The following is a 57,671-nucleotide window of genomic DNA, read 5'->3' on the forward strand; positions in this document are numbered from 1 at the left end:
AGCACCCCCAACACCTCCCGGTGGGTCAGCCCCTCGAGATCCACCGTCATCACGGCGTCCAGCCCCGCGCGCAACTGCGCCACCGCTGCGTCGACACCGGTCAACCCCATGCATCGAACACTAGTTCGAGGGTCCGACAATTTCCGGTCCCGCACCAGCCGCTCGATCCGCACCGCTCCCAGGTCACACCGCGAGCGTGCGCAAACTTCGCAACTTCAACCGCGTGCTGGGCGCAACACGCATGCACGCTCGCGGGTGGTGGGTGGGGAGCTCGCGGGTGGTGGGTGGTGAGGCTCTCCTGAGGGGGGCTCTCCTGAGTGAGGCTCTCCCGAGTGGGGCTCTCCCGCAGATCGGGCTTACGGGATTCCGTTGATTCCCGGGTGCTGGCCCGGTGGCACCGTCGGCGCCGGGGGTGCGACTACCGGCGGTGTGAAGAGATTGCCTTCGGTCGGGTTGATGTTCTTCTCCGACGGCTCCGCCGGCGCGGTGGTGGGAGGTGGCGTCGTCGTGGTGGTTGTCGTGGTGGTCGTCGTGGTGGGTGCTTCGTTACCGCCGCTACCGCATGCGGAGATCAATGCACCCACTGCAACGAGCAGGGTTCCGCCGACGATCGCCATTCGGCGACGACCTTCCAGGGTGGCACTCATGTGGGTCCTATTCGTATCGGGCGATGGGGGTTTCGTGTGCGTCACGGCCGGCGTCACTACCGTCCGCCGTCAAAGCGCTAGTTGTTGCGGTGCACACCGGGTGGCTCGGTGGGAGCCGGGGGAGCGACCACCGTCGGCGTGAAGAGGTTGCCCCCGGTCGGGTTGATGTTCTTCTCCGACGGCTCGGCGGGCGCGCTCGTCGGAGCCGGCGACGTGGTCGTAGTCGTGGTGGTCGTAGTCGTGGTGGTGGTCGGCGCTTCGTTGCCTCCGCCACCGCACGCGGAGGCCGCGATGCCGACGAAGGCGGCAACAGCGGCGACGCGGGCAATGAGCCGGGTTGACGGCATGTGCGGTCCTATCTGTAGCAGGTGACGTAAGGCTTCAACGTTGCGCGTCGCAAATCGGTACCCGCGCTGTCCGGACGTGCGTCAATCGATCGGGACCCGGCCCCAAGGACACCCGACCTACAGATGACAGAGATCACCCGGCAAGACATCACCGCCGCCATCTCGATAGGAGGACATGAGACGACGACGATGCGGATCAGCGCATCGCGGTCCGCCTAGCCGAGGCGACGTTATCGCGGATTGCTGTGATGGAACTGCGAGCGGACCACCAGGTCGCTGTGGACTGTGAAAAGCCAGGCTGCGCAAGATTACTGGGACGTCGAACCGGCTGCTCCGGTGCGGTCTCGGCAGGAACGGCTTGACGACGCACCGTTGACACCGGCACGCGACCGATAGTGCCGACAACAAAGAACGGCCGGTCGTTGAAACGACCGGCCGTCATGTCATGGGCGCGTGGGCCCCGAGAGTGCCAATGGGCGTGCGGCCCCCGAAACTGCCAGTGGGCGTCGCCGGTGCGCCGGCCTGTGCCAGCGATGCAGCAATACCCCGAGCCAGCGAACGTCAATCAACACGATGTCGTCAACCTCTTGCCTAGGCGGTCTTGGTCAGGATGGGAAGCAGTCGGCGACGCGACCGGGTGAGTTCGGCGAACTCGCCCAAAGCGTCGGGAACGGAGCCGGCGGCCGGGATGGCGGCGGGATCGGCGCAGGCGCCGACGGTCCGCACGACCGGTTCACTTGCGATGAGCCGCCACTCGACGCCGATTGCATCGCAGTCGTCGGCGAGGCTATCCAACAGCGAGATCCCATGTGCGGCAAAGGAACTCACGCCGCTCAGATCGAGAACGAACGGCTTCTCGGCAAGTACGAAATGCTTGGCGTAGTCGGTGATCCCGTCGACGTTGGAGTCGTCGATCGCGCCACTGATGGTCACCACCGTTGCCAGCTGGCGGCACCGCGCCCGCACCTGCGCACCGCCGCAGTCGTGAGCCGGGTTTCCGTAGAACGTTGTCACGGTCATGAGCAGCCTCCCCTCGGTGGTTCGCTGAAATGGCCCGGATGGCGTTGTCACTTCAACTTGTTGCCCAAGCTAACCGGCCAATTTAAGGCCGCTGGGAGCAACTGGTAATACTTTGTTAAGAACCGGCTTTCGGTTGCCAGGTGAACGTGCGATCTCAGCTACGCCGGAACTGGCCGCCCGTGTAGTTCTCCCACGGGCTGTAGTCGGCGATCAGCCTTTCCTGCGGTGGGCGATCGGCTTCGGGCACATGCTGGAGATTGATCCGGATCCGGTACCAGATCGAACTGGGGCCGCGCATCCCGTCGACGAGGATGTCGGCCGGCTGCAGCAGGCCGGCCGCCGCGGGGTGGTGCTCGCGCCAGACGTCGAGGGCGGCGAGGGCTTCATCCTTCGTCTTCGTGCGGGCAATTTCGATCAGCGGCATCACGGATTCGCGGCGCCCGTCCTTCGACCGCCCGGCGCCCTTCGGCGCCTTCTCCGCCGGTCCCATCCGGTCGGCGAGTTCCAGCAACGAATCGAGGGTGCCCGCGGCGGCGTCCATACCTTCCCAGGGGTCACCGAGTTCGGCGAACCGGCCGGGCACGGTGGCGATGGTGAACGCCTCGGCTCGGCAGTCGGGCACCTCATCCCAGTGCAGCGGCGTCGACACTCTGGCGTCGGCGGTCGCGCGCACCGAATAGGCCGACGCCACGGTGCGATCCTTCGCGTTCTGATTGAAGTCGACGAAGACGCCCTGCCGTTCTTCCTTCCACCAACGGCTGGTGGCCATCTCGGGTGCCCGCCGTTCCACTTCGCGTGCCACGGTTTGGGCCGCCAGCCGCACCGATGTGAAGGGCCAGCGGGGCTCGATGCGGGCGTAGATGTGAAAACCTCGCGAGCCGGAGGTCTTCGGCCAGGCCGCCAGACCGTGGTCCTCGAGCACCTCACGCGCCACCAGCGCAACGTCGACAATCTGCGCCCACGGCACGCCCGGCGTCGGGTCGAGGTCGACCCGCAGTTCATCGGGATGGTCGAGGTCATCGGCCAGCACGGGGTGCGGGTTGAGGTCGATGCAGCCGAGGTTGACCGCCCACGCCAGTCCCGCGGCGTGGCGGACGACGGCTTCCTTGGCCGATGTGCCCGACGCGTACTTCAACTCGGCGACTTCGACGTACCCCGGCCGCTTCTCGGGGGCGCGCTTCTGGAACACCGCCTCCTCGGTGATGCCCTTGACGAATCGTTTGAGAATCATCGGCCGGTCGCGAACGCCCCGCAGCGCACCGTCGGCGACGTGGAGGTAGTACTGGATCAGGTCGAGTTTGGTGACGCCGAGGGCCGGAAAGACGACCTTTCCGGGATGGCTGACCGACACCCGCTGACCGTCCACCTCCAGCGTGAGCGGACCGGCCATGAAGCCATGTTAGTTGCGGCCGGTTTCCGCGCCATGCTGAGACGAACGTCACATATGGTGGCCTCATGCCCAAGCTGACCGACCTTCCGTTGCAGGCAGTGACCAAATTCCAGAAGCTCGCCGAGCGCGGTGCGGCCGAGTTGCACTACGCCCACAAGATGTTCGAGGCCGGTGCGTTGAAGCTCGAACCCCCGCAGAACATCGTCGGAATGGTCGGCGACATCCGGCGCTGGGGTGAGATCGGCATGATCCCGTCACTGAACGCGCGCCGCACCCCCGACCGCGCCGCAGTCATCGACGACGACGGCGAGCTGACGTTCGCCGAACTCGACGAGTCCGCCAGCGCCGTGGCCAACGGACTGCGGGCGATGGGCGTCAGGGGCGGCGACGGAGTGGCGATCCTGGCCCGCAACCACCGATGGTTTCTGATCGCGGTCTACGGCTGCACCCGGGTGGGAGCCCGCATCATTCTGCTCAACAGCGAGTTCTCCGGACCGCAGATCAAGGAGGTCTCCGAGCGCGAGGGCGCCAAGCTCGTGATCTACGACGACGAATACACCGGCGCCGTCGCGCAGGCGGAACCGTCGCTGGGCAAGCTCAGGGCGCTGGGCACGAATCCCGACAAACAAGAGCCGTCGGGCAGCACCGACGACACGCTGGCCGAGCTGATCGCCCGCAGCTCCAAGGCGCCGCCGCCCAAGGTGACCAAGCACTCGTCGATCATCATCTTGACCAGCGGAACCACTGGCACCCCCAAGGGCGCGAACCGCAGCACCCCACCGACCCTGGCCCCGATCGGCGGGGTGCTCTCCCTGGTGCCTTTCCGCTCCGGAGAGGTGACGTCGCTGCCCGCGCCGATGTTCCACGCGCTGGGGTTCCTGCACTGCACCATCGCGATGATGCTGGGTTCGACGCTGGTGCTGCGCCGGCGGTTCAGGCCGGCCACCGTGCTGGCCGACATCGAGAAGCACAAGGTGACGGCCATGGTCGTCGTTCCGGTGATGCTGTCGCGGATCCTCGACGAACTGGACAAGACCTCGCCCAAACCCAATCTGTCGAGCCTGCGGATCGTGTTCATCTCCGGATCTCAGCTCGGCGCCGAGCTGGCCGGCCGGGCGCTGAAGGAACTCGGACCGGTCATCTACAACCTGTACGGCTCCACCGAGGTTGCGTTCGCGTCCATCGCCCGGCCCCAGGATCTGTCGATCAATCCGTCGACGGTGGGACCCGTGGTCAAGGGGGTGCGGGTCAAGATTCTCGACGATGACGGCAGCGAGGTGCCGCAGGGCAAGGTCGGGCGCATCTTCGTCGGCAACTTCTTCCCCTTCGAGGGCTACACCGGCGGCGGGGGCAAGCAGATCATCGACGGGTTGCTGTCCTCAGGTGACGTCGGCTACTTCGACGAGAACGGACTGCTGTTCGTCAGCGGCCGCGACGACGAGATGATCGTGTCCGGCGGCGAGAACGTCTTCCCCGCCGAGGTCGAGGATTTGATCAGCGGCCACCCCGAGGTGATCGAGGCCACCGCGCTCGGCGTAGAGGACAAGGACTGGGGCGAGCGATTGCGGGCCTTCGTGGTCAAGACCGAAGGCGCCCACATCGACGAGGACGACATCAAGAATTACGTGCGTGAGCATCTGGCGCGCTACAAGGTGCCGCGCGAGGTCATCTTCCTCGACGAGCTGCCCCGCAATCCCACTGGGAAGGTCCTCAAGCGCGAGCTTCGCGACATCGAGGTCATGTAGCGGGTCCGCCCGCCGCAGCGATCGCCCCCTTGGAACACTCAGGAATACTCACGCGCTCTCGGTGGTAGTACTCCGTCGTGAACATCGACCTGACAGGTAAGACCGCACTCGTCACAGGCTCGACCCAGGGAATCGGACTGGAGATCGCGAAGGGGCTGGCCGAGGCCGGTGCACGGGTGGGCGTCAACGGCCGCACACCGGAGCGGGTGGCGGACGCCGTCGCGGCTTTGGCCGGCTCCGGTGGCGAGGTATTCGGCGTCGCGTTCGACGTCACCACCGAGAACGGAGTCGACGGGTTGCTCCGCGACCTGCCCGACGTCGACATTCTGGTCAACAACCTCGGGATCTTCGGTGCGGTGCCCGCCCTGGAGATCACCGACGACCAGTGGCGGACCTACTTCGAGGTGAATGTCCTTGCGGCGGCGCGTCTTATCCGTTCCTACCTACCCGGCATGATCCAGCGCGGCTGGGGCCGGGTGCTCCAGATCGCCAGCGACTCCGCGATCGTCATCCCGCACGAGATGATCCACTACGGGGTGTCGAAAACGGCGCTGCTCGCGGTGTCGCGGGGCTTCGCCAAGGAAGCCGCGGGCACGGGTGTGACCGTCAACTCGGTCATCGCAGGCCCGACGCGCACCGCCGGTGTGGAGGACTTCGTCTATCAGCTGGTGGACACCTCGCTGCCGTGGGATGAGGCGCAGCGCGAGTTCATGCGCACGTTCCGGCCGCAGTCGTTGTTGCAGCGGTTGATCGAGCCCGGCGAGATCGCCAACATGGTGACCTATCTCGCGTCACCGCTGGCCTCTGCGACGACGGGCGGCGCGCTCCGGGTTGACGGCGGCTACGTCGACTCGATCCTGCCCTGAGGGCGGTGGCCGGGGACAGCTACGACGCCAACGCGGCCGAGCCGGGGATGCTCAAACAAACCAGGAAGAGCGCCAGCAGGAACCAGCCCGCCCCCTGCCAGATGGGCCAGGTGCCGCCCACCTTCCAGACGCGGTACGTCTTGATGAAGGCGCCCACCCCACCGACGAACAGAATCAGGGGGACCAGGACCGCGGCGTAGACCGACCGACCTCCAGGTATCGCGTACAGCGCGAACGCGATTCCGGCCAGCGCGATGACCGCCACTACATAGGTGACGGCCGCCCGAAACATCGGCGGGTCATGCCAGCGCTTCTCGACATCGTTGGTCACGGGCCGCCGTTCACATACCAGGACAGGCAACCCGGCCAGTTCCGGCACGCGATGATCGCGCCCGCGTCCGGCGCTGACCCCATGATCCGGGGTGGGCGTGGCCGGAGGTTGCAGTTCACGATGTAGGGGTTCCCGGGAACGACGCCGTTGACACAAGGTTGAGCCACGGTGTCGGTCGGGGTCTGCGCGCTGCCCGCGCTGAACACGACGCTCGGGGCGACCGCGAATGCGATTGCGGCGGCTGCGGTGACAACCAACCGTATCGCGCGATGCCCGCGATGCCCGAGTGAAGTGGACCGTGAGTGCTGGAGTCCCATCGGTGTGCCCATCGTTGCCGCCATCAACTACTTCGACGGTACACCGACGGGCAAACCATTTCCCGGTGCTACGGGTCGCGCGGAAGACCCAGTAACCGCTCGGCGATGATGTTGAGCTGCACTTCGCTGGTGCCGCCGTAGATCGTCGTCGCGCGGCTCACCAACAGGTACTCCGCCCACTGTCCGGTCAGCTGGTCGGGATCGCCGATCGCACCGTCGGTTCCGAATGAGGAGACGGCGAATTCGGCGTAACCCTGGCCGGTCCGCATCGATAGCAGCTTCGAGATCGCGGCGGCGGGCATCGCGTCGCCACCCGCCAGCGTGAGCAGCGTCGAGCGCATGTTCAGCAGCTTGGCCGCGTAGCCCTCGGCGATGAGCCGACCCGCCTGGTTCTGGCCGATCTGATCGAAATGGCCGTCGCGGAGGAAATCCACGAACCGATCCAGGCTGGCCAGGAACGGCGGCTCACCGCTGCCGATCGAAACCCGCTCGTTGGTCAGCGTGTTGCGGCTGACCTCCCAGCCCCTGTTGACCTCGCCGAGCGCAAGATCATCGGGCACGAACACGTCATCGAGGTACACCGTGTTGAACATCGCGTGCCCGGTCAGCTCCCGTAACGGCTTGACCTGCACACCGTTTGCGCGCATGTCGATCAGGAAGTAGGTGATGCCGTTGTGTTTCGGAGCGCTCGGATCCGTCCTGGCCAGCAGCGCACCCCAGTCCGCGTACTGGGCTCCCGTCGTCCACACCTTCTGGCCGGTGATGCGCCAACCGCCGTCGACCTTGGTGGCCTTGGTGGTCAGACCGGCCAGATCGGATCCGGCGCCGGGCTCTGAGAACAGTTGGCACCAGATCGTTTCGCCGCGCAGCGTGGGCGGCAGGAACCGCTGCTTCTGTTCCTCGGTGCCGTAGGCGACGATCGAGGGGATCAGCCACGCGGCGATGCCGAGTGCCGGTCGTTTGACGCGGCCCGCGGTGAACTCCTGGGCGATGACGATCTGCTCGACGGGACCGGCGTCGCGACCCCACGGAGCCGGTAGATGCGGCTGAACCCAGCCGCCCTCGGCGACGGCGGCTGCCCGCTGCTCGCGCGGAATAGCCTTGAGCGCCTTGACCTCCGCACGGATGTCGGCTCGCAGCTTCTCGGTGTCCGGGTCGAGGTCGATGTCGAGTGGGCGGATACCCGCCGTGGTGGCGATGTCGACCACCTGTTGCGGATAGTCGGCGGCGCGGCCGAAACATGCCGACAGCAGCAGCGCGCGGCGGTAGTACACACCCGCGTCGTGCTCCCACGTGAAGCCGATACCGCCGTGCACCTGGATGCAATCCTGGGTGCATCGTCGCGCCGCGGCCGGTGCCAGTGTGGCGGCGACGGCCGCGGCGAATTCGAACGACGAATCCGCCGAACCGTTCCCCTCCGCCTCGTCGACGGCGCGGGCGGCATCCCAGACGGCCGCGGTCGCCCGCTCGGTGTCGGCGATCATCTCGGCGCACCTGTGCTTGATCGCCTGGAACTGGCCGATGGGGCGACCGAACTGCTCGCGGATCTTGGCATACGCCGCCGCGGCGTCGGTTGCCCAGCGCGCGACGCCGACGGCCTCGGCGGACAGCAGCGTCGACATCAGGGCGCGGGCCAGCGGGCGGCTCAGGTTGGTCAGGACCCGGTCGTCGCCGACATGAACCGCGTTGGCGCGCACATGGGCTATCGGGCGCAGCGGATCGATGCTGCGCACCGGCTCGATCTCGAGTTCGTGAGCGTCGAGGACGATCCATTCCTCGCCGCTGTCGATCGCGACCGGAAGCACCAGCACGGCGGCCTCGCCCGCGGACGGCACTCCGCGCACTTCGCCGCGGATGATCAGGGCGTCGCCGTGCCGTGTCGCCGTCAGCCCGGAGTCGATGGCGTAGGCGGCGATGACGTCGCCGCCGGCCAGCTGCGCGAGCACCTTGGCGTCGGGGTCGTGGGCGGCGATGAGCGCGCCCGCGATCGCGGACGGTACGAACGGTCCGGGAACCGCCCGATAGCCGAACTCCGCGACGACGATGGCCAGTTCGAGGATGCCGAATCCCTGGCCCCCGACCGATTCCGCCAGGTGGACGCCCTGCAGGCCCTGGTCGGCCGCCGCCCGCCAGTACGGCGGCGGGTTGGGGATCGGGTTCTCCATCGCCTCATGCAGCACCTCCGACGGCGTCATCCGCGCCAAGAGGGCCCGCACCGAATCGGCCAGGTCGTTGTGCTCGCGCGTGAGTGCGATGGGCATGGCGTCGTTGCCTCCTGTGGCCTTTCCGGTAGCCGGTCGGCTGGGGCCGAGCCTACTCGGGGCCTACTCCCGCCCCCCGTCGCGGCCGGTAGGCGCGTTCACCACGTTGGCCAGGTTGTCGCCCGCGCGGATCCGGCGGCAATTGGCGACGGCCTCGTCGAGATAGCGGCGCATCGTGTCGGCGGTGTACCAAGTCACGTGCGGGGTGAGCACGACATTGGGCAGCGACAGCAGGGGATTGTCCGGAGCCACCGGCTCCACCGAGAACACGTCGAGCGCCGCGGCTCCGAGACGGCCGTCGCGCAGCGCCTCGACCAGCGCGTCCTCGTCGACGATCGGCCCGCGCGCCGTGTTCACCAGCACCGCGCCGGGTTTCATCACGCCCAGCGCCGCGCGGTCGAGCAGGCCGGACGTCTGCTCGGTGAGCGGCAGGTGAAGCGAGACGACGTCGCTGGCGGCCAGCAGATCGGGCAGCGAGCGCCATCCGGGCGTGCCGTCGTCGCGGGTGCTGGTGTGCAGGACCTCCGCGCCCATCGAGGCGACGATCGTCTCGACCCGTTGGGCGATGTTGCCGTACCCGATCAGGCCGACCACGCAGCTGCCGATATCGCGAACGGTCTCACCCAGCTCGGGGTCCTGGGGCCAGCCCTTGCCGAGGCGGGTGTCGCGATCCAGCGCGGGCAGGCGCCGCAACGCGGCGAGCATCAGCAGGACCGTGCCCTCGGCCACCGAGGGTGCGTTCGCGCCGGGCATGTTGGCCACGGCAATGCCGAGGCGGGTCGCCGCGTCGACGTCGATGGTGTTGACCCCGGCGCCGAGTTTGTGCACCAACCGTAACCGGCGCGCCTTGTCGAGGTCGTCGGCGGACAACGGCCGCAGCACGTGCCAGATCACTTCGACGTCGGGCAGTTCCCGGTAGAAGGTGTCGTCGTCGTCCTCGGCGCAGAACCGGATGTCGAGCCAATCCGACTCCCGAGCAAGCGTTTCCATCACCCGATCGCCGGCGACGAAGTGGGCGAGCACGCGAAGCGGCATATCGGTTTCCCTCGTTGAGACGCTACGGCGGCCGGGAACGGTTCGGGTTGGCCCGTTCATGCCGACGCCGGACCGATGATAGGTCAGGCCGTCCGACGCTCGGCCGCACCGGTCAGCCACCGTGGTGCGCCGCCGGCCCTCGGCGGCGGGATGAACGCATGATTCTGCGGACAGATCGCCCATCCGCGCCGGATCGCGATCTGGCCGCGGAATCAACCGCGAGGTGGTGAATGCGATTGCCGGGCTTCGGTTTATACCTTCGACGAGTGGTTTGCTTGACACGGTGCGGCGGCCGGGCCACGATCACAAAACGCAGGTTGTCACAGTCCGCCGCAAGGGGTGGTCGATGGGTCGCCGGCCCTGCCACCAGACCGACGCCATCGGCGATGGCCTGATGGGCGTCGGTCTGCTGGCGGGCCCCGCGAATGTGATCATGCAGATGTCGCAACCCGCCGTCGGCCGCGGGGTCGTGGAGAGCCGGGTCGAGAGCGGCCGACTGGACCGCCATCCCCTCAAGCGGGCGCGCACCACCTTCACCTATCTTGCGGTCGCCATCGCCGGCAGCGACGCCCAGAAGGCGGCTTTCCGCCGCGCCGTCAATCGGGTGCATGCCCAGGTGTATTCGACACCGGAAAGTCCGGTGGCCTACAACGCCTTCGACAAAGACCTTCAGCTGTGGGTGGCGGCGTGCATGTACAAGGGCGCGCTCGACGTGTATCGCATGTTCGTCGGCGACATGGACAGCGACATGGACAGCGGGATGGACGGCGGGATGGACGAAGAGACGGCCGACGAGCACTACCGCGCGTCGCACGTGCTCGCCACGACGCTGCAGGTGCCTCCCGACATGTGGCCGGCGGACCGGGCCGCCTTCGACAGGTACTGGTGCCAGTCCTTGCGAACGGTGCACATGGACGACGCCGTGCGCGAGTACCTGTACCCGGTCGCCCGCGCCCGGATACCGGGACTGACGCTGCCCCGGGCGGTGCAGGGTCGGGTCGACGGTATGGCCCTGCTGATCACGACGGGTTTTCTGCCGCAACAGTTTCGCGACGAGATGGGGTTGCCGTGGGACGCCGATCGGCAACGCCGCTTCGAGCGGTTGATGCGTACGGTGCGGGCCGTCAACCGCCTGCTGCCGGGAATGGTGCGGAGATTCCCGTTCAACGTGCTGCTCTGGGACCTCGATCGGCGGGTGCGCACGCGGCGCGCGCTCGTGTAGGTGTTTCGGCCAAAGACATTCGACAGTTTGTGGCGATGCCCTCACGCCGTGGCCGGCGTCACGTTGCGGCCGCGGACATCGGCCACTGTGGCGACCAGTTCACCGATTCGGTGGGCGCTGCCGCGATCGAGGTGATAGAGGCGCACGCGCGGAGTGGCATCGGTGCGATTCGGCGAAGCGGCGCTGACGTGCTGCCAGCCTTGGTGCAGAACGTCGGCAAGGAAGTCGTTGTCCGTCGTGTGATCGACCACGAGCGATACGCGTTCCAAGGGAACAGTATCGAGCAATTCGTGGAGTTCGAAGATGCAGCCCTTGTTGGTGCGGGTGAACCCGCGCAGGTCCATCAGGACCGCATCGCTTTCACCCACGAGCCGACGCAGCACCATCTGCCACGTATCGGCGTGGCAGAAGAACTCGAACACTCGGAACCGGTTGTCCGGATCGGGCCGAAGTGAGGTCTCGGCGAGGCGCCGATCCAGCGTCGCCGGACCGTTGATGAACCGGCGCTGCAGACGTCCGCCCAGGAAGTCGAGGAACTCGTGAGGTTCGACCGTCGCGCCGGCGAGGTCGGGACCGGCGATCAGCTGTACGGGTCCGGTATACCGCCACAACCGTGAGAAGGCATCGAACAGGGATTCACTCCGTCTGCCCAGTGAGAACACCCGCAACACCAACAGCCGCGGCGGTAGCCCGCCGACACCGTTACGCCCGACGAACAGGCGCAGTCCGACTCTCACTACGAGGACATAGATGGCGAAGGCGACCAGGCACGCGTACGGCTTCGTCGGTGGTGCCGGCTGGGCCAGCGCGAAGACCAGCCACACGGCATACACCTGGATGGACTGCTCGCTGATCACTTGCGCGGTGTAGAGCCGGCCAACCCCGCGCAGGGTGAGATAGCCGACCAGGCAGCCGGCGATGGCAGCCACACCGAGCACGATCACCAGGACGGCGATGGCCCCGATCCGACCGTCGAGACCCAGCTTGTCCGCGACTGTTGTGACCCACTGGGCCGGTTGCTGGAGGTTGAGCAGCATGATCATCCCGTAGGCACCAGACAGCGCCGCCACCGTCAAGGCGAGCACGACCGGTCCGATCGCCCTGATCGGCCGCACCAGAAAGGCCAACACCACCAGGGTGGCGACGCCGTCCATTGACCACCATATGCCGACCACCTGCCGCAGGCTGATACTCGGGAGCGCAGTCAGCCCCTGGGATGTCGCAATGTCCTGCATCGCCTGCGGCACAGTCGCATTCACCGCACCGAGTACCAGCCACGCCGCACCGACGAATACGGCAGCGAAGACGATCACGGCAGCGACCATGGTGTGCCAGGGCAGTTTCACAACAAGGCTCACCACGATCACCACAGGCCAGATGTAGAACAGGCAGAACCACAACATTCCGGTCCAGAAACGCCACCCAACGGAGACCCCTCCGATGGGCGTCATCAGGGGAGCGACCTCCACGACGAAAGCCGCGGTCATGACCAACGCGTAGGCGAGACCGCCCACGACATGTACGGCGACGGTGGTCCAGGGCCCGCGCCGGGCGGCGCGTACGGCGGTGCGGTCCGGCACCGCGACCGGCGCGATCTCGAGCGGGTGCGCCGGAGCCGCGGCTGCCCTCGTGGGAGGGGCCGACGAATCGTCGTCACCCGCCGTCGCACCGTGCGAGACCTGCAGGAGCATCGACCGTCGCACCGCATGCCGGTAGGCCCAGCGCAGCGTCAGGGAGATAGCCAGCGCCAGCGGCGCCGCGATCTCCACGATGAGATAGAACATGCTTGTAGCGGCACTCACCGTTTCACCGTCCTGGGAAGTCCACTGTCCTCGCTGGCGGCGGTGCGACGCGCGGCCATGAGGACAAGTGTCGGAGCCGGCGGACTGCGGAGCGCGCGTACTGGACTACGCGAAATTCGGCGGTCGGTCCCGGCGGTGTCTGCGCAGTTCCGAGTAGTCCTGGCGGTACCGCCGTACGTTGACGTAGAAGAGGCCCGCAGATCCCCGTTCGGATCGGCCCCGGCATACCGTGCCGTCGACGAGAAGGGGGAACCTGCGAACACCGCGCGCTCCAACCCGACGCGAGTCCACCTTCGCGACGTCGAGTCCGATGCCGATCGTCAGGCCCTGCTCGGCCTGCGCATCGGGCCCGGCCAGGATCAGTACCTCGACTCGATGCAGGACATATTCCAGGAAGCCGCGGAGGAGGCGCGCGCCATGCCGCGGCAGTGTGCGGTGCATGACGCCGCGACCGGCGCACTGGTCGGGTTCACCATGATCAGCGACGGGATTCCGGAACCCGTGGACGAGGGACCTGGTCGGCCCCTACTTCCTGTGGAAGCTGCTCATCGACAAGGACGAACAGGGAAAGGGATACGGAGCGGCAACGATCGACGCGATTCGCATAGGACGGTCGCACCGGCGCCGGTTGCGGCGGGGTGATCGTCCACATCGCCTGAGCGCCTGGGCTTATCAACACCTCCCCCGACTCCGTCGTCGACGAGGAGGCGGGGCCAGGGCCGTGCCGGCGCGGTCGCATGGAGTTCCGGCGTCCGCATATCGGCCCCGTGCATGGCTCAGCGGTAGCCCCGCGCCCAGATCCACGTTTTGCAGCGATCCACTCGCACTTCAGTGGCAAAACGTGGAGTTCGACGTCCGCTCGGCGCTCATCGGCGCCGCCCGGGCCGAACTGTTCGAACCTGGGGTCGGCGGTGTGCGTCTGCGCGGCATCACGGCGCGGACCGGGGTGTCACGATCCACGCCGAAGTGGCATTTCGTCGACCGCGCGGGACTGCTCACCGCGGTGGCTGCCGACGGCTTCCGCCGCATGGGCCACGCCTTGCGCGAGGCGGCCGACGACGCGGGAACCGACCCCGCGGCCCGCTTCACGGCGCTCGGGTGCGCGCATCTGCGCTTGGGCGCGAGCAGGCGCCGCCGTTCGAACTGATGTTCCGCCCGGACCAACTCCATATCGATGACCCGGAGTTGCTTGCTGCCCAACGTGAGTCATTCGCTGTGCTGCGGCAACAAGCGGGCGCGTCGGGCGCAGCAGGGGTTGACTCGACCGTCCAGCCAGAGCGGTTGGCGCTGCTGGCCTGGGCTGCGGCGCACGGCTTGCTCACCCTGGCGCGACGGAGCGCTCGCCGTGATGGCAGATGTTGCCGATCAGCATCCCGCCGATGTGCTCGTCGATGCCCTGGCCGATGTGCTCGTCGATGCCCTGGTCGATGACTTCACGGTGATGGCAATGCCCGGGCTGACGACACCCACCCCGCCTGGCGCCGCGCTCCCTTGGCAACGGCGTCGTAAGTGAATCCACGCTGCTTCCCGACTGGTCGCGCACGTTCTCGCGCCCGTGTTCGCCCTCCTGCCTGGGCCTGCCCGGCCTTCTCCCGCCGCCGTGCAAGCTGAACGGGACGAATCTATCGTGTGAACGATCGGTGACCGCCAAGAGAATGAGCGGCACCCTCATCGCGTCCGCGGGGGAGGCATCGTTTTCGGCAAGTACGTGGGCTACGTCTCGGGCGATGACGCAATGCACGGCTTCCTGTCCGCCATCGTCCGGGATCAACTCGGCGTCTATGAGCCTGCGCCCGCGTTCCGCGCCTTCCGGTTACGGGGCAGCAATGAGGTGTACGCCTACGAGGAGAAGCACAGCTCCGCCCGGGTGATCTGCAAGTTCTACGGATCCAGGTTCGGCGGCGACTTCGATCGCGCGGCAGGTGCGGCCCACCGCGAGTACGACAGCCTGCAGCGGCTCCGCGGCTTCGACCTGGTGGGCTCACCGCATCACGTGGTGCGGCCCCTTGGCGTGGCCCGCGAACTCAACGGTGTGCTGGCCCTCGAGTTCTACCGCGGCGAGCAGTTCAGCCAGGCCATCGCCCGATCGGTGCATCACCACGACGACGCCCACCTGTACTGGCGGCTCAAGGCGCTCGCCTATTACCTTGCCACCCAACATAATCGGACCGTCAATGGCGACAAGGTGGATTTCGACACCGACTGCGGCTACTTCACCGGCCTGGTGCACCGGCTGCGGCGGCGACACCGCATCGGTTCCTGGGACGCCGACGAACTGCTCTGGTTGCAGGGCCTGTGGCGGGACCGCCCGTCCATGTGGGCCGATCAGCAGGTGTGGCTGCACGGCGATGCCACACCGGCGAACTTCCTGTTCGGCCACGGGCTCGACGTCGCCGCCATCGACCTCGAGCGGGCCAGGCGCGGAGACCGGATGTTCGACGTCGGCCGCGTGGCGGGCGAGATCCAGCACGCGTACATGTCCGCCACCGGCAGCCCGGACCGGGCCGAACCGTTCATCGGTCATTTCCTGTGGGAGTACTGCTGTCACTTCCCCGACCGTGACGCCGCGTTCGGGTCGATCACCTCCCGGCTGCCCTACTACATGGCGATGAATCTGCTGCGGGTCGCACGCAACGACTACGTCTGCCCCGACTACGCCAGACAACTGCTGCGACAGTCCAAGCGCCTGCTGAAGGCACACTGAGCCGATGAGCCCACACCCGAGCACGAAGGCGGATCGCCGATGAGCCCAGGTCTTGCCGGTGTCGCAGCCGTCGTCTACGACGTCAACGGCACGCTCGTGCACATCCGCACCGACGAGCACCGTGAGGACATCTTCCGCACCATCGGGCACTTCCTGAGCTATCAGGGCATCGACCTTCGCCGCCATCAGGTGCGCGACCTCTACTTCGGCCGGCTCAAGGCGCAGCAGCGCGAAAGCCCGGAGGAATACCCGGAATTCGACGCCGTGGCGATCTTCCGGTCGATCATCGACGATTTCGCCACCGAGTACACCGCGACGCTGACGCCGGGCCGCCTGGCGGAACTCCCACTGACTCTGGCGGAGATGTTCCGCGGGGTGTCGCGCAAGAAACTGAAGCTGTACCCGCACGTGCGGGCGGTGCTCGACGAGCTGCGCAACCACGTTCCGCTGGCGATCGTCACCGATGCCCAAAGCGCCTATGCCCGTGGCGAACTGCACAAGGTCGGGCTCACCGGCTACTTCGAGCCGGTCGTGGTTTCCGGCGACCACGGGTTCCGAAAGCCGGACCCGCGGCTGTTCGAGTACGCCCTCGACGGTCTGGGGGTTCCGCCGTCCCAGGCCGTGTATGTCGGCAACGACATGTACCGCGACATCCACGGCGCCCGCTGGGCTGGCATGCGTACCGTGATGTTCGACTCCGATCAGGGCACGAAACACCATGAGGGCTGCAGCCCGGACTTCCGCATCACCGATCATCGGGAGCTGCTGCGACTGCTCGGCATCGGCTCCTGACGCGCGCCGCGCCGGTCGCGCCACCCGGGGCAGGTCGCCACCGTGCGTCTCGACAGTTAGACCATACACTGCCAATTTCAGCCAGAAGTTGGCGTAGGCATACGTAAGTAGACGGCGGCGGGGGCGAACGCTTCCGGGCACGCTCGCCCCTGCCGCCGGATTCGGCAGTCAGACAATGAAACATCTAACTCGCGACGATCACAGCTGCTGGCACGGCTGGGCCGGCGATCTACGGATCCGGCTCACTGGAGCACCACACGCCACCCCCACCCGCGACGACGATGTCAGGGCGGCGTTGCGCGCCGATCTGCTGGTGTGCGAGGGCGGCATACATGACCTCGTCATCGAACTGTCCGACCAACCGTCCTGCGACCCGATAGCCGACCCGGACACCCTGTGGGCGAGCACCGAAAACCGTTGGCGACAAACCATTCCCGCATTGAACTCCTCTGTTGCGCCGCGGGACGCCCGGCACTCCTACGCCGCCCTACAGGAGACTTGACCACCCCTGGCGGGGGGATGGTGGCCGCGGCGACGACCAGCCTGCCCGAACCCGCCGAGCGGGGCCGCAACTACGACTATCGCTACGTGTGGATTCGCGACCAGTGCTACGCCGGTCATGCCGTCGCGGTCGACGGCCCGCACCGGCGCCCGATGCCGGCCGGTGGAGCGCCCTGGCCGACACCGTCCTGGCCCATCACCAAGTTGGCGACACCACGACCGCGATGCGCTTCTTCGAACGCAACCGCGCCGCCTGCGGACCACAGGGATTGCTGTGCGAGGAATACGACATCCAACAACGCCGCCGACCATCCCCGCCGCAAGGTGCACTGGGTGGGCGCCAGCACACCATCCTCGGCCAACGCGCGATACCCGCCGTACTGGACCGCTACCTGGCAAAGACCGGATTTGGCTCCCAGCAGACCGGACAACCCGCCGATGCGGACCGGTCCAACAACCTCTGGGAACCCCCCGGCGGCGCCGAGGGCACCGACTACGGCGTCCACGGCGTGTTCGACGACCGGCCGTGGTCCGCTCACCACAACGGTGGCTGGCAGAACACACCCACCCGTGGGCATGGGCCGCCGCCGCGGCGCTGACCCTGGCGGTGCCGCAACGGCGCGGCATCGCTGAGCCCAACCGAGCCCACCCCGTCAATCGAATCGAAGGAGCTGACTCATGAAGGACACCGTCTGCTGCGCCAAGCGGCGCCGGTGACCTCTCGGTGCTGCGCTACGTCTGCTACGAAGCACGCGGCGGCATTAGCGTGATTCGCACCGATCAGCCCTGCGGAACCCCGATCACCGTCGGCCTGACCGAAGCCACATACCATCGAAAGGGACACGCCTTTGACGATTGAAGCCCCATGCTGACACCGGCGCCGCGAGCGCGTAACGGCTCGGGTCGGCCGGCGCGGCAGCTCTCACAACCACAGGACTGGACCCGCCGCGTTCCGACATGTGAGTCACCGATAATTGGCCCGTCGAGGTGAACCCGGTGTTGGCGTCGGTGCGCGATACGGCGCGCACGCAGCTATGGCCGCTGCCGGCAGCAGGGGTGGTACTCGCGGTCCTGGCTGCGGTGGGCCTCCCCGTAGCTGATGCCGCAGTCGACGGTGATCTGCCGGGATGGGTGGATGCGCTGTTGTTCGGCGGGGATGCCGGCGCGGCCCGCACCCTGCTCAACGCCATTTCCACCTCGCTGATCACGGTGACGTCGCTGACGTTCTCCCTTACGGTGGTGACCCTGCAACTGGCCAGCAGTCAATTCTCGCCGCGACTGCTGCGCATGTTCACCAGCGACGTCTTCGTGCAGACCACCCTGGCGGTCTTCCTGGCCACCTTCACCTACGCCCTGACCCTCCTGCGCGCCGTGCGCAGCCCCGACACCGGGCCGGCGTTCGTGCCGCGGATCTCGGTCACCGTCGCCTTCGGTCTGGCCGTCATCAGCGTGCTCACCCTGGTGCTGTTCCTGGCGCATCTGGCCCGCCAAATCCGGGTGGAAACCATGCTGCGTGACGTCCACGACGACGCCACCGCCACCGTCAAGACGGCCACCACCCCGGCAAGCGATGCCCAACCCCGGCCCGCACTACTCACCCCACCCCAGGATGCGGTCCGGCTGACCGCCCCGCGGTCGGGGTTCATCACCAGCATCGACGAAGCCCACCTGCTGGATGCCGCCCGGCGCGCCAACGCCTGCCTCATCATCGAGCATCACCCGGGAAGCAGCATCGTCGAAGGAGTCCCGATCGGATCGGCCTGGGGAACATCGGGCGCGTTGGGCGCCGAGACACGCGAGCAGCTGCAGCGCGCCGTCAGTGCCGGGATCCGCGTCGGATACGAACGCACCGCCGCCCAGGACGTGGGCTACGGACTTCGCCAACTCACCGATGTCGCCAACAAGGCCCTGTCCCCGGGCATCAACGATCCGACCACCGCGATCCACGCCCTGGGCCACATCTCGGCGATCCTGTGCCAACTCGCCGGCCGCGACCTGCGCCCAGTCATGCTGTGCGACGACACCGGACAGCTCCGAGCGGTACTACACCGGCCCAGCTTCGCCGCGTTGCTGGATGACGCGGTGACCCAACCCCGCCGCTACGGCGGCTCCGACCCTCAGGTCATCGGTCGACTGTTCGGGTTGCTCGAAGAGCTGTCCTGGCACGTCGACGATCACCGCCCCCTCCTCGAGCAGCTCGACCGGCTCACCACCACCGTCGCAGGGTCGGACTTCGACCACGTCGAACGTGATCAATTCGAGCGCGCAGCAGCCCGCATCCACCGCATCACGACTGACCGACGCACACCCGAGGAAGGAGAGAACGGACATGAGTGAGGCTGTTCTGCGCGCGCTGTCGCTGACCGGGTCGATGGCCTGGGAAATCCTGCGGGCGCTGGTCTTCGGGTTCACCGTGTCTTCGATCGTGCAAGCCGTCGTCCGCGGCGACACCATCACCTCCATGCTCGGCGACGACCGCCGCCGCGCCCTCGCGGTAGCCACTGGCCTGGGAATGGCGTCATCCCGTCGTGTTCCTACGCCGCGGTCGCACTGGCCCGCTCCTTATCGCGAAGTATTGGATGCGGGTGCTCGCCGAGTTGAAGAACAGGGGTGTCGGCGACATCTGCATGTGGTGTGCGACGGCCTCACAGAGCTTCCGCAGGCGATCGAAACCGTGTGGCCGCCGGTGATTACGCAAACATGCATCGTCCACCTCCTCAGAAACAGTTTCCGCTACGCCTCGAAGAAGGACTGGCCGGCGATCGCCAAGGACCTCAGCCGATCTACACCACCCAGCGAATCGGCCGCCCTTGACGCGTTCGTCGCCTTCGGCGAGCAATGGGGCGACCGGTATCCCGCGATCATCAGGCAGTCTCGATCCCACCGGCCGCGGACGTCAGCGTTGGTCCAACCGCTGGAAGGCCGCTTTGAATGCGTTCGAGGTGACCTTCGACGGACTCCTGTCAGCAGGACGAAAGTAGAACCAACACAATCAGTTACACCGAATACTTGACGGACCCGCCCGCGCTTTGCCCGGAGTTCAGGCGAACTGAGGGTTCTTCGGCGGGAACCCAAGGATGCTCAGTGGCTTTGGGGCGAGTTGATCCTTGGGTTCGCGCTCAACCTGGTGGACCGTGTTCCTCGGCTGGGGTTTGGAGGATCTGTCGCGCGGCTGCGCTATATCGGATCGCTGTGGTCTGGTCGAGTCCGAACACGACGGCCAGATGGAGTGGGTCGGGGCAACCCGCATCTGATCATCAACAAACAGACCGCCTCGACCATCCGAGCCATCAGCGACAACGCGCTCACCGCGCCATTCCGCCGCCCAGCAAGCGTCGACCGTCAACTCGACGAAGCGCTCACCCACGGCGGGTTGGCGGTGTTGGGCCAGCGTCTGCGCCGGTATTCCAGCCAGTCGATCAGCAGCCGGTGGGTGAGCTCGTCGAGCGGGCGCGCGACGACGAGCTGCGGGTGCCGATCGGCGTGACCGCGACCGGTGAGCCGCTTTACTTCGACCTCGAGGCGAAATCCGCTGCGGTGGGATGGGGTCTGCTGGACGGCCTCGGTCAGATCAGGCGGTACACCACGGAGGATCCGACGATCTCAGCCGGGTAGTGCGCGGCGACCCAGTCGGCGATCTCACGGGTGTGCGAGGCACCGCCCGTGGTGGGCCGAGTCGTCTCTGTGTGCAACGACGCGGCGTGGCCGGCCTCGACGTAGTACGAGATCTTGCCGGCGTGCACGTCATCGATGAACTGGCCCAGCGTCGGAACCGGATCACCGCTCCAGCCGCCGACCGCCATCACCGATGTGCCGGAAGCGAGTTCCAGCACGGCGGCCGACTGGGAGCCGTTGGTCGCCGCCGACCACGGAGTCCGAGCGGCGGACAACAGCCGCGCCAGTTCGACATTGGACGATTCGTCACCCATCCAGCCGCCCGCGACATCACCCATCCCGCCGCCCGCGGCGAAAGACGACCGCACCGCGCTGGGGATGGTGCCGTGGTGGGGAGTGGCGGCGGTGGCGATCGAATACGCCGCGGCGGGTACGAGTGCGACGAGGGTGGCGAGGGCGGCGAGGACGGCCGGTCCACGGCCGTCCGCCGCCGGAATCGCGAGCCCGACGCCAGCCGCGATCGCGGCGGGGCCCAGCGCCCAGGGTAGCCAGCCCGGACCGAACCCGTTGTCATGCAACAGAACCGCCGACCACGTCCCCGCGAGTGTCACGATGGCGGCAAGGGCGACCCTCCCGTCCCAGCCCAATCGGCACCGCCTCGCCCACACGGCACCCATCCCGATCAGCGCAGCGACCGCGGGGGCGAGCGCAACCGAGTAGTACGGGTGGACAATGCCTTTCATATAGCTGAACACCAGCGCTGTCGCGACCAACCACAGCCCCCACATGACCAGCGCGGCCGACTCGCCGGCGTCCAACCGCCGGCGGGCCGCCAGGTAGATCCCGAAGGCCAGGCAGCCCAGCGCCGCGGGGAGCAGCCACGAGATCTCGTCGCCGAGTTCACCCATGAACAGCCGGTGCGCACCGGTCACGCTGACCATGTGCATCCGCGCGACGCTTTCGTGCTGGGTCGCTCCGCCCTTCAGCCTGCCGATGCCGTTGTAGCCGAAGGCGAGATCCAGCACCGTGTTGTCTGTCGATCCGCCGATGTAGGGTCGCGCGCCAGGCGGCACCAGCGCGACGATCGCCACCCACCATCCCGCGGTCGCGATCAGCACCGCCAGGCCGATCGCCAGGTCGCGCAGCCGTCGCCGCCTCGAAGCCCGCGCGTACAGCAGGTAGGCCAGCGCGAAGCCGGGCAGCACCAGGAAGCCCTGCAACATCTTGGTCAGGAATGCGGTACCCATGACCGCACCTACCGCGGCCAGCCAGCGCCACGACGCGCCCTGCACCGCGCGAATCAGGCAGTAGCCGGCCACGACCAGCAGCAGGACCAGCAGCGCGTCGGGGTTGTTGAACCGGAACATCAACGCCGCGGCGGGTGTGCAGGCCAGGGCTGCGCCCGCGAGCAGCCCGGCGGCGACGCCGTCGTCGTGCTCGCGGAAGGTGCGCCGCACGGTGGCATAGAGCATGGCGACGGACGCCACGCCCATCAGCGCCTGTGGGGCCAGGACCGACCAGCTGCTCAGCCCGAACAGCCGCACCGACAGCCCGGTCACCCACAGCGAGATGGGTGGTTTGTCGACCGTCACGAAGTCGTGCGCGTCAAGGGAGCCGAAGAACCATGCCGACCAGCTCTGCGAACCCGCCTGCGCCGCAGCGGCGTAGAACGAGTTCCCGTAGCCGCTTGCCGACAGTCCCCACAGGTACAGCACGCCCGTTCCCGTGAGTAACCCCGCCAGCGCCCATCGTGGCCACGCGCGGGCCGCGGCGGTCGACACGGGTTCACCGTGCCCGGTGTTGCTGGTGGCCGCCCTGGCCACCGGCTGGGAAAGTGCTGTGAGTGCAGGGCGGTTGGCGACTCTGCGACACTGTCGGAATGTGGAACCCGGACGTGTACCTGGCCTTCGCCGATCACCGCGGACGCCCGTTCTTCGATCTGCTCGCGCGGGTGGGGGCCGACAAACCCAGACGGGTGGTCGACCTGGGCTGTGGGCCGGGGAATCTCACCGTCGCCCTCACCCAGCGCTGGCCGGAGGCGGCGTTGGAGGCGTGGGACAGCTCACCGGAGATGGTGGCGGCCGCACGCGAACGCGGCGTCGATGCGCAGACCGGTGATCTGCGTGACTGGGCTCCGCAACCGGACACCGATGTGGTGCTGAGCAACGCCGCGCTGCAGTGGATCCCCGAGCATGCCGACCTGTTGGAGCGCTGGGCCGGGCAGCTGGTGACCGGGGCGTGGATCGCCATGCAGGTGCCCGGCAACTTCGACTCGCCGTCACACGAAGCGGTCCGGCGGCTGGCGGGCAGCGAACCATGGGCGGAGGCGTTGCGGGACATCCCCTTTCGGGTCGGCAAGGTGGTGGACACGCCGTCCGGCTACGCCGGGCTGCTGACCGACGCGGGCTGCGCCGTCGACGCCTGGGAGACCACCTACGTGCACGAGCTGACCGGAGCCAATCCGGTGCTGGACTGGATCACCGGCACCGCGCTGCGACCGGTGAAGAGCCGGCTCACCGAACCGCAGTGGGAGCGGTTCCGCGCGGAACTCATCCCGCTTCTCGACGACGCCTACCCGGCCAGGCCCGACGGCAGGACGTTCTTCCCGTTCCGCCGGATCTTCGTGGTGGCCCAGGTGATGTGATCAGATGCGGTCGAGGGTTTCGAGGACCCGGGCGACCAGCTCGTCGATGTCGGCGCCGGTGGTGTCGAGGACCAGTTCGGCGTCCTCCGGCGGCTCGTAGGGCGCCTCCACTCCGGTCAGCCCCGTGAGCTCGCCCTTGCGGGCCCGTGCGTAGAGGCCCTTCGGGTCGCGCCGTTCGCATTCCGCGAGCGGTGTGGAGATGTAGACCTCGATGAACGGGAGTTTGGCGGCCGCGTTGAGCGCCCTGGCGATCTCCCGATCGGATTTCAGCGGTGAGACCAGCGATGCGAGTGCCACCACACCCGCGTCGGCGAGCAGCCGGGTGAGATGCCCGACCCTCCGGATGTTCTCGGCCCGGTCGCCCGCGGAGAAGCCGAGGTCGTCGGACAGCCCGTGGCGGATATTGTCGCCGTCGAGAAGGTAAGCGACCCGGCCGGATTCGACGAGGGCGCGCTCGACGGCGACCGCGACGGTGGACTTCCCCGACGCGGGCAGGCCGGTGAACCACACCGTGGCACCCCGCGATCCGGTCTTGCTCCACCGGTAGTCGCGGTCGAGTGACGAGGGGTGCCAGCGGATGTCGTTGCGGGTGGCAGCGCCGGGCTTGACCTCTCGAGGTTCGGTGATGGTGCCCGCGCCGACGGTGTCGTTGGACGTCTCGTCGATCAGGATGAACGCACCGCTGTCCCGGTTTTCGGCGTAGGGATCGGCAATCACGATCGAACTCGTCCGCAGGGTGACTGCGCCGATATCGTTGAGCACCAAATCAACTGGGCCATCCAGCTCATCGAGCGTCTCGGGGTCCAGGCGGCTGTGCAGCGCCTGGATCGTCGCCCGCACGGTGCGGGTGCCCTGCTTGAGCGCCACCCGGTCACCCGCGCGCAGCGGCGCGTCGGCGAACCAGCACACCGTCGCGTCGATCTCGCGGGCCAGCACGGGCAGCGCCGCGTCGTCGGCACCGCTGACGAACACGTCGCCCCGACCGACGTCGATGTCATCCTCCAACTCCACCGACACCGACAGCGGCGCGACGGCCGTCGTGCGTGCGTCATCGAGCGTGTCGACGGCGGTGACCGTCGACCGGCTGCCTGCCGGCAGGCTCACCACCACATCGCCGACCCGCAACGCCCCCGCGGACAGCCGCCCGGTGTAACGCCTGCGCTGATCGGCGGCCGGCCGCGACACCCACTGCACCGGCAGGCGGAGGTTGGCCGGCTCGGGCTGGGGAGCCGAAAGTTCGATATCCTCAAGGTATTCCAGCAAGCTCGGGCCGTCGTACCATGGTGTCCGGTCGGAACGGTGCACCACATTGTCGCCGTGCTTGGCGGCGATCGGGATCACCGTCATCTCCAGGCCGCCGAGCCGATCCGCCAGCAGGGCCAGCTGCGCCTTGACCTCGCCGAACCGGTCGGCGTCGAAGTCGACGAGATCGATCTTGTTGACCGTCGCGACGAAGTGCTTGACCCCCAGCAGCTTCGCGATGCGGGCGTGTCTGCGGGTTTGGCGCAACACACCGGCGCGGGCGTCCACGAGCAGGATTGCCACGTGGGCGTTGGACGCCCCGGTGAACATGTTGCGGGTGTAGCGCTCGTGGCCCGGGGTGTCGGCGAGGATGTAGCTGCGGGTGTCGGTCGAAAAGAAGCGGTACGCAACGTCGATCGTGATGCCCTGCTCGCGTTCGGCGCGCAGGCCGTCGGACAGCGCCGCCAGGTCGGCGACGCCCTCCTCATCGGTCACCGCCTCCAGGTGGTCGAGCGGCAGACTGTCGGTGTCGTGCAGCAGCCTGCCGATCAGCGTGCTCTTACCGTCGTCCACCGAACCCGCGGTGGCGATCCGCAGCAATTGGCGGGTGGTCATCAGAAGTAGCCCTCCCGCTTGCGGTCTTCCATCGCGGCCACCGAGGTGCGGTCGTCCGCCCTCGTCTCACCTCGTTCTGACACCGTCGCCGCGGAGATCTCCGTGATCACCCGGGCGATGTCCGTGGCCTGCGAACGCACCGCGCCGGTGATGGTCAGATCTCCGACGGTGCGGTAGCGCACCCACTCGACAGCCGATTTCTCGTGGTCGGCGGGCGTCGCGTATTCGGAGACCGCCAGCAGGATCCCGTCGCGTTCGAACACCTCGCGCCGGTGGGCGAAGTAGATCGAGGGCAGCTCGAGGTTCTCCAGTTCGATGTAGCGCCAGACGTCGAGCTCGGTCCAATTGGACAGCGGAAACACCCGGACCTGCTCGCCCTTCTTGATCCTGCCGTTGTACAGCGACCACGGCTCGGGGCGCTGGGCCCGCGGATCCCACTGTCCGAACTCGTCACGGAAGCTCAGGATGCGCTCCTTGGCCCGCGCGCGTTCCTCGTCGCGGCGGGCGCCGCCGAACGCGGCGTCGAAACCGCCGGCCTCCAGAGCGTCGAGCAGGGTGCGGGTCTGCTGCCGATTGCGCGACGCCCCGGGGCCCGGGTCGGCCACCCGGCCGCTGTCGATGGTCTCCTGCACGGAACCGACGATCAGCTTGTGGCCGTGGTCCCCGAGCCTGCGGTCGCGGAACTCGATGACCTCGGGGAAGTTGTGCCCGGTGTCGACGTGCAGCACGGGGAACGGGAGCGGGGACGGCCGAAACGCCTTCTCGGCCAGCCGCAACAGCACTATCGAGTCCTTGCCCGCGGAGAACAGCAGCACCGGGCGCTGCAACTCTGCGACGACCTCGCGGATGATGTGCACCGCCTCGGCTTCCAGCAGCCGCAGCTCGTCGACGTGGGTGTCGTCGAATGTCGTTGTCGCCGTACTCATGTCGGCAGTCCCTCCCGTTCTGCGTCGGCGCGGTAGCGTTCCACCCACTCGTCGGAGCGCTGGTCGGCCTGGCGCTCCAGCACTGGGGCCGGCGCCAGCCGGGGGTCTAGTCCAAGGCGCTCGAGGACGGTGCCGACGACCTCGGTGAGGTTACGCCACAACACCGGGTAGGGGACGTCGATGGGTTCGATGCTCTGCTCGGCGAACCAGTTGCGCCAACCCTCCTCCTGGGCGCGCAGCATCGCGACGACGTGGGCGATGGCGCCCGCGTGGTACTCCGCGCGGGCGTCGCGCACCGGGTCGGGCCTGCCACGCCATACCCGGGTCTGCACGGCGCGCCAGAACGACACCGCCTGGGATACCACGTCGGGCCGGTAGATGTGTACCAGCACCGGGTCGCTGCCGACGACGTCGCGAATCGCGGAGAGCAACCCGTCGCCCGAGCGATTCGGCAGGTCCTTGGCGCGGTCGAGCAGCAGCGGGGTCTGGTTCCACATCAGTTTGCCGCCCCACACACCGTTGGGGGTGCGTCCGACCGTGCGGATGTAGTCACGCCAGATCTCGGCGGGGGCGATGTCGGGCTTGCCCTCGATGAGCGGGTCGAGCAGGCGCAGGATGGATTCGTCTTCGACGTCGGCGAACCACTCCCTTGGCTGGGGCGACATGCTGGTCGTCGGCAGGTACTGGAAGAACTCCTGGGGTTCCCCGGCGACGCCGGTGGCGCGCAGTGACTCGACGAGCAGCGTGCTGCCGCTGCGCTGCGATGCGAGGACAAGGTAGGCCGACGGACGGGCTGACACGCGCGTGAGCCTAACCGCAAACGATTTAGGACGCACATCCACCCGATAATGAATCAGGCTGATGAAAACTATTGTCGGGCACTCCGATCCGTGCTGATGCCACGGTCCGTCGCGATCGCCGAGCGGCTCGACGCCGACTGGATTCGCCAGTAGGTATCCGTATAGCGTTCCGAGATCCGGGTGCCCGCGAACTCCGAGGGAATGACGTCGCCGGTCTTCTGCCGCCAGTCGTGCAGTAGCAACGCCAGCTCGCTGGCGATGGCTTCAGACTTGTCGGACGCCTTGTCGGACGCGCCCGCTCCGAGCAGGTTATTCGACTCCGACGGGTCCTCGGTGAGGTCATAGAGTTCGCGCTGCGGACGCTCGCCGAGAGCGTGGGGTGCCATCGCGCGCCCCGATGCGCTGTCGGCGATGTCCAGCGGCAGGTCCAGCAGCGGCCGCGACGCGTAGTTCTCGATGTAGCTGTAGTCCTTGGTCCGGATGGCGCGGATCGGGTCGAAGGAATCGTGGTAGGTCTTGGTCGTGTAGACCGCCGACCGGACCGCGCCCGCCGATGCGGGATCGCCCAGCAAATGGTCGGCGTGTGAAAGTCCGTCGATGTCGGCCGGGACGTCGACGCCGAGCAGCCCCAACAGGGTGGGCATCAGGTCGACGCCGCTGAACAGGTCGTCGTATACCGCCGGGCCGATTCCGGAGCCCACCGGCGGCCGGACGATCAGCGCGATCCCGGTGCCGGCGTCGTACAGCGTCGACTTCGCCCGAGGCAGTGCGGGACCGTGATCGGTGAGGAACACCACCCAGGTGGTGCGGTCGAGGCCGGTGGCGGTCAGTGTCTCGAGCAGTTGCCCGACGGCGGCATCGGCCACGGTGATCGAGCCGTGGAACTCCGCAATATCCTGGCGAACCTCGGGAATGTCGGGCAGATGGTCGGGTACCACGACGGACGTGGCGTCGGCCGCCTGGTAGCGCTCGGCAGGGTAGGGCCGGTGGGTCTCGAAGAAGCCCGCGGTGAGCAGGAAGGGCTCGGCCGGCGCGTCGGTGAGCCACTCGGAGGCGCGCTTCACGACGTACTCGCAGTAGGAGTTCGACACGTCGAACTCCTCGTAGCCAAGCCGGGCGGGATACGACGTCTCGTGTTGCATACCGAATAGCGCTGTGTACCAACCGTTCTCGGCAAGTACGTGGCTGAGGGTGCGGATGCCGTCGCGGTACTCCCAACCGTGATGGGCGAGGCCCACCAGGCCGTTGTTCTGGGGATAGCGACCGGTGAACAACGAGCCCCGCGACGGCGAGCACAGCGGGGCGGTGGCGTGGGCCCGGGTGAACAGGATTCCGTCGGCGGCCAGGGCGTCCAGGTGTGCGCTGGACACCTCGGCGTGGCCGTACGCGCCGAGGTGGCGGCCCAGATCATGCCAGTGCACGATCAGCACGTTGTGTCGTTGCTGGCCGGTCACGTGTTGGGCTCCTTTCTGCCGTCCGCAACTTTGCCGTCCTCAGGCGGTCCGACCGCACCGAGATCGACGTGAGCGCGGGCCGCACTCGCAGTTTGTCGCGCTGGCGTCGATCTCGCCGACCGGCCGCTAGCAAGACTAGGGGTGGTACGCCACGCCGACCGCCCGGAACACCCATTCGGCGGGGACGTCGAAGGCCAACGACCGCAGCGGCACCCGGGTGAGGACGTCCTCCGGGATGTCGTGCCGGTACTGCAGCGACAGGTGGCCCTCGCATCGCGGATCGATTTCGGCGAGCTCGGCCTCAAGCAGCAGGCCATCGCCGGAGAGTTCGGCCTTGACCGCGCCGGACTGTGGATCGCGCCAGCGCTGATCGATCGTGCGTCCCGCCAGCTTCGGCACGGTCGACAGCGTCCCCAGCACCCGCTCATGTGTCAGCACCAGCGACCCGGCGTAGCTGGAGATGCTGTTCGACGACCGCTTACCGGGAATCGCGCCGCTGAACCGGCGGGTCACCGGGACATATTCGGTGAGGTGAAGGATCCCTTCGGCCTCCAGCTCCACCCGCATCTCGTCGGGCAGTTTGCCGATCCGCAGCAGTTTTCGGAGCAACACCGCCATACGCGACCACCATACGGCAGCCGCGCGCCGACGTCCCTGACCTTCGCAGGGTGGTAGAACGGGGTGGATGACACCGCGCGGGGCCGTGCTGATCGGATCCGCGCTGGCCGCCGTCGGGGTGTGCGTGCTGATGTGGATCGGCTATGCGCAGCGGTGGGAGTGGCTTGCCGACGCGGACAGCCGGGCGCTGGACCCGCTCCACCGCTACGGGCTGGAGCACCCGGGGTGGGTGCTCGCCTGGCAGGTGTTCTGCACCGTGCTCGGGCCGACCGCCTTCCGGCTAGCCACCATTGTCGTGATCGTCGTCGCGCTGCTGCGGCGCAACCTTCGCACCGCGCTATTCCTGGTGATCAGCGTCGAGCTGGCCGGGCTGGTCACCGAGATCGCCAAACAGATCGTCCAACGTCCCCGCCCGGCGACCGCGCTGGTCCACGCACCGTCGTGGTCCTTCCCGTCCGGGCACGCGCTGGGTGTGATGGTCGCCGTGCTGGCCCTGCTCACCGTCGCGTGGCCGGTTTTGCGGCCGTCGCTGCGCGGCTGGCTGGCCGCCCTGGGTGCGGTGGTGGTGGTCGCGATCGGCGTGGGCCGGGTGGTGCTCAACGTGCATCACCCGTCGGATGTGCTGGCCGGCTGGGCGCTGGGCTACGCGTACTTCGTCGCCTGCCTGCCGATGCTTCCGCCGACCGTGCCGATCACGGAAGCGGACGAAACACCGGCAGTACCCGGTAGCGCACGCTGAAAGTGGCGTCGGCGCATTCGGTTCCGATCTCGCCGTCGCGGGCGAGCATGGTCGGTCCGCCCTCGGACGTGAATCGGAACTCGGGGACCCGCATCTCGTGGTAGAGCGGGCTGCGCTCCAGCCGGCCGAGAGCGAGCGCGGTCAGGATCCGGGTCCGGCTGAATCTCCTGCCCGTCTCCAGGATGCGGACGTCGATGAGGCCGTCGTCGATCCGGTTCCGCCGCGACGGCGCGAACCCCGACGGCAGATACGTCGAGTTACCGAGGAAGAACAGCGACGTCTGCAACGTGTGGTTGTCGTAGCTGATGCGCACCGGTTCGTCGTGACGCAGGGTGTGCAACATCGCGTAGATCCCGGCAAGCGGTTTGCCGATGCGGTGCTCGAGCTTCTCCCGCGTCTGCACGAACAGCGGGTAGGCGCCGATGCTGGCGGTGTTGATCACCAGGTGTTCCTCGTTGAGGCAGACCAGGTCGACGTAGGCCGCGCTGCCGCGGCGGATGGCGTCGATGGTCTTGGCCACGGTGTCGCAGCCGATGTCCTTGGCGAAGTGGTTGAACGTGCCGCCGGGGAACACCGCAAGGGGAACGCCCGCGTCGACGGCGGTCGCCGCCGCGCACGAGACCGTGCCGTCGCCGCCGCCGACGGCGAGCACCTCGGCACGTCCGGCCGCATCGCGCAGCACCGCCATGAGGTCGCTGTCCTCGCCGAGCTCGACCACCTCGGCCTGCGGTAACGAGGTGCGGACCTCGTCGGCGACCCGGGCGCCGGTTCCGCCGCCGGACGCCGGATTGATCACGAGGACGACCCCGGCGCCGTCCGGACGTTCCGGGGCTTCCATCCGCAGCGGATCGGCTGTCGGTATCCGCTCCGGCGGGATCGGAGGCACCACCCGGCCGCCCAGCACCGCGATGGCCGCACCCAGACCGAAACCGGCGAAGACGTCGCCGGGATAGTGCGCCCCCGTCGCAACCCTGGACAGCCCGACGAGCCCGGCCAGCAACGCCAGCGCGAGACCCACCGGCGGGCTTTCCAGCCCGACCCCGACCGCGAACGCCGCCGCGCTGGCCGAGTGCCCTGACGGCAGCGAATGTGAGGTGGGCATTCGCCGTGCCTGGCGGGCCAGCGGCACCAGCACGCGGTTCGGCCTCGGCCTGCGCCACACCCGTTTGGCCACCTGGTTGGTGACCGCGCTGGTCACCGCCAGGCTCAGTACCCCGCGCATGGCGCCACGCTTCGCCGATGGCCCGCCCACAGCCGCCAGTCCTGCGGCGATCGCCAGCCAGAGCTTGGAATGGTCGGCGGCTCTGGTCAGCCTGGGCATCACCGTGTCGAGCAGCGGGCTCGGCGACGACGCGATCGCATCGAACACTTCGCGGTCCAGCGTTCCCAGGCCCTGGCCGATTTGCCGGAGGCCCTGCCTGCGTCGTATGGGCCACACGTTCATAACGCCAACTTAGCCGGTGGCGAATGCGGGCCACGTTTCTTCGCCGAGGCGGCCTGGCCGATGGCCGGACCGTTCACGATCGTGTCTGAACCTTGACTTGACCTTTCATGGCTTGGCTGCCGACGATTGGTGGGTGCGCCGACTGCTGGTCTTGCTGTGCGCGACCGCGGTCTGGCTCGGACTCGTCGGTGCACCGTCGGCGCATGCCGAGTTCACCCCCTGGTTCGCGCCATCGGTCGGCGGCGCCACCCAAGTGATTTCGGTTGTGGGAGTGGGCGGTTCGAAGGCGAAGATCGATGTGTGGCAGCGCGCCGGCGCCGGCTGGCAGCCCGTTGCCGCCGGGATCCCCGGCTGGGTCGGCGCGAACGGGATGGCGCCGCAGACGCACGACGGCCAGATGAAGACGCCGTTGGGCATCTTCACCCTCGACTTCGCGTTCGGCACCGCGCCCAATCCCGGCGGCGGTTTGCAGTATGTCCAGGTCGGCCCCGACCACTGGTGGGACGGCGACATGAAGAGCCCGACCTACAACACCATGCAGGTGTGCAAGCGGGATCAATGTGCGTTCAACACGTCACCGTCGAGCGGGACGGAGAACCTGGAGATCCCGCAGTACGTGCATGCAGTGGTGATGGGGGTGAACAAGGCGCGGGTGCCGGGCAACGGCGGCGCGTTCTTCCTGCACGCCACCGACGGCGGCCCCACCGCGGGCTGCGTCGCGATCGACGATGCCACCCTGGTCGAGCTGATCCGGTGGCTGCGGCCAGGCGCGCTCATCGCGGTTGCGCAGCAGTAACGGTCAGATGACGCGTCGTCGCCGTCGACGGTGATCTCGGGGTGGCCCACCCGATGCTCGGTGATCACCCCTTTGCCCAGCGATGTCCGCAGGTAGTCCACCAGGCTGTTGCGGTCGGTAAAGCGGTGCGTCCTGCCGAGGGATTCGCCGTAGTCGCTGATGACAGCGTCGGTGAGCGTCGCGGCGAAGTCCGCCCAGTTCGTGGTGTCGAGCGCGCGAAGATAGCGACACGTGACCTGTTTCATGTCGGCTCTGTCACCCGTGGCCGCCATCACAACACAACGCCATCGCAACCCAATCGGAAAACGGGCATTAGAGTTTGCCCATGAAGTTGATTGACGGCTACGTCAGATCGCCGCTGTCCGGACTCGCGCCGTGGGTGCTGCTTGCGCTGTTGTCGGGGCCGGGGCGATTCGAGGAGGCCGCGGCCGCCGCGCTCGGTGTGGCGCTGCTGACGCTGTGGGTCGGAACGCGCCGGGGTGTGCCGGTCCACATGCTGGAGGGCTTCGGCGTCGCCTACTTCGCGGTGATGGCCCTACTCGGTCTGCTCGCGCCCGACAACGTCATCGGCTGGCTCGAGCTGTGGGCCGGTGAACTGAGCAATATCGCGCTCGCGTTGTTCGCGATCTTCACACTGGTCGTCCGCAAGCCGTTCACGATGGCCTACGCCAAGGACACCACACCGCAGGAACACTGGGACAGCCCGCTGTTCTACAAGATCAACTTCGCCATCAGCGCGGCGTGGGCGCTGGCGTTCACGACCTCGGCAGTCGCCGGCGCGGTGGGCGATGCGGTGCTACGGGACAACGAAAACTTCTGGACCGCATGGATCATTCCAATCGGTGCGATCATCGGCGCGGTGTCGTTCACCGAGTTCTATCCCGACTATGCCAGTGCCAAATTCGCGCTCAGTGTCGGTGAGACCACCGACCCGCCCCCACCCCTGGTCAAGGCGATCGATTGGCTGCCACCGTTCCTCACGGTCGTGGGCATCGCGGGCTGGGTGTCCGACGCCCTGCCCGACGTGTTCGCGATCGCGCTGATCGTCGTCGGAGTGGTGGGTTCTGCGTTGATGCGCAAGGTGATACCGGCAGCGCAGAGCTGAACGACCTGCAGCTGGTCGCACAGAGCCACGGTAGCCAAACGTCGTTCGGTCAGCGGACCGGGGTGTCTGATCGGGATTGGGACGAAAGGCGACTATCCTGTGGTCCGTTATGAGCGACCCGTTGGGGTTGTCGATCGGCACTACCAACCTGGTTGCGGCCCGTGTCGGCAACCAACCCGTGACGCGGCGTTCGGTGCTGACACTCTCCAGCGATCGCACGCCGCAGGTCGGTGTGCCCGCGGGAAGTGGCGGCGGGGTGGAACTTGCCGGCTTCGTCGAGCGCGTCGGCGACCCCGTTCCCCTGGTGGCCGATGACGGATCGTCCTATCCCGCCGATCGACTGCTCGTCGAGGCGCTCGACGCGATGATCGACGTCGCCGGCGGCGGCTCGCCGGACCAGATCGCCATCGCCGTCCCGGCGTACTGGAGTTCGTCGACGCAGTGGGCGCTGCGAAACGCGTTGCGGACCAATCCCAATCTCGCACCCAACGGTGTTCCGGCTCGGTTGGTGTCGGATGCGGTGGCCGCCCTGACTGCGCTGCGTGTCCACCCTGGCCTGAATCCGCAAGGTGTGGTGGCGCTGCTGGATCTCGGTGGCGGTGGCACGAGCGTCACCCTGTCGGATGCGTCGTCCGCGTTCGAACCCATCGACGAGACGACCCGTTACACCGACTTTTCCGGCGATCAGATCGACCAGGCGCTACTCACCCATGTCCTTGCGGGACTCGCCGCGGCGGGCGCCGTCGATCCCGCAGCCACCGCGGCGGTCGGTTCGCTGACGAGGTTGCGCGAGGAATGCCGGCTGGCCAAAGAGCGGTTGTCGGCCGAGACCGCGACCGATCTGACCGTCGAACTCCCCGGCTACCGATCCAGCGTCCGGATCACCCGCGCCGACCTCGATGCGCTGATCACCGAGCCTTTCGACGGCGTACTGGCCGCGCTGGACACGCTCATGGAGCGCAACAGGATCGGCTGGCCGACAGTGTCTGCGGTGGTGACGGTCGGCGGCGGGGCGAACATTCCCTTGATCACGCAGCGGCTGTCGCAGCACTCCCGGGCTCCCGTGGTGACCACCCCGCAGCCCGCGCTCGACGCTGCGGTGGGCGCCGCGCTGCAGGCTGCCTACGGGGCCGCGGCCGATGCGCCGACGAGCGTGGCGCCCGCCGCTCCCGTGACCGGGATAGGCGGTGAGCAGGCGGGATCGGCGACGTTTCGTGCGTTGGCGTGGTCGCAGGACGACGGTGCCGATGAGCCCGTTCCCTACGTCGGCGACAATCCCTACCGGGCCGGCGACAATCCCTACCGGGCCGACGACAATCCGTACCGGGCCGAACCCGTCAGCGGGCGGGCGCCGGTGCAGCAGCTACCCCCGACCGGGCCGGTCGACGGGGCGCGGCCGTGGCACCGCGTTCCGCAGGTGATCGTAGGCCTGGCGACCATCGTCGCCCTGCTTGCCGTCGGTGGGGTCGCGTACGCGCTGACCAGCATGACCACCAACACCGCGCCGTCCCCGGAGGTGGAGACGGCCGAGCCGACGGCCAGGCAGGTGCCGTCGCCGACCGCGGAGGTTCCGCCACCCGCCCCACCCCCGCCGGCAGCTCCGCCCCCGCCGGTCGAGACGGTCACCCAATCCGTTGCCCCGCCGCCGCCGGTGACGGTGACGACGGTCGCGCCGCCGCCGACGACGCATGCGCCGACCACCACCACTACTACGACCACCACGGTGCCGACGACCACTACGACCACGGCGACCACGGCGCCGACTACCACGGCGCCGACTACCACGATGACCACGGCGACCACGGTGCCGACCACGACGGTGCCGACCGCGACGGCGCCGACGAATCCGATCACGACGACGTATCTGAACGTGCCGTTCCTGCCGCCGATTCCGATCCAGGTGCCGCAGAACCCATTCCAGCCGCCGTCGCCATAGCCGGCTGGCGGCTCACGTCGAGTGGGCTCCGCGACGGTAACGTGAGGGCGCGGATCCGGCCCAGATCCCGCCCTGAGGTTACTTTGGCGCGCCCCAGTGCGAGCCCAGGGCGGTCCCAGTGCGGGCCCCAGCCCGACGTCCCAGGGCGGGCCTAACCGGTCGGCAGGGGAGCCAGATTGCGCGGGTGATGACACGCCGCGAAATGGCCCGGATCCCGTTCCACCAGCACAGGATCGTCGGACCGGCACACGTCGGTGGCCCATGGGCACCGGGTGTGGAAGCTGCAGCCGGGCGGCGGATCGATCGGGCTCGGCACATCACCCTCGAGCACCATCCGCTCGCGCGCGGCGTTGAGCCGGGGATCGGGGATCGGGACAGCCGACAACAACGCATTCGAGTACGGATGCAGCGGCTTGTCGTACAGACCCTCGGCGTCGGATTGTTCGACCACCCGGCCCAGGTACATCACCGCTACCCGGTCGGACACATGGCGGATCACGCCGAGGTCGTGCGCGACGAACAGATACGACAGGCCGAGCTCATCCTGAAGTTCCTTGAGCAGGTTGATGATCTGCGCCTGCACCGAGACGTCGAGCGCCGAAACGGGTTCGTCGGCGATGATCATTTTGGGCCGCAGCGCCAAAGCCCTTGCGATGCCGATGCGTTGGCGCTGGCCGCCGGAGAACTCGTGCGGGAACCTGTTGTAGTGCTCGGCCTGCAGGCCCACCCTGTCGAGCAGGTCCTGCACGGTGCGTTTCAACTCGGCACCGCTGGCCAGCCCGTGCAACTCCATCGGGTCACCGACGATCTGACCGACGCGTTTACGCGGATTCAGCGAAGCGAACGGGTCCTGGAAGATCATCTGCATCTGGCGGCGGATCGGACGCATGTCGCGCCGCGACCGGCCGACGAGCTCCTCGCCCTGGAATTTGATCGAACCCGAGGTCGGCTCGAGCAACCGGATGATGGTGCGGCACAGCGTGGATTTGCCGCATCCTGATTCGCCGACCAGTCCCAGCGTTTCCCCTTCGCGCAGGGTGAGGCTGACACCGTCGACCGCGCGAACCCGCGCCACTTCGCGCTCGAACACCACCCCCGACTTGATCGGGAAATGCTTGACCACATCGGTCACCTCGAGGAGCAGATCACCCTTGCTCACGGATTCACCTGCTTCCCAATCCAATTCGACCATTCACCTCGCGCAGCTCACGTTTCTCGGCCGGCTGGAGCCAGCAGCGGTCCAGGTGCCCGCCGCCGCGGGACTGCAGCGGCGGCCGTTCCGAGCATCTGTCGAACGCGTACGGGCAGCGTGGTGCGAATCGGCACCCCGGAGGCGGGTTCAGCAGCGACGGTGGCTGACCGCCGATCTGCGGCAACCGGTCGGTCTGCGGCTGGTCCAAACGGGTCAGCGAGCCCAGCAGACCCCACGTGTAGGGGTGCTGAGGGTCGTAGAAGATCTCTTGGAGCGTGCCGTCTTCGACGATCTGACCGCCGTACATCACCACCACCCGGTCGGCCACCTCGGCCACGACACCGAGGTCGTGGGTGATGAGCACCACCGCCAGGTCGCGTTCACGGTTGAGCCCCTCGATGAGGCGCAGGATCTGGGCCTGCACCGTGACGTCGAGGGCGGTCGTGGGTTCATCGGCGATCAGGATCTCGGGTTCCAGCGCCAGAGCCATCGCGATCATCACCCGCTGTCGCATGCCGCCCGAGAACTCGTGCGGGTAATCATGAACGCGGCGTTCGGGATTGGGGATGCCTACCGACCGCAGCAGCTCGACGGCACGGTTCATGGCCTCCTTCTTGGAGACCTTGCGGTGCGCTCGGATCATCTCGGTGATCTGGAATCCGACCCGGTAGACCGGATTGAGCGACGACATCGGATCCTGGAACACCATCGCGATCTGCCTGCCGCGAACCTGCTGCAGCTCACGGTCGTCGAGCGCGATGAGGTCCTTGCCTTGATAGTCGACCGAGCCGGTGATCGTGGCGTTGGACGCGCGGGTCAGCCCGATCAGCGTCTGCGACGTCACGCTCTTACCCGAACCCGATTCCCCGACGATCGCCAGGACCTCACCTCGGCCCAGCTCGAACGAGACACCGTCGACGGCGTTGAGCACACCGTCCTCGGTGGTGAAGCGGACCCGAAGGTCGCGAACCCGCAGGATCGGGTCGCCGCTAGTGGGGCTCATACCGGGGCGGCCTCTCCGAGCCGGATCCGCGGATCCAGATAGGCGTACAGGATGTCGACGACGGCGTTGAACAGGACGATGAAAAACGCCCCGAACATCGTCACCGTCATCAGCGGCGGCAGGTCCAGGGTGCGGATCGCTTCCCCGGCATAGAGCCCAACACCGTTGAGGTTGAACACGGTTTCGGTCAGGATCGCGCCGCCGCCGACCACCGCGCCGAAGTCCAGCCCGAACAGCGTGACGATGGGGATCATCGAATTGCGCAGGACGTGGCGGATGCGCACCTGCCGTTCGGTCAGACCCTTCGCCCGTGCGGTGCGCACGTAGTCCTCGTTCATCGCGTCGAGCATGTTGGAGCGCAGCACGCGGCTGTAGAACCCGACGAACAGCACCGCCAGCGTGATCCACGGCAGGATCAGGTGATAGGCCCACTGCGCGGGGTCCTCGGTCAGAGGCACGTATCCGCTGGTGGGGAACAGCTGCGCCTTGAAGCTCAGGTAGTACAGCAGGATCGCCGCCAACCAGAACACCGGCATCGAGATGCCGACCAGGGCGAGGATGGTCAGAGCGCGGTCGGTGAACCGGCCGGCTCGCACCGCGCTGAGGTAGCCGAAGATGACCGCCAGCGTCATCCAGAGCACCGCCGCACCGACACAGAGCGACAGCGTTGCGGGCAGGCCATCCCAGATCTGTTCGGCGACATTGCGATCGCTGGCATACGACGTGAGCTCACCGGTGAAGATCTGCTTCATCATGGTGAGGTACTGGACCGGCAGCGGCCGATCCAGCCCGAGATCCTGGCTCACCCGCGCGATGAGCGCCGGGTCGGCGTTCTTGCCCGCGATCCGGACCGCGGGGTCGGAGTTGGGGATGACGTTGAAGATCAGGAACACCAGCACCGAGATCGCGAACAGCACTGCGGCCATTCCGAGTACTCGCCGGGCGATGAAACGTGTCATGGGCGGAACCCTCTGTTCGGCATGGCGCTAATGCTCCAGCCGGATCTTGGCCTTCGGGTCGAGGGCGTCCCGCAGCCCGTCGCCGAAGACGTTGAGCGACAGAACCGTCAACACGATCATCAGTCCGGGGACGATGGTCAGGTGCGGCGCGGAGTAGATGGTCTGGTAGCCGTCGGCGATCATCGTGCCCCACGACGCGTTCGGTGGGCGTACGCCCGCGCCGAGGAACGACAGGGCCGATTCCAGCAGCATGTTATTGGCGATGTTGAGCGTGAAGAAGACGATGATCGTGGACACGACGTTCGGCAGCAGCTCGGTGTGCATGATCCGCAGCGGGCCCTTGCCCTGGGACACCGCCGCCTCGACGAACTCCTTCTGCCGCAGCGCGAGCACCTCGCCGCGGATCGGCCGCGCCATATAGGGCACGTAGACACAGCCGATGATCAGGATCGGGATCCACAACGAGTCACCGGCGATCTGGGCGGGACCGATCTTGATCCCGCCCAGTGCCAGCGCGGTGCCCAGCGCGATACCCAGGAGCAGCACGGGGAACGCCCACACGACGTCCATCACCCGGGACAGCACGGCGTCGATCCAGCCGCGGTAGTAGCCGCACAGCAGCGCCACCGTGATCGCCAGCACTGTCGTCACCGTCGCCGACGCGACCCCGATGAAGATGGACGTGCGCCCGCCATACATCAGCCGCACCATCACATCCCGGCCATTCTGGTCGGCACCAAGCAGGTAACGGCCGTGCAGGCCGGGACCCAGCGGGGTGCCGTCGGGGGAGACGACATAGGTCTCCTGGCCGTCGATCATCACCTTGTCGGTGATGTGGTTCTCGTTCGGCGTGGTGTGCGCAACATGGTCGGCCCACAGCGGGGCGGCCAGGCAGAACAGCACGATCAGGATGAACAGTACGCCGAACGCGAGCGCAACCTTGTTGCGCCGCAGGCGGACCCACGCCAGATACCAGGGGCTACGGCCCTGGATCTGGGACGCGGGTACGCCGGTGGGGAGAGGCGGTTCGTCGGGGATCTCCAACGCGCCGATCGGGGCGACCATCGGGTGTCAGCGCCTGCTTACTTGAGCTTGAAGGACGAGTAGTCCTGGTTGAACAGCAGGTGGTGGTAGGACTCGTCGAAGTCCATCCGGTCCGACAGGAACGTGGTGAACTCCTCGTTGCCGTACGGCGCCCACACCGCCTGCTCCATGTAGGCCTTGTCCAGAGCGGCGTACTGCTCCTCGACGCCGCCGTCGCCGAGCTGCTTGGTCAGCAACTCGTCCTGTTTGGCGTTGTTCTCCGGGATGTCCACCCGCGAGTAGTTGTTGCCGTTGGTCGGCAGGATGCTGGCCCCGTTGAGCAACGGCCGGAAGAAGTCGTCCGGATGCGGGAAGTCCTGGAACCAGTCCGCGAATCCGGTGTCGAGATCCGGTGTGGTCTGGTTTCCGATGGTCGCCCAGTAGACGTCACCCGCGATCACCTTGAGCGTGGCGTTGAACCCGAGCTGGGTGAGCAGGTCGTGGTAGTACTCGCCGATCCGCTTGCGGTCCGGCTCGTCATCGGTCCACACGGTGATGTTGCGGTCGGCCGGATTCGCCTCTGCGATCAGAGCTTTGGCCTTCTCCATGTCGGGGCCGGGGTACAGCGTGAACTCCTCGTATCCCGGCATTCCCGGCGGCAGGATCTGCTGGCTCGGGTGCAGGCGCCCGCCGAAGATCCGGTTGAGCGCCTCGGGGTCGATGGCGTAGTTGATCGCCTGGCGCACCCGGACATCGTTGAACGGGGCCGTCTGGTTGTTCATCCAGAAGTAGTAGGTGTTGATCGAATCCTCGAAGCGGAATCGGTCGCTGTACTTCGCCTTTACCTCCGGGAGACGGTCGGCGTCCGGCGGGTCGACCATGAAGTCGATGGTGTTCTGCTCGACGCCGGTCACCTGCGCGCTGTTGCTCTTGTTCTGCGTGACGATGATCTTGTCCACCTGGGCGTCGGCCACCTCGTCGGCGCCGGCGTCCTTGACCGTCTTGAAGTTGGGGTTGCGCTCCATCGTCAGTGTGTGGGGAGCGTCGACATGGCTGATCATGAACGGACCGCTGGCCGGTGGCGGGTTGTTGGTGGCGTCCTTGTCCAGCGGGGTGCTCGGCGGCACCGGCGCGGCGAACGGTAGCGCCAGGATGTTCTCGAACGTGCCGTTGGGTTCGTTGAGCTGAATGGTGATCTCACCGGTCGTGTCGTCGGTTTGAATGCCGCTGATGGTGTCCGCTTTGCCGTCGGCGTAATCACTGGCGCCGACGATCACGTCGTAGAAGACCGACCCGCCGGAGTCGGCCTTGAACAGCCGCTGAATGGCGTAGGTGAAATCGGACGCCTTGATGGGGGTGCCGTCCGAATACTGCATGTTGGGGCGCAGCTTGAGCTTGTAGGTCTTGCCGTCGGGGGAGACCACGGGCATGTCCTCGGCGAGGCCGGCCACCACTTCTGTACCCGCGTTGCCCTTTTCGTGCCGGTAGGTCAGCAGGGGGGTGTAGGTGTTGTAGAGCACCTCCCAGCCCTCGAGGGTGTAGGACAGCTGCGGGTCGACGTAGTCGGGGAACGAGGTCATGGCGACATTCACTTCACCGCCTCCACCCCCGGCCTCCGCGCCGCCCGAAGCGCCGCCACCTTCGCTTCCACCGCCGCACGCGGCGCCGAACAGTGCCAGTGAGGTCACACACGCGATGGCCAGCACCCTGCGTGGCTTGTTCATCTTTCTCCCTTTGGTCCGTAAATTCGACGCCTACTCACCGCACTGTGCGCTAGTCTTTCGGCCCCTGATGCATTTTGGTGGAAAAAGTTCACGAGTCAACCGCGCGTTGACAGCATTCTCACGGTGTTTCCACAGCGGGCAACGGGTGAGTCCCCCGGAGGGAGGTCGTAAACCGGCTTCGGGCAACATGATTCGACGGGTGACCCGCGACGAACCAGCGTGTCCAGCAACCCGGGCCAGGTCGCGGGGTGGCGCAAAAGTCGCGGGGACAGCGGGCCGAGCCGGGTATCGTCGTCGCTATGAGGACCCGCGCGGTGGGCGCGGTGGTGTGTGCCTGCGCAGCACTGACGGTCACGCCCGCACAGGCGTCCGCCGGTCCTGCGCCGCTGCCGGACACCCCGTGCTCGGAGGGCTTGGCGGGTGCACTGGCGCAACCGCAGGACGACTGGCGGTTCGTCGAGTGCGTGAACCAACCGCCCGCAGGGTGGCGCTGGCAACCCTTCGCGGGCGACTATCCGTCCAGTAGCCGATTCCTGACCTATGGCCCGGCGCTGACGCTGCATGGCGAAGGCAGGAGAAATCCGGAGATCAAATCCGGGCATTGGATCGCCTACCCGCAGGACCCCGGAACCCGGTGTGTGGCGCAGCAGTCGGCCGTCCTCAGCGGAGCCGGGGTCGGTCCGCCTGCGACGGTCGCCGGTGAACCGGGCCGACCGCTGGACTTCCAGGTGGTGCCCTTCCTGTTCACGATCGAGATGACGGGCAATTGCCTGTGGCAACAGGTGCTTTGACCGCGGGTGGGTGAGGGACTAGTCGGCCCCGTCGTTGCCGGAGTCGCCGCTGGATGTGCTGCCCGCGCCGCCGTCACCGCCCGCTCCGCCCGGTGCACCGCCGTCGCCGCCGTTGCCGCCCGTGCCGGTATTGCTGACGCTGCCGCCGAAGCCTCCTGTACCGCCCTTGCCGCCCTTCCCGCCGAGCAGACCGCCGCCGGTGCCGAGACCACCAAGTCCGCCCTTGCCGCCGATCGCGGGTCCTTGGATGCTGGTTCCCGCGCCGCCCCTGCCGCCGTTGGCGCCGGCCCCGCTGAGGATGCCGGTCCGACCGCCGCCGCCTGCGCCGCCTGCACCGCCTGTGCTCGACCCGGTGACTGTGGTGCTGTTGCCACCGCGGCCGGGGGGACCGGGAATGGCTCCCGTTCCACCGTTTCCACCGGTTCCGCCCTTGCCGTTGATGACGGAGACGACGCTGCCGCCGTCACCGCCCTTGCCGCCGACCGAATCGCCGTCACCGGCATTACCGCCGCTGCCGCCTGTTGCCGACGCCGCCGAAATCGCCCCGCCGCCGTTACCGCCCGAGCCTCCGAACTGGCCACCGCCGGCACCCTCGCCGCCGTCGCCGCCGGTCGCCGACACGCCGCCCGTTGCACCGCCGCCGCGGCCGCCGCTACCGCCGAGCACGCCGCCGTCGGCACCGTCCCCGCCGTCGCCGCCGGTGGCCAGGCCGACCGAGATCACCCCGCCGCCCGCACCGCCGTTGCCGGCCGCCCAGCCGCCTTCACCGGCGTTGCCGCCCGCGCCGCCCGCACCGATACCGAGCGCCAGTGCGTCGCCGCCGCCGGCGCCCCAGCTGCCGAACAGGCCACCGCTGCCGCCATTTCCACCGGCGCCGCCGCCAGCCAAAACCGATGTGGGCAGCAGGTTTTCACCGATCGATCCGACGCTCGGCCCGCGGCCGCCGAGCCCGCCGATGAGGCTGCCGGCGCCGCCGTTGCCGCCCGCACCGCCGGTGGAGATCGTGATGTTCTCCAGATCGATGGGTAGATCGACGGGCAGGTCGGGGATGTCGATGATGTTATCGATGAGGTCGGCCAGGTTGACCACCGCGGAACCCGTTCCGCCGGTGCCGCCCGCACCGCCGATCCAGCCGGTGCCGCCGTCGCCACCGCTGGCGTCGCCGTAGTCGCCGCCGCCGTCGAGGATGGCCTTGGCCGCGGACAGGACGTCCCCGAGGCCGTTGTAGCTGCGAGTGCCGCCGTCGCCGCCGTTTCCGCCGAGGAACAGGCCGCCGCCGCCGTCTCCACCGTCGCCCGCACTTGCGCTGCCCCACGGAAGCTCGAGGGTGCCCGTTTTGCCGAGGAAGTTGTATTCGAGGTTGGTCGTCCCGTCGCCAATGGCGTTGCCGCCGTTGCCACCCCGGCCGCCAAACAGGCTTCCCGTGCTGCCGCCGGTTCCGCCGTCTCCCGCATTCCCGAGGAGGGTGCCGTACCCGTCGCCGCCGACCCCGCCGGTACCGCCGAACAGGCCGCCGCCACCCACGCCGCCGAGCCCGCCATTGCCCGTGCCGACGGGCACATCGCCCGACGCACTGGCGACGATGATGTCGAAGCCGACGAGCGCGGTTCCGCTACCGTTCCCTGCGCCGCCAGCACCGCCGATCCCGCCGAACAGCCCGCCGGATCCTCCGGCGGCGCCGTTGCCGCCCGTACCGCTTTCGGAGCCGTTTCCGACACCGCCTGCACCACCTGTCCCGCCGAACAGCTGGCCGGCGCCGCCTACCCCTCCGGCACCGCCCCGTCCGATGCCGACACCGCCCGTACCGTCCAGGGTCAAGGTGTCGGGGAGTGGCGGAATATCAACCGGGAGTTCGATTTCAACCGATGTTGGCCCCTCCCCTTCCGCCGTGCCCACACCACCCGTTCCGCCGGTACCGCCTGCGCCGGCGAAGCCCGTGATGCCACCGGCGCCGCCGTCTCCACCCGTCCCGAGGAAGTAGCCCGTCCCGTCGCCGCCGGTGCCGCCTGCGCCTCCGTTACCTGCGACGGGTCCGCCCGCGCCGCCGGCACCGCCGCCGCCGCCCGTTCCGGCGCCGGTGGTGAACAGATCGGTGTCGAATTCAGTCGGGGTGGACCCGTCACCGCCGGTGCCGCCCGCACCGCCATCGCCGACGAGTCCGCTCGCACCACCCGCACCGCCCAGGCCGCCGATCGCGGAGCCCGCGGCGAATGAGTCCTCGGTTACGGTCTTCTTGGAGATCGTCTTGCCCGTTATGTTGCTCACGACAGTCGTGACGACGGTCGCGCTGGACGGCGCACCGGTATTGACGCCCGCCCCGCCCGCGCCGCCGATGCCGCCGCTGCCGAAGATGGATCCGCCGGCGCCCCCAGATCCGCCTGCGCCGCCTACGCCCAACTTGTTCTCGGCTGCGGTGGTGCCCTCGCCGCCCTCACCGCCCGCGCCGCCGGTTCCGAACAGAAAACCGCTGCCCCCCGCACCGCCCGCGCCGCCCGTTGCCGTCCCGGCGACGAGTGTGGTGATGCTGGTCTGGGTCGTGGTCGTCGTGAACAGTCCCTTGTCGACGACCGGCGGCAGGTTGACGGTGGAACTTCCACCACCGGTGGACGACGCACTTCCGCCGGCGCCCGCGGCGCCGCCGTCGCCGATGAAGCCGCTCTTGCCACCGTCGCCGCCCCGGCCGCCTGTCGCGTCACCCTGCTCGGTGGTGACGTTGCCACCCGCGCCGCCTGCGCCGCCGGTTCCGAAGAACAGCCCGCCCGCACCGCCGCTGCCACCAGCCGCACCCGTCGCGCCGGCGAGTCCGGTGACGTTCTTGACGCCGGCGTTGCCGCCTGCACCGCCCGTGCCGAACAACCCGGCGTTGCCGCCGGCGCCACCGGCCAGACCGGCTGCGCCGTCACCGCCCCTGCCCCCATCGCCGAACACGCCGGCGTTGCCGCCGGATCCGCCGTTGGCGCCAGCGCCGCCGTTGCCCAATAGCAGACCGGCGTTGCCGCCGCTGCAGTCGTCGGTGCAGTCCTCGGCGGCATCGATGCCATTGCCGATCAGCAGGCCACCGGGCCCGAACAGGGTGGGAATGCTGCCGCCGGGTCCGACCAGGAGAGCATTCGACGTGGACAGGCCTGCGACATCGATGCCGGCAAGATTCGCTGCCCCGTTACCTCCGCCGTTACCTCCGCCGGGGAGGTCACAGATCAGGGGCGGCGCGCAGGTGTCGGCCGACGCCGTTCCGCTGCCCATGCCTGCGAGTGCGCCGGTGGCCAGTGCCGCGCTGAACACAGCGCCGCCCGCGATGCGGCGGGCAATCACTCCTGTGGTGGGTTGCGCGTCGCGGGCGCGCAGGGCCGGCGGCGCGGTGGTGGTGACGGCGCACGGGTCGGACATCATTGATCCCCCTTTGAGCAATGCGATACCGCTCGTAACCTGCTGTTAACGCACAGTAGCAACGGCAGATATCTGACATCAGCAAATGGCACAAATCGGAGAAGTAATCTCTCCGATGCGAAACTTCGATGTGATCGGCAATCCTGGTTGCGGGCCTCGGCTAATATCTCGGCACATGTCGGATTCGCCTGACCCAGCCGCCGTGTCGTCGCCGGACTCCGTGACCGAGCCGCCGTCGGATCCGGCACAGCAACGCGGTCGCCGGGCTCGATCGCCGCGGGACCGTAGTTCGCTGGCGATGGGTGCGGTCGCGGCCCTTTCCGTTGTGGCGATCGGTTTGTCCGGCTGGACCCTGATGCGATTCACTTCTGACGAATCCGATTCGGCCCCGTCCTACAGCGAGTCGCAGCGCGCCGACGCGAAGGTGCAGATCTGTCGGGCATTCGACACCGTTCGCCGTGGCGTATCCCGGAATACGAGTCTGGCGGTTCCCGGCGGCCCCGACAACGTCGTGGCATCGCTGGCCGTGGCGGCCAACGCGCGCATCGCGTTGTACGACGGCGGTCAGTACCTGCTCGAGCGGTTGGATCCCGCCACCCCCGCCGAGCTGGCCGATACCGTTCGCGAGTTTGCCAATGTGCTCATGGACATCGGCGCCGCGGCGACGGCAGGCACGGTGGACACCGACCCAGATCAGGCGGCGCGGTTTCGCAGCGCGGATGGGGCCAATGTCAAACTTGCTCAGTTGTGCGCATAGTCACCGCGCGAATGGTCCGCGCGAATGGGACGGGCATTCAACTTTGTTGGCTACCTGAGTCATTCGGACACCCCGGCACCTGAAAGCTTCATCGCGATCAATCGCTCGGGAAGGGCGTCGACGTGTTCGGCGATGGCATCGCGCAGTTCGGCGTTGCCCGTCAGGCGTCTGCCATCCCGCTCGAACCAGAGCAGCCCGGCGCGCACGGACGTGAGCAGCGCGTCGATGAGGGCATCGCGGTCACGGGTGCCGTCGAGTAGCGGCAGCAGGTGACGGTCCACCGCCGACAGCGGGATCTCCTCATGCCAGGGATTGACGATGTACGCGTGCTTGTCGGCGCGCGCCGCTTTGGCCATCCGGCGGCCGGGTTCGTTCAGGCGCGGCGGTGTCGATGGCGGATCGGCCGACATGGGTTCGAGACGGTAGCGCCCGAGCCCGCGGATGATCAGCTGCTCGAGCAGCTCATCGATCCGGTCGTGCTGGTCGTCCACCGGCCCGACGCCCGCGGCGTCCAGTCTTTCCCGCACCGCGTCGAGGAGGTCGCGGCGTGACACGGTCCACGGCCAGCGGGCAGCGAGTACCTCCAGGGCCGCCTTGACGCCCGGGTCGTTGGTGCCGATCGTGGCGCCGGGTTCACCGTATTCCTGGGGCGAGTCATCGAGCCGTGTCGGTTCTCCGGTCGGGGGCGTTCGCGCGGCGAAATGGAAGCCGACGAACCGCGTTCGGTCCAGCTTGTACTGGATCCGGGGTCCCCATTCGCCGTGCACCAGTAGCGACTGCCGGAACGTCCGGTTGACCACGAAATCGAGGTATTGCTCCACCAGCCCCTGGCTGTGCCCGCATTCGGCGAGCAGTGGCGTGGCGATCTTGTCGCCGTAGTTGACGGCGAACATGCTGCTGGGTGCCGCATCGGCGAGATAGACCAGGCCGTGTTCACCGACGTGGCTGGCCATCTTGAGGAAATAGCAAGGCGTGTTGAATGATTCGAGGTATTCGTGCAGCAGGTAGTAGTCGCCGGCGTTGGCGGTCAGCGCTCGATGCTCCGAGAGCGCCTTCGCCAGGATGCTGTCCGCCGGGGCCACCTCTTCCAGAAAGTCGATCATGCCGCGTGCGTAACTGAGCTTCTGGTGGGGTGTGCCCATGCCGCCGCCCCGCAGCAGCATCGCGTCGCGGACGATTTCCTTGGCCTTCCAGCCCGGGTAGACGTTGTAGCTGATGTAGGCGATCCCGTTGGGCTTGAGCAGTCGTTTGAATGCGGACAGGATCGCCCGCTGAACGTTCTCCGGGACCCAGCTGTACACGCCGTGGCAGATGATGTAGTCGAACGTGCCCAGCTGCGTCAAGTCCATGCTGGCGATATCGCCTTGCAGGAGTTCGATGTTCGTGAGTCCCAGGGCGCGTATCCGCCGGCGTCCCTGGTCGATCTGCACCGTGGACAGGTCGAGTCCCACCGCGTGGGAAGCGGGACGCCACGCGGCGAACGGGATCAGATTGCCCCCGGCGGAACAGCCGATCTCGAGCACCCGGGCGCAGGCGACGTCGGGCGGGTCGAGACCGAAGAGGTGGGTTACCGCGGCGAGATGGCCCGGGGCGGTCTGCGGAAACGCATGTGACTCGTACGGCACCGAATCGTAGTCGGCGCGTACCTGCTCGATCGCCTGGTCCACGTGCCCCCGCTTCCTGTGCTGCGCGCCGTTGCGCATGGGCATCCCCGCGCATCCGCAAAGGCGTCCCCAAGGGCATGCTAGCCCGCGACGTCGGGTTGCCCGGATGGGTCAGCGGGGAGGCCGGCCTGCCACGCGCGGGCTGCGACGAGTTCTGGTACCAGTACCTCGGTCAGCAGTCGGACATCGTCGTCGTCATCCCCCGGGTAGCGCAGGGTATAGCCGGCGCCGGGGACGGGTCCTCCGACACCGATCACGGTGCTCCCGCGCGCGGTCGTCCACTCCGCCAGCTGCGGCTCCCAATCCGAGCCGCTGAAGACCAGCAGCCGGTAGTCGGTGGCCTTGGTGAGGTAGACGTCGACGTGACTCCAGTCGCCCGTCTCACAGCCGCCCGCGGGGAACCGCGGGCACTCACGCAGCATCAGCGCGCCCTGCTGGGCGGAGCACAGCCGATGCGCCGGAGCGGCAAGGTAGCAGCCCGCCGGGCCGAGGAGCAGATCGGAAACCTCTGGCCGCCAATCGGATTCGGTGTCGATCAGGTGCGCGGTCGCGGTGGCGGCGGCTGCCACCGCGGCTGCCAGGTCCTCGGTGCCCGTCGCGCCGAGATGGCATTCGAGTGCCAGCAGCAGCGCCAGGGTGTGCTGATAGCTGCGGCAGGCGACGCCGCCGGCTTCGGTTTCGGCGTCCAGGGTGACGACGGCGTCGCAGACTTCGGTGATCGCCGATCCTGGGGTGTTGGTCAGCGCGACCGTGTGCACCTCGCCGGGCAACCGGTGCAGGGCATCGATTGTCTCCTCGGACCCGCCGCTCGCCGACGTCGCCACGACCAGCGTCGGTGCACGCCAGCCCGGCAGCAGCCGTGAGGAGCCGAGTTCCGACGAGGCGACCAGGCCGCGCGCACGCATCCGTGCGGCGGCCACGCCGCCCGCGTAGGCCGATGATCCCATGCCCAGCAGGAGCACTCGTTCGACTTCGGCGGGTACCACGGCCGCCCATGGATTCGTTTCGGCCAGTGACACGGCGAGCCGGCCGAGCACCTCCGGTTTGCGGTACAGATCGGCCAGGAATCCGTCGGGTTTCACGTGCGGCTCCCTTCGTCGAGCAATGCGGGCAGCGCCGCGTCGGGCACGTACATCCAGCGTGGGAGATGTCGTGCCGCATAGATGCTCTCCCGCAACACCTGCTGCATTCTGAAGGCGCGCAACGGAGCTGGTTGGAAGAGGTCGGCGTGGCCGAGGTGGGCAAGCCGGCCGGTGTAGGCGTCGAGGAACCCGTGACGTAGGGTGCGCTCGACCTCGGCCATGGCCAGCGGGTGGAGGTCGGCGTACTTACGGGCGACGATCCCCACATGGGCCAGCGACTGGATCATGCCCGCGACGTCGAGGGCGGCGGGAATGGGCAGGACCCGCTGAGCGGCGGGCAGGACGGGATTGCCGTCGAAGTCGGTCACGACGTACCGGTTTGCGTCGCGCAGCACCTGACCGACGTGCAGGTCGCCATGTCCGTCGATGACCGGGGTTGCGGCCAGTGTGCCGAGTCCGGCGAGTTCGGTGGCGATCTCATTTCGCCGCCTAGCGGCGAAATCGCTGATCGAGCAGACTGATTCGAGGTTATCGAGTGCATCGTCGCGCCAGCGGGTGGCATCGCGACCGGAGGCCACGGTGGCCGTTCCCGCCAGCGCCGCATGCAGTTCGGCGATCAGCACTCCGACGTTGGCGGCTGCGGTGACGGCCGGGCCGAGGTGCCGGTCGCGGGCCGCTTCGGTGACCAGATCGACCGCCCAGGTCCAGCCGTCGACCGCGCCGGGCAGGTATTCGTCGACGTAGGCCACCAGCGTCTCGGCGCCGTGCGGGGGACGCCAGGTGACCAGACCCCACGGCGAGGGAATGCCGCCGAAGCCGGCGTCCCGCAGCACGCCGATGCGGTGGGGTGCTGGGTGCGGGCCGTCCTGGAGGTGGGTGGCCCACTTCACCACGGCGGCATCACCGACGATCACCGATTCGTTGGTCTGGTCGACGCCGATCGCTCGTTCATCCCGCGCTACGCATCGTGTCCATGACCGCACTGTGAAGCGGCCGATCACCGAATAGCCGTTCTGTGCAAGAAGATTCACCAGATCCTCGGCAACGCCGTCGCCCGCCTGCGCTCGGTGCCATTGCTGGTCGCGGTCCCGCACCATCGGGACCGCGGCCAGACCGTCCGCGTCGTTGACAATCGCCAGCCGCGTGCCGTCGGCGAGGTCGAGAGTGTCGAGCGGGTCAGTCAACCGTGGCCCGATGCCGGGTGCCGACCCGTTCGATGGCGTCGGCGCCGACCCGCAATCCGTCGCGGGCCCGGATCGCTGCGCCGATGCCGGCGAGCCGGGCACGCAGCGCGGTGTCGGCGAGCAGCCGCTCCACCGCGCCGGTGAGTTCGGTGTCGCGGAAGCCGTACGTGCTCAGGCGTATGCCGAAGCCGAGTTCGTCGATGCGCTGAGCGTTCTCGTACTGGTCCCAGAACAGCGGCAGCACGATCATCGGCTTGCCGAAGTGCAGCGTCTCGGTGACGGTGTTGTTGCCGCCGTGTGAGATCACCAGGTCCACCTGGGGGATCACCTTCGTCTGCGGTAACATCTGCTCGCCGACCATGTTGCCCGCCAACGTGATTCGATCCGCCTGCGGACCTTTGCTGACGATGTAGCGGTGCGGGGTGGTGCCGAGGACGTCGACGAGCCGCTGCATGAGTTCGACATCCGCGCCGCCGAGCGACCCCAACGACAGGTAGACGAGCGCGCTGCCGTCGGGCCGGTCGGCGACCGCGGTGGGCAGCACGTAGTCGTCCTCGGTCTCGCGGACGCTGGAGTCCATCCGGATCCAGCTGTCGTCGAGCGGACGCGCCTGGAGATAGTCGGTTTCGGCCGGATAGACGTAGAGGTTGGCGGCGTTGGCGCGGGGCATGAACTCCAGCTCGGGCAACGGCGCAGCGCCCCGGGCCTGCACCCAGGCGTCGAACTCGGTCCACATCGCGCGGTGGGTGCGGTCGAACTCGGCGCGGTAGGCGTCCCAATGCGACGGATCGGCGCTCGGTAGGCCCGAGAACGGCGGTGGCACAGCGGGACCCGATACCTCCAGGGGGCTGCATGACACGATCCGCACGAAGGGAGCGCCCGCGGAGGCCAGCGCGGGAAACAGCACGACGTTGTCCTCGACGATGATGTCGGGGCGATGTGTGTCCACGATTTCGCGCAGCCGGGGCTCGCAGTACTTGGCGCCGTCGATGAGCGCCTGATAGGTGGGCTGGATGAACGACGCCAGCTGTTCGACGGTGGGCTTGCGGAATTCCGGCGCGGTCTCGGCGATGAAGTCGGTCCAGAATTTGCCGGGATCTTCGTCGCCAGCCCCCTCGGCCGGTTCGGCGAGATCCACGAGTTCCTCGATGAAGCCGAGCGCGGCGAGTTTGCCCGCCCACGAGCTCTCCGCCGCAAAGACGATGGTGTGCCCGCGGTCTCGAAGGATCGCCGCCAGGCCGATGCACTGGTTCGTCGGCCCGTACGCCGACTCCGGCCAGAACATGATCGTCAACGGGTTCGGGTTCGGGGTAGGGATCGGGGTCCGGTCGATCGGTGAGGTCATCGGGCGAGTCCCTTCGTGCTCGGACAGGCGGGGCGCACAGCTTGGCACGATACTGCGCGCCGCTGTGCGTACGAGTGGACGAATACGCCGAGCGTGACGCCATGGCGTGTCCAAGCGGGCAATCCCGCCGTGACGTCACGCTCGACGCTCGGCGCGCGAGCGCAAACGCGACAGACTTGAAAAATCAGCTATCGCGGGCATGCTGGAAACGTCTAGGTTCTTATCAGGGTCCTCTAAGCTTCTCTGCCAGAGAACCGGCACCCATGCCGTCTCACGTGGATCCAAATTTCTGGGGGTTGCACATGGCAATTCGGCCTATTCTCACCACCGGTATGGCGCTCGCGGGGGCGGGCGCCATCGTCGTCGCGACGCCGGCGCTCATGGTGCCCACCGATCAGGTGGCCGTCGCCGCGAGCGAACAAACGTCGCCGACGGGCAAGAGGACGCTGTCCGTCGATCAGCTGAGGCTGCTGGCGCTGAGTGACATCACCCTCGAGGGCCTGGTCGACGTATTCGCCGAGGGCTACGGGGCTGGGGTCGGTGCGGACGATCCGTACTATCCCGTCGACGATCCGATCTACGTCACCGGGTTCACCGGCCTTGGGTATTACCTGGGTGATCAGGTGCTGGATTCGTTGGTGTTGGCCAATCTGCCGCTGGTGTCTGACCTCGCCCAGTTCGCGTACGACAACGTCACCAGCTACTACTTCGAGATCGGCGCCACCGCGGCGCTGCACGTGGCGCTGGCCGAGGCGACCGGCGGTCCGGACACCGACTTCGCGCAACTCCTGAAGGTCATCTTCAACCCGCTGGGCTCCATCCTCAATCCGCAGAGCGCTGGCGTGGCGCTGGCGGCGGCCCCCGCGGCGGTCGCCCCGTCAGCGATCACCTTGGAAGGCTTTGTCGAGGCGTTTGTCGACGGCTATGGCGGCAGGGTGCTCACCAGCGATGCCTACTATCCCGTCGCCGACGAGGATTACCCGATCGAGCCCTCGGCGCTCACCGGTGTGGCGTACTACCTGGGTGACCAGGCCTTGACGTCGGTGGCCGACGCCGAGGTGCCGCTGGTGTCGGAACTGGCCAAATTCGCCTACCAGAACATCACACGCTATTACTTCGAGATCGGGGCTCCTGCGGCGCTGCATGTTTCGCTGGCCGAGGCGACTGGCGGCCCGGATACCGATTTCGCCCGACTTCTGCAGGGCGTCTTCAATCCGAGCAGCATCGAGCTTGCGGCCGAGGAGTCCGAGCTCGAATCGCTCACGGCCGCGGCCGGCTCGGGTGCGGCTGCCAGGGCGCTCGTCGCCGCGGACGCGGGCGAGGCCGACGGTCCCGGGGTCCTCCCGAAGAAGCCGGCGGCGGTCGTCGACGTCTCGGTCGGCGAGGGCACACCTGCGGACGAATCCGAAAAGGCCACCCCGGCCGACCCAGACGCGGATGCAGACAAGGCCGGTGACGAGGCCGGCGCGGGCGAGGGCAACGCGCCCGTCAAGTCGACCAAGGGCCCGAAGCTCAACGTGAAGAAGGACAACCCGCTGTCGGGTCTGAACAAGGCGCTCGACGACGTCAAGGACAACGTGGAGAAGTCGACCAAGAAGCTGGGCGACGACTTGAAGAAGTTGACCGACGGCCTCGGCAGTAAGGGCTCCGCCGGCAGCACCTCCGGCGGCACGGCGGCGGACGGGGAGTCGGGCGGCGACGACTCGGGCGGCGACGACTCGGGCGGCGACGCCGGCGAGTAGGCCCCCGTTCGTCGAGAGCAGAGCTTCGGCCCCTTTCCCCGCGGAAGGGGCCGAAGGCTTATCCACTCGGCTCTACTCGTCGAGGCTGGTCGCCGGTCCCGCGTTCAGCTCAGGCTGTTTCGACCCGTCCGTCTTTGATCCGTGGACGAGGTCGGGGTCGACGTTCTGTGCGTCGTACAGCCTCTCGTAGAGACCGCCCTCGGCCATCAGCGTGCGATGATCGCCTGCCTGCGTGATGCGCCCGTCCTCGATCACCAGGATCCGATCGGCGACCGCGGCGATGAAGTCCATGTCGTGACTGATGACGATGCAGGTGCGGTCGCGCGCATAGGAGCGGATCACGCCCGTCAGCCTGGCGCGCTGATCGGCGTCGAGGTTCTCGGTGGGTTCATCGAGCAGCAGGACCTCCGGCTCGCGCAACAAGCAGCGCGCCAGCGCGATCAGCCGCTTCTGGCCGCCGGAGGGTACCTGCACGTCGATGATCGTGTCGTAACCGTCGTGCATCTTGGCCGGGTCGATGATGACCGAGTGCACATGGGCGTGCACGCAGGCCTCCTCGACCTCGGCGTCGCTGGCCTCGGGTCGTGCCAATCGGACGTTCTCGCGGATCGTGTCCTTGGTGAAAAAGGGGAACTGGGCGAGCTTGGAGACCTGCTCGCGCAGGGACTCGATCGTCACCTCGCTGATGTCGTTGCCGTCGAGCAGAATTCGGCCACCCTGCGGGTCAAGGAACCGCAGCACGAGGTTGAACACCGTCGACTTTCCCGATCCGATGCCACCGACCAGGGCCACCGTCTCGCCCTCCCTGACCGAGAACGACAGGCCGTCGAGGACCTTTTGCCCGGGCCGGTATCCGTAGGTGACGTGCTCGAAGACCAGGTTGCCGTGCACCTCGCCGAGCGCGATGGCGTCCGTGCGGTCCTGAACCGACGGGCGGGTGTCGAGCAGCTCGTAGGTCGCCGCCGCGCTGGGCGCCACCGACTGGTACACGGTGTAGGCGCCCATCACCCGTTGCGCGGCCCCGAACATCGTCGGGACCATGCCCGCGAACACGACAAGGCCGGCGAAGGTGAGACCGAAGCTCGAACTGAACCCGATGCCGACCACCAACACCACGACGGTGCTGAGCGCGACGAACACCTGGGAACCGTTCGTGGTGGCCTGCATCCAGACCACGCTTCTCGCCGAGGCTTTCGCGGCGCGGTCCGACAGCGCGTGAAACCGCTTGCTGCGGATGGGCTGGGCGTTGAACATCTGGATCTCGGCGATACCGCTGATCGTCTGCTCAAGCTCTGCGGACATCGCGCGGTCGGCCTTCATCTCCTGCAGCGTGGCCCGCTGAACGCCGCGGCCCGCGTACTTCAGCGTCAGCAGGGCCACGGGGGTGAGAATGAGCGCCGCGAGCGTCATCTGCCATGACAGGGTCAGCAGATAGGCGATCGCCACCATGAGTACGAAGGCGTCGATGAGCGGTGACAGCAGGCAGTCTGTCAGAAGGCGTTGCACGCCAGTGCATTCGACGGTCACCCGCGGTATCAGTGCGCCGCTGCTCGACCCGGTGAAGAAGTCCAGCGACAGTGTCTGGACATGGTCGTGGACACGCTGGCGGATGTCGGTGACGAGCACCCGTTCCACCTTGGTCCCGACCCAGGCCTGAACGAGGTACATCAGCTGCGCGAGCACGAGTGAACCCGCCCACGTCGCGAGCAGCACCACGAAGGGAACGGGCGCCGCGAGCGAGCGAAGCAGACCGTCCTTCCTGGCGACGAGCGGGCCGCGGACATCCCACACCCCGGTCAGGTTTCCGTTCGCGCCGGCGTCGGCGACGGCCTGCATCATCGGCCCGAACGCACCAGCCGAGATGTACGGCAGGGCGGAGGCGATCACGCCGATCAGCGACAGCAGCACGATCAGGGCGCCGACCGGTCGGAGCATGCCCAGACTGCGCCAGATGAGACGGAACGCCGTGAGTTGGCGCTGCGCACTCGATTCGGCCACGTGAGCCCACCTCTTCCGGGTAGCGTCAGCGCTTCGCGCTTATGGGGTGAACGCTAGCGGTCAACCTGGAGGTCGACCTGGAGGTCGACACCGCCCGGCGTGCCATTTTTTCGGGTGCGATTCATCGGGGCGTATCCGGCGGACAGACGGCAAATCGGGCGTCGGTCATGCCGACGCGGCCCGCGGCCCATACGATGCCAGTGGTCCACGAAGGGATGACGATGCCGTCAGGTAAATACATCGGGTACATCGGCGGCGCCGCGGTCGCCGCGGGGGTCGGTGCCGCCATCGCAGTGGCGGGACAGGGCGTTGCGCAGGCCGACGACGGCGAGTCGAAGCCCAGCGCAGCCGAGTCGAAGTCAGGCGAGGCCCAGTCCTCTGGTGCGAAGTCCTCTGAGGCGAAGTCGCCTGCCGCGGCATCCTCCGATGTGAAGTCGACGGGGTTGACGTCGTCCGAGAGGTCGGCCGGGGCCGGCGACGTCGGCGAAGCCGACGCCGCTCCCAAGCGTCCGCTGGTGAAGATCGCCGCAGGGATCGCCAAGGAGCTGCCGACGGTCAAGGCGTTCGACCAGGCGGGGGTCGTCAAGAACCTGCAGAAGCAGTTCAGCACCAGCAACCCGCCGAAGAAGGCGACGCCGGTCAAGGACGCTGAGGACGCTGAGGACGCTGAGGACGCTGAGGAGCCTGGGGAGTCCGCCGTCACGCCGGAGGATTCTTCGCAGGCGGAGCCCGCGAATGAGCCACCGGCCGTCACCCAACTGGTCCAGGCCGGTGTGGAACCGGCGAAGCGGAGTGCGGCTGCCACCTCCGACCCTCTCGCCGACCTGGCGGCCGGGGTATCACAGGTCGCCGCCACCATCGGCGAGGCGCTGGGGTCGGTGACTACGCCGTCGGATCCGGCCGTTGAGCCAGCCCCGACCGGCAAGGCCGCCCCGACCGTCGAGGACGCGCTGGCGCCCTCCGACAGCTGGTATCTGCCCAATAACGCACCCGTGCCGTGGAACTGGAACCCGCTGCGGGCAGCCGACCCGATTCCCAACGACATGCCCGAACTGGTCTGGCAGCTCGAGCAGGGGGCAGTGGATCTGGTCGACCCGGTGCCGTCGGTGCAGCCGGTGGTCAGGGAAGGCTTCGAATTCGGCTACCGCGTCACCCAGATGATCCCGTGGGTCAACGTGGTGGTGCCGCTGACCAATATCGCCGGCGACATCCCGAACCTGGTCAGCGGTGATCCGGTGCTGTTCCGGGACGCCAGCCAGAGCATCATCAACAACCTGCTCGTCACCACGACACCGGTGTCGATCCTGTTCTACGGCTACGACCAGGTCGCCGACCTCGTCAACCTGGAATACGAGGCGCAGGAGCTCAAGGACGGGTTCTACCGGGTCACCTGGGATGTACTCGACTTCGTGGATCTGCTGCACAACAGGGGACAGTCGGGTCTGCCGCTGTCCCGGAACCCCGCGGGTGGTGGCGCGTCGGTTCTCGCGCAGCCCGTCACCCTGGCTGCCGCCGTGACTCCGTTTGCGGTCGCCAGCGCCGACGATCCGTTGTCCGATCCGTTCCGTCCCGATGACCCCGACCCGAAGGGCTTGCCGCCCTTGGTGCTTGGCGTGAGGAACGCGATCCTGGATCCCCTGCCCGCGGCGGTGCGGCCGTTCGTCCGCGAGGTGTACGAGCTGGGCTATCGCAGCACCCAGATCGTGCCGTGGGTCAACACCGTCGTCCCGATCATCGAGATCGTGCCCGCGCTCATCCTGGCGGCACAGGGGGACAAGGCGGGCGCGCAGGTCGCCATCAACCAGCTGCTGTTGACCACCGGGCCGGTGTCGGTGGTCTACTACGGCTACGACCAGGTTGCCGATCTGCTCAACGTCGAAGACGGTGCGTGGGCGCTGAAGACCCAGTTCTACACCACGGCGTGGGACACCGTCGATTTCGCGTTCCTGCTGCACAACGCGGGTGAATCGGGACTCGAGACGATCAGCGCGTAGCGGTCAGCGCCGTTGCGCAGACCTCGGCGCGCGAACTCTGACGGATCCGGATCGTCGTCCCGCTGGCACCACTGGTTGCGCATATTGATGCTTGTTGAATGATGCAGTGTGCCAACAGTTTTGTGGTACCTGGCGTGATCCAGCGCCACACGGTGTGTGTCCGGTCAGCCGAGCCCGGCGAGCCGGATGAGGGCGGTGAATCCGTCGTCGGTGCCTGGCCAGTGGGCGCGGAGCGCGGGTAGGCCGGCGCGGCGCACGACGCTGCGCAGGACGGCGGTCACGATGATCGCGTCGTCGGCGTAGCCGAGAACGGGGATGAAGTCGGGTATCAGGTCGATCGGCGAAGCGAGGTAGAGCAGCAGCAGTGCGAGTCGGATCCGCACGCCGCTGGGCAGGGTGTTGTCCGAGGCGAGGCGTCGGATGAGTCGCAGCAGATCCGGTAGGAGCCGCAAAGCCTCGGGCAATAGGTCGCCGCGCGGCCGGATGGCGGCCAGCGTGACCGCCAGCGCCACCCAACACAGCACCAGTGCGGCGGTGACGCCGAGGAGAGTGTCGATCCACCAAGCGCCAGTGAGAGGCAGCGTCATGGGGGAGCCGACGACCCGCAGGTGCCGCCCGAAGGAGGAGGCCGGCGCGGTGCGTTGGGGCGGACGCTGGGTGCGCAGCTATGAAAGAGCCGACCATGACTGGTAATTCGCACGGTATGGTCCTATCCGCTGGGCTGCGGTGCTCCGGTCAGTATGTGTGGTCGCCGATCACCCGTCTCACGGTGTCAAGTGTATGGGCGAGAACATCCAGGCTCACCGACCCGAGTGCTATCCGGATCGCATGCGGCGGGCTTTTCGTTGTCGCAAACGGTTCTGCTGTGGACACCGACACGTTTTCGCGCATGAGCGCAACCGCCACCTGGTC

At 67.7% G+C, this 57,671-nt stretch carries 49 protein-coding genes and 4 pseudogenes (1 of these 53 running past the window's edge); 23 read left to right on the plus strand and 30 right to left on the minus strand.

Translation table 11 applies throughout. From position 1 onward, the window contains the following. Window positions 1–356: 356 nt before the first annotated feature. From ADBZ6K_RS16250 to ADBZ6K_RS16265, 4 genes are all read right to left on the minus strand, one after another. Entirely contained in the window at window positions 357–647 is a 291-nt protein-coding gene (locus tag ADBZ6K_RS16250) for a hypothetical protein (protein ID WP_526348471.1), read from the minus strand. Window positions 648–724: 77 nt separating this feature from the next. Continuing rightward, window positions 725–994, minus strand: coding sequence for a hypothetical protein (locus ADBZ6K_RS16255; protein WP_526348473.1), 270 nt, complete (start codon window positions 992–994; stop codon window positions 725–727). A 591-nt stretch (window positions 995–1,585) separates the two neighbouring features. Beyond that, window positions 1,586–2,014: an STAS domain-containing protein gene (locus tag ADBZ6K_RS16260; protein ID WP_526348475.1), complete on the minus strand. Its 429-nt coding sequence runs from the start codon at window positions 2,012–2,014 to the stop codon at window positions 1,586–1,588. A gap of 154 nt (window positions 2,015–2,168) precedes the next feature. Next, entirely contained in the window at window positions 2,169–3,404 is a 1,236-nt protein-coding gene (locus ADBZ6K_RS16265; protein ID WP_526348477.1) for a DNA polymerase domain-containing protein, read from the minus strand. Window positions 3,405–3,469: 65 nt separating this feature from the next. Between ADBZ6K_RS16265 and fadD2 the strand changes: the two genes are divergently transcribed. Both fadD2 and ADBZ6K_RS16275 read left to right on the plus strand, forming a co-directional pair. Beyond that, entirely contained in the window at window positions 3,470–5,149 is a 1,680-nt protein-coding gene (gene fadD2 / locus ADBZ6K_RS16270; protein ID WP_526348479.1) for a long-chain-fatty-acid--CoA ligase FadD2, read from the plus strand. A gap of 77 nt (window positions 5,150–5,226) precedes the next feature. Next, complete coding sequence (locus tag ADBZ6K_RS16275) at window positions 5,227–6,015, plus strand: SDR family NAD(P)-dependent oxidoreductase (protein ID WP_526348481.1); 789 nt, start codon at window positions 5,227–5,229, stop codon at window positions 6,013–6,015. 19 nt (window positions 6,016–6,034) lie between these two features. Here ADBZ6K_RS16275 and ADBZ6K_RS16280 read toward each other — a convergent pair whose 3' ends face one another. The 3 genes from ADBZ6K_RS16280 to ADBZ6K_RS16290 form a co-directional block, all read right to left on the minus strand. Beyond that, window positions 6,035–6,346, minus strand: coding sequence for a hypothetical protein (locus tag ADBZ6K_RS16280; RefSeq protein WP_526348483.1), 312 nt, complete (start codon window positions 6,344–6,346; stop codon window positions 6,035–6,037). Window positions 6,347–6,731: 385 nt separating this feature from the next. Beyond that, a complete protein-coding gene (locus ADBZ6K_RS16285) occupies window positions 6,732–8,924 on the minus strand; it encodes an acyl-CoA dehydrogenase family protein (protein ID WP_526348485.1) in 2,193 nt (730 codons plus the stop codon). Window positions 8,925–8,987: 63 nt separating this feature from the next. Further along, window positions 8,988–9,959 (minus strand): 2-hydroxyacid dehydrogenase, encoded by a 972-nt coding sequence (locus ADBZ6K_RS16290; protein WP_526348487.1) that lies wholly within the window; start codon window positions 9,957–9,959, stop codon window positions 8,988–8,990. A 346-nt stretch (window positions 9,960–10,305) separates the two neighbouring features. Here ADBZ6K_RS16290 and ADBZ6K_RS16295 point away from each other — a divergent pair, with 346 nt between their 5' ends. Continuing rightward, window positions 10,306–11,181, plus strand: coding sequence for an oxygenase MpaB family protein (locus ADBZ6K_RS16295; RefSeq protein ID WP_526348489.1), 876 nt, complete (start codon window positions 10,306–10,308; stop codon window positions 11,179–11,181). Window positions 11,182–11,222: 41 nt separating this feature from the next. On the opposite strand, the gene ADBZ6K_RS16300 is transcribed toward ADBZ6K_RS16295, so the two are convergent. Further along, the gene (locus tag ADBZ6K_RS16300) at window positions 11,223–12,983 is read right to left on the minus strand and encodes a hypothetical protein (protein ID WP_526348491.1); all 1,761 of its coding nucleotides are present in this window, start codon (window positions 12,981–12,983) and stop codon (window positions 11,223–11,225) included. Between the two features lie 105 nt (window positions 12,984–13,088). Next, complete coding sequence (locus tag ADBZ6K_RS16305; RefSeq protein WP_526348493.1) at window positions 13,089–13,424, minus strand: hypothetical protein; 336 nt, start codon at window positions 13,422–13,424, stop codon at window positions 13,089–13,091. Window positions 13,425–13,824: 400 nt separating this feature from the next. Between ADBZ6K_RS16305 and ADBZ6K_RS16310 the strand changes: the two genes are divergently transcribed. From ADBZ6K_RS16310 to ADBZ6K_RS16360, 11 genes and pseudogenes are all read left to right on the plus strand, one after another. Next, window positions 13,825–14,130: a TetR/AcrR family transcriptional regulator gene (locus tag ADBZ6K_RS16310; RefSeq protein ID WP_526348495.1), complete on the plus strand. Its 306-nt coding sequence runs from the start codon at window positions 13,825–13,827 to the stop codon at window positions 14,128–14,130. A gap of 201 nt (window positions 14,131–14,331) precedes the next feature. Beyond that, window positions 14,332–14,496 carry a hypothetical protein gene (locus ADBZ6K_RS16315; protein ID WP_526348497.1) on the plus strand — a complete coding sequence of 55 codons (165 nt, stop codon included), beginning with the start codon at window positions 14,332–14,334 and terminating at the stop codon, window positions 14,494–14,496. A gap of 195 nt (window positions 14,497–14,691) precedes the next feature. Continuing rightward, entirely contained in the window at window positions 14,692–15,687 is a 996-nt protein-coding gene (locus ADBZ6K_RS16320) for a phosphotransferase (RefSeq protein ID WP_526348499.1), read from the plus strand. Between the two features lie 39 nt (window positions 15,688–15,726). Then, the gene (locus ADBZ6K_RS16325) at window positions 15,727–16,479 is read left to right on the plus strand and encodes an HAD family hydrolase (protein ID WP_526348502.1); all 753 of its coding nucleotides are present in this window, start codon (window positions 15,727–15,729) and stop codon (window positions 16,477–16,479) included. 175 nt (window positions 16,480–16,654) lie between these two features. Then, on the plus strand, window positions 16,655–16,981 hold the full coding sequence (locus ADBZ6K_RS16330) for a hypothetical protein (RefSeq protein WP_526348504.1): 327 nt from the start codon (window positions 16,655–16,657) through the stop codon (window positions 16,979–16,981). A gap of 17 nt (window positions 16,982–16,998) precedes the next feature. Next, window positions 16,999–17,070: pseudogene (locus ADBZ6K_RS16335) on the plus strand (hypothetical protein); the annotation flags it as partial. Then, window positions 17,070–17,579, plus strand: a complete 510-nt coding sequence (locus tag ADBZ6K_RS16340) for a hypothetical protein (protein WP_526348664.1) — start codon at window positions 17,070–17,072, stop codon at window positions 17,577–17,579. The pseudogene ADBZ6K_RS16335 and the gene ADBZ6K_RS16340, both read left to right, overlap by 1 nt. A gap of 397 nt (window positions 17,580–17,976) precedes the next feature. Beyond that, window positions 17,977–19,317, plus strand: coding sequence for a DUF2254 family protein (locus ADBZ6K_RS16345; RefSeq protein WP_526348506.1), 1,341 nt, complete (start codon window positions 17,977–17,979; stop codon window positions 19,315–19,317). After that, window positions 19,310–19,551, plus strand: a pseudogene (locus ADBZ6K_RS16350) (permease); the annotation flags it as partial. The gene ADBZ6K_RS16345 and the pseudogene ADBZ6K_RS16350, both read left to right, overlap by 8 nt. Further along, window positions 19,548–19,961 (plus strand): annotated as a pseudogene (locus ADBZ6K_RS16355) (transposase); the annotation flags it as partial. The pseudogenes ADBZ6K_RS16350 and ADBZ6K_RS16355, both read left to right, overlap by 4 nt. Before the next feature lie 448 nt (window positions 19,962–20,409). Further along, window positions 20,410–20,595 (plus strand): hypothetical protein, encoded by a 186-nt coding sequence (locus ADBZ6K_RS16360; RefSeq protein ID WP_526348508.1) that lies wholly within the window; start codon window positions 20,410–20,412, stop codon window positions 20,593–20,595. On the opposite strand, the gene ADBZ6K_RS16365 is transcribed toward ADBZ6K_RS16360, so the two are convergent. After that, window positions 20,547–22,376: an ArnT family glycosyltransferase gene (locus ADBZ6K_RS16365; protein WP_526348510.1), complete on the minus strand. Its 1,830-nt coding sequence runs from the start codon at window positions 22,374–22,376 to the stop codon at window positions 20,547–20,549. The genes ADBZ6K_RS16360 and ADBZ6K_RS16365 overlap by 49 nt on opposite strands. A 98-nt stretch (window positions 22,377–22,474) precedes the next feature. Between ADBZ6K_RS16365 and ADBZ6K_RS16370 the strand changes: the two genes are divergently transcribed. Beyond that, entirely contained in the window at window positions 22,475–23,239 is a 765-nt protein-coding gene (locus ADBZ6K_RS16370; protein ID WP_526348512.1) for a trans-aconitate 2-methyltransferase, read from the plus strand. Here the strand turns inward: ADBZ6K_RS16370 and cysN are convergent, their stop codons facing one another. The 5 genes from cysN to ADBZ6K_RS16395 form a co-directional block, all read right to left on the minus strand. Further along, entirely contained in the window at window positions 23,240–25,096 is a 1,857-nt protein-coding gene (gene cysN, locus ADBZ6K_RS16375; RefSeq protein ID WP_526348514.1) for a sulfate adenylyltransferase subunit CysN, read from the minus strand. Continuing rightward, window positions 25,096–26,022 (minus strand): sulfate adenylyltransferase subunit CysD, encoded by a 927-nt coding sequence (gene cysD / locus ADBZ6K_RS16380; protein ID WP_526348516.1) that lies wholly within the window; start codon window positions 26,020–26,022, stop codon window positions 25,096–25,098. The genes cysN and cysD overlap by 1 nt, the downstream gene beginning before the upstream one ends. Next, entirely contained in the window at window positions 26,019–26,822 is an 804-nt protein-coding gene (stf0, locus tag ADBZ6K_RS16385; protein WP_526348518.1) for a trehalose 2-sulfotransferase, read from the minus strand. The genes cysD and stf0 overlap by 4 nt, the downstream gene beginning before the upstream one ends. A gap of 68 nt (window positions 26,823–26,890) precedes the next feature. Further along, window positions 26,891–28,276: a sulfatase family protein gene (locus tag ADBZ6K_RS16390; protein WP_526348520.1), complete on the minus strand. Its 1,386-nt coding sequence runs from the start codon at window positions 28,274–28,276 to the stop codon at window positions 26,891–26,893. A 135-nt stretch (window positions 28,277–28,411) separates the two neighbouring features. After that, window positions 28,412–28,894, minus strand: coding sequence for a hypothetical protein (locus ADBZ6K_RS16395; RefSeq protein ID WP_526348522.1), 483 nt, complete (start codon window positions 28,892–28,894; stop codon window positions 28,412–28,414). Window positions 28,895–28,961: 67 nt separating this feature from the next. On the opposite strand from ADBZ6K_RS16395, the gene ADBZ6K_RS16400 reads away from it, so the two are divergent. Then, a complete protein-coding gene (locus ADBZ6K_RS16400; RefSeq protein WP_526348524.1) occupies window positions 28,962–29,633 on the plus strand; it encodes a phosphatase PAP2 family protein in 672 nt (223 codons plus the stop codon). Here the strand turns inward: ADBZ6K_RS16400 and ADBZ6K_RS16405 are convergent. Beyond that, window positions 29,587–31,077, minus strand: a complete 1,491-nt coding sequence (locus tag ADBZ6K_RS16405; RefSeq protein ID WP_526348526.1) for a bifunctional phosphatase PAP2/diacylglycerol kinase family protein — start codon at window positions 31,075–31,077, stop codon at window positions 29,587–29,589. The two genes, ADBZ6K_RS16400 and ADBZ6K_RS16405, sit on opposite strands and share 47 nt — an antisense overlap. Before the next feature lie 133 nt (window positions 31,078–31,210). On the opposite strand from ADBZ6K_RS16405, the gene ADBZ6K_RS16410 reads away from it, so the two are divergent. After that, window positions 31,211–31,873: a L,D-transpeptidase family protein gene (locus ADBZ6K_RS16410; protein ID WP_526348654.1), complete on the plus strand. Its 663-nt coding sequence runs from the start codon at window positions 31,211–31,213 to the stop codon at window positions 31,871–31,873. Window positions 31,874–31,896: 23 nt separating this feature from the next. Here ADBZ6K_RS16410 and ADBZ6K_RS16415 read toward each other — a convergent pair. Next, window positions 31,897–32,145, minus strand: a pseudogene (locus tag ADBZ6K_RS16415) (nuclear transport factor 2 family protein); the annotation flags it as partial. Between the two features lie 53 nt (window positions 32,146–32,198). Between ADBZ6K_RS16415 and ADBZ6K_RS16420 the strand changes: the two are divergent. Both ADBZ6K_RS16420 and ADBZ6K_RS16425 read left to right on the plus strand, forming a co-directional pair. Beyond that, window positions 32,199–32,978, plus strand: coding sequence for a DUF3159 domain-containing protein (locus ADBZ6K_RS16420; protein WP_526348528.1), 780 nt, complete (start codon window positions 32,199–32,201; stop codon window positions 32,976–32,978). Between the two features lie 109 nt (window positions 32,979–33,087). Continuing rightward, window positions 33,088–34,914, plus strand: a complete 1,827-nt coding sequence (locus tag ADBZ6K_RS16425) for an Hsp70 family protein (RefSeq protein WP_526348530.1) — start codon at window positions 33,088–33,090, stop codon at window positions 34,912–34,914. A 151-nt stretch (window positions 34,915–35,065) separates the two neighbouring features. Here ADBZ6K_RS16425 and ADBZ6K_RS16430 read toward each other — a convergent pair whose 3' ends face one another. From ADBZ6K_RS16430 to ADBZ6K_RS16450, 5 genes are read right to left on the minus strand one after another with little or no spacing between them, the layout of a single operon-like run. Next, a complete protein-coding gene (locus tag ADBZ6K_RS16430) occupies window positions 35,066–36,073 on the minus strand; it encodes an ABC transporter ATP-binding protein (protein ID WP_526348532.1) in 1,008 nt (335 codons plus the stop codon). 4 nt (window positions 36,074–36,077) lie between these two features. Beyond that, window positions 36,078–37,109: an ABC transporter ATP-binding protein gene (locus ADBZ6K_RS16435; RefSeq protein WP_526348534.1), complete on the minus strand. Its 1,032-nt coding sequence runs from the start codon at window positions 37,107–37,109 to the stop codon at window positions 36,078–36,080. Continuing rightward, window positions 37,106–38,068, minus strand: a complete 963-nt coding sequence (locus ADBZ6K_RS16440; protein ID WP_526348536.1) for an ABC transporter permease — start codon at window positions 38,066–38,068, stop codon at window positions 37,106–37,108. The genes ADBZ6K_RS16435 and ADBZ6K_RS16440 overlap by 4 nt, the downstream gene beginning before the upstream one ends. A gap of 27 nt (window positions 38,069–38,095) precedes the next feature. Continuing rightward, a complete protein-coding gene (locus ADBZ6K_RS16445; RefSeq protein WP_526348538.1) occupies window positions 38,096–39,133 on the minus strand; it encodes an ABC transporter permease in 1,038 nt (345 codons plus the stop codon). Window positions 39,134–39,150: 17 nt separating this feature from the next. Then, window positions 39,151–40,815 (minus strand): ABC transporter substrate-binding protein, encoded by a 1,665-nt coding sequence (locus ADBZ6K_RS16450; protein WP_526348540.1) that lies wholly within the window; start codon window positions 40,813–40,815, stop codon window positions 39,151–39,153. 299 nt (window positions 40,816–41,114) lie between these two features. On the opposite strand from ADBZ6K_RS16450, the gene ADBZ6K_RS16455 reads away from it, so the two are divergent. Then, a complete protein-coding gene (locus ADBZ6K_RS16455) occupies window positions 41,115–41,606 on the plus strand; it encodes a hypothetical protein (protein WP_526348542.1) in 492 nt (163 codons plus the stop codon). Window positions 41,607–41,624: 18 nt separating this feature from the next. Here the strand turns inward: ADBZ6K_RS16455 and ADBZ6K_RS16460 are convergent, their stop codons facing one another. Continuing rightward, window positions 41,625–44,993 (minus strand): hypothetical protein, encoded by a 3,369-nt coding sequence (locus ADBZ6K_RS16460; RefSeq protein ID WP_526348544.1) that lies wholly within the window; start codon window positions 44,991–44,993, stop codon window positions 41,625–41,627. A gap of 175 nt (window positions 44,994–45,168) precedes the next feature. Here ADBZ6K_RS16460 and ADBZ6K_RS16465 point away from each other — a divergent pair, with 175 nt between their 5' ends. Continuing rightward, window positions 45,169–45,750: a hypothetical protein gene (locus ADBZ6K_RS16465; RefSeq protein ID WP_526348546.1), complete on the plus strand. Its 582-nt coding sequence runs from the start codon at window positions 45,169–45,171 to the stop codon at window positions 45,748–45,750. Between the two features lie 59 nt (window positions 45,751–45,809). On the opposite strand, the gene ADBZ6K_RS16470 is transcribed toward ADBZ6K_RS16465, so the two are convergent. Genes ADBZ6K_RS16470 through ADBZ6K_RS16485 form a run of 4 tightly spaced genes read right to left on the minus strand, consistent with a single transcriptional unit; the run spans window position 45,810 to window position 51,025 of the window. After that, on the minus strand, window positions 45,810–47,459 hold the full coding sequence (locus tag ADBZ6K_RS16470; RefSeq protein ID WP_526348548.1) for a methyltransferase regulatory domain-containing protein: 1,650 nt from the start codon (window positions 47,457–47,459) through the stop codon (window positions 45,810–45,812). Between the two features lie 35 nt (window positions 47,460–47,494). Continuing rightward, window positions 47,495–48,496: an SIS domain-containing protein gene (locus ADBZ6K_RS16475; RefSeq protein WP_526348550.1), complete on the minus strand. Its 1,002-nt coding sequence runs from the start codon at window positions 48,494–48,496 to the stop codon at window positions 47,495–47,497. Then, window positions 48,493–49,680, minus strand: a complete 1,188-nt coding sequence (locus ADBZ6K_RS16480; RefSeq protein WP_526348552.1) for a glucosamine kinase — start codon at window positions 49,678–49,680, stop codon at window positions 48,493–48,495. Before ADBZ6K_RS16480 ends, ADBZ6K_RS16475 begins: the two co-directional genes overlap by 4 nt. Then, window positions 49,673–51,025 carry a glycosyltransferase gene (locus ADBZ6K_RS16485; protein WP_526348554.1) on the minus strand — a complete coding sequence of 451 codons (1,353 nt, stop codon included), beginning with the start codon at window positions 51,023–51,025 and terminating at the stop codon, window positions 49,673–49,675. The genes ADBZ6K_RS16480 and ADBZ6K_RS16485 overlap by 8 nt, the downstream gene beginning before the upstream one ends. Window positions 51,026–51,327: 302 nt before the next feature. Here ADBZ6K_RS16485 and ADBZ6K_RS16490 point away from each other — a divergent pair, with 302 nt between their 5' ends. After that, window positions 51,328–52,767: a hypothetical protein gene (locus ADBZ6K_RS16490; protein WP_526348556.1), complete on the plus strand. Its 1,440-nt coding sequence runs from the start codon at window positions 51,328–51,330 to the stop codon at window positions 52,765–52,767. A gap of 72 nt (window positions 52,768–52,839) precedes the next feature. Here the strand turns inward: ADBZ6K_RS16490 and ADBZ6K_RS16495 are convergent, their stop codons facing one another. Beyond that, complete coding sequence (locus ADBZ6K_RS16495) at window positions 52,840–54,765, minus strand: ABC transporter ATP-binding protein (protein ID WP_526348558.1); 1,926 nt, start codon at window positions 54,763–54,765, stop codon at window positions 52,840–52,842. A gap of 221 nt (window positions 54,766–54,986) precedes the next feature. Here ADBZ6K_RS16495 and ADBZ6K_RS16500 point away from each other — a divergent pair, with 221 nt between their 5' ends. Further along, on the plus strand, window positions 54,987–56,759 hold the full coding sequence (locus ADBZ6K_RS16500) for a hypothetical protein (RefSeq protein WP_526348560.1): 1,773 nt from the start codon (window positions 54,987–54,989) through the stop codon (window positions 56,757–56,759). A gap of 164 nt (window positions 56,760–56,923) precedes the next feature. Here the strand turns inward: ADBZ6K_RS16500 and ADBZ6K_RS16505 are convergent, their stop codons facing one another. Continuing rightward, window positions 56,924–57,346, minus strand: coding sequence for a YkvA family protein (locus tag ADBZ6K_RS16505; protein ID WP_526348562.1), 423 nt, complete (start codon window positions 57,344–57,346; stop codon window positions 56,924–56,926). 148 nt (window positions 57,347–57,494) lie between these two features. After that, a protein-coding gene (locus ADBZ6K_RS16510; RefSeq protein WP_526348564.1) for an aminotransferase-like domain-containing protein crosses the window boundary here: on the minus strand, window positions 57,495–57,671 show its 3' end. The gene runs 1,158 nt beyond the window's last position; the window shows 177 of its 1,335 coding nt (coding positions 1,159–1,335); the start codon falls outside the window, past its right edge; it ends in the stop codon at window positions 57,495–57,497.

Source organism: Mycobacterium sp. (genome assembly GCF_044223235.1).
Classification (GTDB): Bacteria; Actinomycetota; Actinomycetes; order Mycobacteriales; family Mycobacteriaceae; genus Mycobacterium.

Excerpts from the sequence above, each read along its gene's own strand:
- ADBZ6K_RS16330 (WP_526348504.1), top strand. The coding sequence starts at position 16,655 with ATGAAACATCTAACTCGCGACGATCACAGCTGCTGGCACGGCTGGGCC.
- ADBZ6K_RS16455 (WP_526348542.1), top strand. The coding sequence starts at position 41,115 with ATGAGGACCCGCGCGGTGGGCGCGGTGGTGTGTGCCTGCGCAGCACTG.
- cysN (WP_526348514.1), bottom strand. The coding sequence starts at position 25,096 with ATGACCACCCGCCAATTGCTGCGGATCGCCACCGCGGGTTCGGTGGAC.
- ADBZ6K_RS16305 (WP_526348493.1), bottom strand. The coding sequence starts at position 13,424 with ATGCACCGCACACTGCCGCGGCATGGCGCGCGCCTCCTCCGCGGCTTC.
- ADBZ6K_RS16435 (WP_526348534.1), bottom strand. The coding sequence starts at position 37,109 with ATGAGCCCCACTAGCGGCGACCCGATCCTGCGGGTTCGCGACCTTCGG.
- ADBZ6K_RS16315 (WP_526348497.1), top strand. The coding sequence starts at position 14,332 with ATGGCAGATGTTGCCGATCAGCATCCCGCCGATGTGCTCGTCGATGCC.
- ADBZ6K_RS16465 (WP_526348546.1), top strand. The coding sequence starts at position 45,169 with ATGTCGGATTCGCCTGACCCAGCCGCCGTGTCGTCGCCGGACTCCGTG.
- ADBZ6K_RS16425 (WP_526348530.1), top strand. The coding sequence starts at position 33,088 with ATGAGCGACCCGTTGGGGTTGTCGATCGGCACTACCAACCTGGTTGCG.
- ADBZ6K_RS16370 (WP_526348512.1), top strand. The coding sequence starts at position 22,475 with ATGTGGAACCCGGACGTGTACCTGGCCTTCGCCGATCACCGCGGACGC.
- ADBZ6K_RS16440 (WP_526348536.1), bottom strand. The coding sequence starts at position 38,068 with ATGACACGTTTCATCGCCCGGCGAGTACTCGGAATGGCCGCAGTGCTG.
- ADBZ6K_RS16260 (WP_526348475.1), bottom strand. The coding sequence starts at position 2,014 with ATGACCGTGACAACGTTCTACGGAAACCCGGCTCACGACTGCGGCGGT.
- ADBZ6K_RS16485 (WP_526348554.1), bottom strand. The coding sequence starts at position 51,025 with ATGACCTCACCGATCGACCGGACCCCGATCCCTACCCCGAACCCGAAC.
- ADBZ6K_RS16405 (WP_526348526.1), bottom strand. The coding sequence starts at position 31,077 with ATGAACGTGTGGCCCATACGACGCAGGCAGGGCCTCCGGCAAATCGGC.
- ADBZ6K_RS16295 (WP_526348489.1), top strand. The coding sequence starts at position 10,306 with ATGGGTCGCCGGCCCTGCCACCAGACCGACGCCATCGGCGATGGCCTG.
- cysD (WP_526348516.1), bottom strand. The coding sequence starts at position 26,022 with ATGAGTACGGCGACAACGACATTCGACGACACCCACGTCGACGAGCTG.
- ADBZ6K_RS16290 (WP_526348487.1), bottom strand. The coding sequence starts at position 9,959 with ATGCCGCTTCGCGTGCTCGCCCACTTCGTCGCCGGCGATCGGGTGATG.
- ADBZ6K_RS16250 (WP_526348471.1), bottom strand. The coding sequence starts at position 647 with ATGAGTGCCACCCTGGAAGGTCGTCGCCGAATGGCGATCGTCGGCGGA.
- ADBZ6K_RS16470 (WP_526348548.1), bottom strand. The coding sequence starts at position 47,459 with ATGCCCATGCGCAACGGCGCGCAGCACAGGAAGCGGGGGCACGTGGAC.
- ADBZ6K_RS16500 (WP_526348560.1), top strand. The coding sequence starts at position 54,987 with ATGCCGTCAGGTAAATACATCGGGTACATCGGCGGCGCCGCGGTCGCC.
- ADBZ6K_RS16395 (WP_526348522.1), bottom strand. The coding sequence starts at position 28,894 with ATGGCGGTGTTGCTCCGAAAACTGCTGCGGATCGGCAAACTGCCCGAC.
- ADBZ6K_RS16445 (WP_526348538.1), bottom strand. The coding sequence starts at position 39,133 with ATGGTCGCCCCGATCGGCGCGTTGGAGATCCCCGACGAACCGCCTCTC.
- ADBZ6K_RS16450 (WP_526348540.1), bottom strand. The coding sequence starts at position 40,815 with ATGAACAAGCCACGCAGGGTGCTGGCCATCGCGTGTGTGACCTCACTG.
- ADBZ6K_RS16490 (WP_526348556.1), top strand. The coding sequence starts at position 51,328 with ATGGCAATTCGGCCTATTCTCACCACCGGTATGGCGCTCGCGGGGGCG.
- ADBZ6K_RS16265 (WP_526348477.1), bottom strand. The coding sequence starts at position 3,404 with ATGGCCGGTCCGCTCACGCTGGAGGTGGACGGTCAGCGGGTGTCGGTC.
- ADBZ6K_RS16285 (WP_526348485.1), bottom strand. The coding sequence starts at position 8,924 with ATGCCCATCGCACTCACGCGCGAGCACAACGACCTGGCCGATTCGGTG.
- ADBZ6K_RS16255 (WP_526348473.1), bottom strand. The coding sequence starts at position 994 with ATGCCGTCAACCCGGCTCATTGCCCGCGTCGCCGCTGTTGCCGCCTTC.
- ADBZ6K_RS16325 (WP_526348502.1), top strand. The coding sequence starts at position 15,727 with ATGAGCCCAGGTCTTGCCGGTGTCGCAGCCGTCGTCTACGACGTCAAC.
- ADBZ6K_RS16420 (WP_526348528.1), top strand. The coding sequence starts at position 32,199 with ATGAAGTTGATTGACGGCTACGTCAGATCGCCGCTGTCCGGACTCGCG.
- fadD2 (WP_526348479.1), top strand. The coding sequence starts at position 3,470 with ATGCCCAAGCTGACCGACCTTCCGTTGCAGGCAGTGACCAAATTCCAG.
- ADBZ6K_RS16505 (WP_526348562.1), bottom strand. The coding sequence starts at position 57,346 with ATGACGCTGCCTCTCACTGGCGCTTGGTGGATCGACACTCTCCTCGGC.
- ADBZ6K_RS16460 (WP_526348544.1), bottom strand. The coding sequence starts at position 44,993 with ATGTCCGACCCGTGCGCCGTCACCACCACCGCGCCGCCGGCCCTGCGC.
- ADBZ6K_RS16400 (WP_526348524.1), top strand. The coding sequence starts at position 28,962 with ATGACACCGCGCGGGGCCGTGCTGATCGGATCCGCGCTGGCCGCCGTC.